General features: G+C 49.5%; 28 protein-coding genes (1 of these 28 cut by a window edge). 16 read left to right on the top strand and 12 right to left on the bottom strand.

From position 1 onward, the window contains the following. Nucleotides 1-2210 (top strand): beta strand repeat-containing protein (locus tag ACO0LL_RS06195; protein ID WP_422950009.1); only part of this gene is annotated, 2210 nt, incomplete at its 5' end. Nucleotides 2211-2358: 148 nt separating this feature from the next. Here ACO0LL_RS06195 and ACO0LL_RS06190 read toward each other — a convergent pair. Genes ACO0LL_RS06190 through ACO0LL_RS06180 form a run of 3 tightly spaced genes read right to left on the bottom strand, consistent with a single transcriptional unit; the run spans nucleotide 2359 to nucleotide 4484 of the window. Continuing rightward, the gene (locus tag ACO0LL_RS06190) at nucleotides 2359-3318 is read right to left on the bottom strand and encodes a GlxA family transcriptional regulator (RefSeq protein WP_422950008.1); all 960 of its coding nucleotides are present in this window, start codon (nucleotides 3316-3318) and stop codon (nucleotides 2359-2361) included. Between the two features lie 6 nt (nucleotides 3319-3324). Next, a complete protein-coding gene (locus ACO0LL_RS06185) occupies nucleotides 3325-4236 on the bottom strand; it encodes an EamA family transporter (protein ID WP_422950007.1) in 912 nt (303 codons plus the stop codon). A 14-nt stretch (nucleotides 4237-4250) separates the two neighbouring features. Next, complete coding sequence (locus ACO0LL_RS06180) at nucleotides 4251-4484, bottom strand: DUF1272 domain-containing protein (protein WP_422950006.1); 234 nt, start codon at nucleotides 4482-4484, stop codon at nucleotides 4251-4253. A gap of 127 nt (nucleotides 4485-4611) precedes the next feature. On the opposite strand from ACO0LL_RS06180, the gene ACO0LL_RS06175 reads away from it, so the two are divergent. Continuing rightward, nucleotides 4612-5277: a ribonuclease HI family protein gene (locus ACO0LL_RS06175; RefSeq protein ID WP_422950005.1), complete on the top strand. Its 666-nt coding sequence runs from the start codon at nucleotides 4612-4614 to the stop codon at nucleotides 5275-5277. Here the strand turns inward: ACO0LL_RS06175 and ACO0LL_RS06170 are convergent. Then, the gene (locus ACO0LL_RS06170; RefSeq protein WP_422950004.1) at nucleotides 5274-6137 is read right to left on the bottom strand and encodes a LysR family transcriptional regulator; all 864 of its coding nucleotides are present in this window, start codon (nucleotides 6135-6137) and stop codon (nucleotides 5274-5276) included. The two genes, ACO0LL_RS06175 and ACO0LL_RS06170, sit on opposite strands and share 4 nt — an antisense overlap. 119 nt (nucleotides 6138-6256) lie before the next feature. On the opposite strand from ACO0LL_RS06170, the gene ACO0LL_RS06165 reads away from it, so the two are divergent. Further along, nucleotides 6257-6670, top strand: coding sequence for a VOC family protein (locus ACO0LL_RS06165; protein ID WP_422950003.1), 414 nt, complete (start codon nucleotides 6257-6259; stop codon nucleotides 6668-6670). Then, complete coding sequence (locus ACO0LL_RS06160; protein WP_422950002.1) at nucleotides 6667-7614, top strand: 2-hydroxyacid dehydrogenase; 948 nt, start codon at nucleotides 6667-6669, stop codon at nucleotides 7612-7614. The genes ACO0LL_RS06165 and ACO0LL_RS06160 overlap by 4 nt, the downstream gene beginning before the upstream one ends. 149 nt (nucleotides 7615-7763) lie before the next feature. Here the strand turns inward: ACO0LL_RS06160 and ACO0LL_RS06155 are convergent, their stop codons facing one another. The 8 genes from ACO0LL_RS06155 to ACO0LL_RS06120 all read right to left on the bottom strand — a co-directional run bounded on the left by ACO0LL_RS06155 (nucleotide 7764) and on the right by ACO0LL_RS06120 (nucleotide 23860). Further along, nucleotides 7764-9152: a hypothetical protein gene (locus ACO0LL_RS06155; RefSeq protein ID WP_422950001.1), complete on the bottom strand. Its 1389-nt coding sequence runs from the start codon at nucleotides 9150-9152 to the stop codon at nucleotides 7764-7766. 287 nt (nucleotides 9153-9439) lie between these two features. Continuing rightward, nucleotides 9440-10144: a GDSL-type esterase/lipase family protein gene (locus ACO0LL_RS06150; protein ID WP_422950000.1), complete on the bottom strand. Its 705-nt coding sequence runs from the start codon at nucleotides 10142-10144 to the stop codon at nucleotides 9440-9442. Nucleotides 10145-10181: 37 nt separating this feature from the next. Next, complete coding sequence (locus ACO0LL_RS06145) at nucleotides 10182-11048, bottom strand: rhamnogalacturonan acetylesterase (RefSeq protein WP_422949999.1); 867 nt, start codon at nucleotides 11046-11048, stop codon at nucleotides 10182-10184. A 70-nt stretch (nucleotides 11049-11118) separates the two neighbouring features. Next, nucleotides 11119-12369, bottom strand: coding sequence for a rhamnogalacturonan acetylesterase (locus tag ACO0LL_RS06140; RefSeq protein ID WP_422949998.1), 1251 nt, complete (start codon nucleotides 12367-12369; stop codon nucleotides 11119-11121). Nucleotides 12370-12556: 187 nt separating this feature from the next. Beyond that, complete coding sequence (locus ACO0LL_RS06135; protein WP_422949997.1) at nucleotides 12557-14941, bottom strand: TonB-dependent receptor domain-containing protein; 2385 nt, start codon at nucleotides 14939-14941, stop codon at nucleotides 12557-12559. A gap of 120 nt (nucleotides 14942-15061) precedes the next feature. Beyond that, nucleotides 15062-17845, bottom strand: coding sequence for a Tat pathway signal sequence domain protein (locus ACO0LL_RS06130; RefSeq protein WP_422949996.1), 2784 nt, complete (start codon nucleotides 17843-17845; stop codon nucleotides 15062-15064). 73 nt (nucleotides 17846-17918) lie between these two features. After that, nucleotides 17919-19817, bottom strand: a complete 1899-nt coding sequence (locus ACO0LL_RS06125) for a rhamnogalacturonan lyase (protein WP_422949995.1) — start codon at nucleotides 19815-19817, stop codon at nucleotides 17919-17921. A 23-nt stretch (nucleotides 19818-19840) separates the two neighbouring features. Further along, a complete protein-coding gene (locus ACO0LL_RS06120; RefSeq protein WP_422949994.1) occupies nucleotides 19841-23860 on the bottom strand; it encodes a beta-galactosidase in 4020 nt (1339 codons plus the stop codon). Between the two features lie 539 nt (nucleotides 23861-24399). Between ACO0LL_RS06120 and ACO0LL_RS06115 the strand changes: the two genes are divergently transcribed. From ACO0LL_RS06115 to ACO0LL_RS06060, 12 genes are all read left to right on the top strand, one after another. Continuing rightward, the gene (locus tag ACO0LL_RS06115) at nucleotides 24400-26022 is read left to right on the top strand and encodes a rhamnogalacturonidase (protein WP_422949993.1); all 1623 of its coding nucleotides are present in this window, start codon (nucleotides 24400-24402) and stop codon (nucleotides 26020-26022) included. Nucleotides 26023-26172: 150 nt separating this feature from the next. Beyond that, nucleotides 26173-27321: a galactonate dehydratase gene (gene dgoD / locus ACO0LL_RS06110; RefSeq protein ID WP_422949992.1), complete on the top strand. Its 1149-nt coding sequence runs from the start codon at nucleotides 26173-26175 to the stop codon at nucleotides 27319-27321. A gap of 2 nt (nucleotides 27322-27323) precedes the next feature. Beyond that, complete coding sequence (locus ACO0LL_RS06105) at nucleotides 27324-28334, top strand: 2-dehydro-3-deoxygalactonokinase (RefSeq protein ID WP_422949991.1); 1011 nt, start codon at nucleotides 27324-27326, stop codon at nucleotides 28332-28334. Nucleotides 28335-28366: 32 nt separating this feature from the next. Beyond that, the gene (locus ACO0LL_RS06100; RefSeq protein ID WP_422949990.1) at nucleotides 28367-29032 is read left to right on the top strand and encodes a 2-dehydro-3-deoxy-6-phosphogalactonate aldolase; all 666 of its coding nucleotides are present in this window, start codon (nucleotides 28367-28369) and stop codon (nucleotides 29030-29032) included. Continuing rightward, complete coding sequence (locus ACO0LL_RS06095; RefSeq protein ID WP_422949989.1) at nucleotides 29029-30018, top strand: SMP-30/gluconolactonase/LRE family protein; 990 nt, start codon at nucleotides 29029-29031, stop codon at nucleotides 30016-30018. Before ACO0LL_RS06100 ends, ACO0LL_RS06095 begins: the two co-directional genes overlap by 4 nt. A 2-nt stretch (nucleotides 30019-30020) precedes the next feature. Continuing rightward, complete coding sequence (locus ACO0LL_RS06090; protein WP_422950017.1) at nucleotides 30021-31049, top strand: arabinose ABC transporter substrate-binding protein; 1029 nt, start codon at nucleotides 30021-30023, stop codon at nucleotides 31047-31049. A gap of 13 nt (nucleotides 31050-31062) precedes the next feature. Next, entirely contained in the window at nucleotides 31063-32580 is a 1518-nt protein-coding gene (gene araG / locus ACO0LL_RS06085) for an L-arabinose ABC transporter ATP-binding protein AraG (protein WP_422949988.1), read from the top strand. 18 nt (nucleotides 32581-32598) lie between these two features. Further along, the gene (araH, locus tag ACO0LL_RS06080; RefSeq protein WP_422949987.1) at nucleotides 32599-33636 is read left to right on the top strand and encodes an L-arabinose ABC transporter permease AraH; all 1038 of its coding nucleotides are present in this window, start codon (nucleotides 32599-32601) and stop codon (nucleotides 33634-33636) included. Further along, nucleotides 33633-34439: an SDR family oxidoreductase gene (locus tag ACO0LL_RS06075; protein WP_422949986.1), complete on the top strand. Its 807-nt coding sequence runs from the start codon at nucleotides 33633-33635 to the stop codon at nucleotides 34437-34439. The genes araH and ACO0LL_RS06075 overlap by 4 nt, the downstream gene beginning before the upstream one ends. 23 nt (nucleotides 34440-34462) lie before the next feature. Further along, a complete protein-coding gene (locus ACO0LL_RS06070) occupies nucleotides 34463-35410 on the top strand; it encodes a LysR substrate-binding domain-containing protein (RefSeq protein ID WP_422949985.1) in 948 nt (315 codons plus the stop codon). Nucleotides 35411-35813: 403 nt separating this feature from the next. Next, nucleotides 35814-38984 (top strand): TonB-dependent receptor, encoded by a 3171-nt coding sequence (locus tag ACO0LL_RS06065; protein WP_422949984.1) that lies wholly within the window; start codon nucleotides 35814-35816, stop codon nucleotides 38982-38984. A gap of 94 nt (nucleotides 38985-39078) precedes the next feature. Beyond that, nucleotides 39079-40451: the 5' portion of a family 43 glycosylhydrolase gene (locus tag ACO0LL_RS06060; protein ID WP_422949983.1), read on the top strand. The gene runs 610 nt beyond the window's last position; the window shows 1373 of its 1983 coding nt (coding positions 1-1373); the start codon lies at nucleotides 39079-39081; the stop codon falls past the right edge of the window.

The following is a 40451-nucleotide window of genomic DNA, read 5'->3' as shown; positions in this document are numbered from 1 at the left end:
TGACCAACGACACAGCAGTCACACAAGTGTCCCAAATCCAGTTGAACGATACGATCGTTGATGCATTGGTTGACAGCTACCAGGCTGCTAACACAACAACCCACGTAGAACGTCTGACGATCCGTGCGATCGACAACACCAACGTTGCTAACGCAACAGTCGGCGTTTCCATCGATGCAGGCGCATTGACAGCACAATCTGCACTGGACGTCACACTGGCCCGCGGCGCCAACTTCCTGAGCCTCGGCGCTGGTAATGACCGCGTAGTCTTGTTGGGTAACTATGTTGCCGGTACCTACAACACGACAGAAAACGGTGTGAACCTGAATGCACAGTCCACAGCGACTGCAGTTGCTCGCGTTGTAACAGACACGATCAACCTGGGTACAGGTAACGATACACTGGTTACTTACGGTGCGATCAACCTGGCTGGTGCGCAATTGTCTGGTATTGAAAACATCACAGCGAACTCCGCTGTTGTGATCACTGCTTCCCAATACGCTGCTCTGGTTGCTGCCCGTGCTGCTCTGTCCCTGAGCACACCAGTGATCACATTCACAGGCAATGTTCCACATCAACTGACTATCGTTGATGATATCGCTGGCGTGAACAACATCGATCTGTCTTTGATCTCTGTAACTAGCGGCACATTGGTTATCGACACAACGTCTTCTTCCAATGCAACTGGTGGTGGCGTGAACAACACTACAGTTAGCAATGCAGTGACAGTGTCTGGTGGCGCAACAGTAACAACAGGTGTTGTTGGTACTAATCCAGTTAATGGTGGCGGCTCTGCTTTGTCTCCTACAGCACTGACAGCTGGCGGTACATTTAACAGCGTTGCAGGCGTGAACGATAACTTCACAGGCTTGACAGCGACATTGAGCGGTACAACAGTCAACGGTAATCTGGGTGACACTGATGCGATCACTCTGGGTAGTGCAGCAGCTGTAAGTCTTGGTGATGGTGGTACAGGTGGTACTATCACCAACATCAAGACACTGAACCTGGCTAATGCTACTAATAGTATTGGTTTCTTCAATGCGACTACTGGTATCACTACAGTTAATGGTGGCACAGGTGATGACACTGTGAACTTCGCTAATACTGGTTCCACATTCCTGGCTGGTAACGTTAACTTGGGCGCTGGTAGCAACACCCTTACGCTGGAAGCCGGCAAATCTTATTCTGGCACCTACTCTGCTGGCGCTGGCACAACAGACACATTAGGCGTGTTCAACGGTGACAATATTTCTGCGGCGAACATCACAGGCTTTGAGACACTGTTTATCGCAAATAACGCATCTGTAACATTGACAGCAGCTCAATACGGCGCGTTCACTGGCGTTGCCGCTGGCGCAACAGAAACCATCACACTTACTACCGCTGGCACTGTTATTGGGAATGCATCAATAGAGAATTATGTACTGGCTAACGGCACAAACAGTTTCGTAGGTACAACTGGCCTGGTGTCTGTCATCGGTGGCACAGGTAATGATACGTTCAGTATTTCTGCAGCGAATGTTTTGCTTGCTGCAAATAATGGTATTGTTGGTGGCCTGGGTACTGATAATCTAAATTTGGGTCTTCTTTCTGCCGCTACTAATATCCAGCCTAAAGTAACAGGCATTGAATTTATTGGTGTAACAGGTGGTGCTGCTGCTGGGTATGCGTTCCAAAATGCAGATGGCGCTGTAACCTTGGGCTTTACGAAAGGTGCTTTCGGTGGTGACACTGTCCAATTAGGTGCTGGCGGTCAAATTGTTAATATCCTGGGTACAGCAACTGGCGCAATCACTATTACTGGTGGTTCCGGTGTGGATACAATCAATCTGTCAACAACTGCAACTGGTGCTGATACAATCGGTGTTGGTTCAGTCATCTCTGCAATCGATACAGTGGCAAACTTCAAAGTTGCTGGCGCTGACGTGTTCAAAACTGGCACAGCAGCAACAACGCTGAACCTGTTGTCCATCGCTACTGCTGACGTATCTACTCTGGCAGCAGCAATCGCTACAGCAGCAACTGCAGCTGGCGCGGCTCTGGCAGCGAATACTCAGGCTTACGTGATCACTGTAGCCGCAGGTACAGCAGCTGGTACTTATGCTTTCCAAAACATCGGTGGCACTGTAGGTACTGTTGATGCAACTGACTTTATCGTTAAAATCACTGGCGCAGGTTCCATCGTCGCTGGCGACTTCATCGCTTAATTCAGTAAGCTATGCAGGAAATTGGGTAGCTTGCTACCCATGCAGCAGGGAGAAAACATCCTCCCTGCTGTGTAAAAAAAACCCACCTCTGTAAAGCGGTGGGTTTTTTGTTTTATTAATTATCTTCCAGGTGATGTGTGGAAATTAATCATCTAAATTGCTCAGCCGAAGGAGGTGCGGAAAAATGACTATTCCAGATACGTCTGAATTGCCTTGCCGAGCCAAAACCAGACGCCTCTGCAATTCGCTCTATTGACCAATCGGTGTTGGCCAGAAATTTTGTCGCCAGCGATAAGCGCAATGATGTTAAATAGGCTTGTATCGAAACATCCGTGTGCAACTTGAACAGTCGGGTAATATGCCGCGTGCTGCTGCAGGCGATATTGGACAATTCAGTTAAATTCCACGGGTGAGCAGGGTCCTTGACCATAGCATCCTGTACTTTGTGAACAATGGGGTGCAGATGATTACGGTATTTCAGCCAGGGTGACAATTGTGGATCATTGCCAGAACGACGCATATATACCACCAGATTGCGGGCAACTGCACTCGCAGCGAAGGGGCTGGTAAGTTCGCTGACCAGATGCAGGGCGAGATCTATGCCCGCCGTAACGCCGGCACTGGTGCTGATGCGTCCATCTTCAACAAATATGCGGTTTTCTTCTATTTTGATTGAACTGTCTATTTCTGCCAACTCGTGGCAATGATTATGATGTGTCGTTGCCTTGTGCCCGCGAAGTAAACCAGCATGCGCTGCCATCAGTGCGCCAGAACAAATACACACCACTCTATGGCTTGCCTGTACTTTTTCTGACAACCAGCGGATGGCAATTTGTGCATCTGGCAAAGCATAGACTTCATTGCCACCGATCAGGCCAGGCAAAATCAGGATGGCATCTGGAGTCAGTTGTTCCGGCAAAGGCAGCAGCGGGCCTAGTTGCAGGCCGACAGAAGAATTCACGCTTTGCTGCGAGCTGATGAAGTGCATTTCAAACCGCACTTCATCCTGATAGCGATTGGCAAACAAGAGTGCATCTGCTGGCCCGGCAATATCCAGCAATAAGGTGTCTTGCAATAACAGAAAATAAACTGGTTGAACACGAGGCATGATTAGTCAGGCGAACATATTGCGCAAGTTATGAACCAGTTTTGCGCCGAATACATTAATGAGCAGGCCAGCCATTACGATAACTGCGCCCAGTAATTGGGTATGGCTTAATGCCTCATCAAGTATCAGCCATGCTGCAGTCAAGCCAACTACTGGTACCATCAGCGTCAGCGGCGCAACGAGATGGGTAGGCAAGCTGGCCAGTAGTTTACCCCACAAGGTGTAGCCTATCAGGGTAGCTGCGACGGCCAGGTAAACGATGGTCAGACCAGATGACAGGCTCATATTGCTTAAACTGTGCAAGATGACATCACCACCTTCAAACAAGTAAGAGAGCAAAATAAATGGCAGTATAGGCACCAGGGCACTCCATGACACCAGACTCAGTACATTAGTCACTCCTATTTTTTTATTGATGACATTACCGCTGGCCCATGAGAATGCGGCGCATAAAGTGAGTGCAAAGCCAGCTAGTGTCACCTGGCTGGCCGAACTGGCAATGCTTGCGCTGCCCAGCAGTATGAGACCTGCGCTGGCCACCAACATGCCTAGTAAATTGCTGGGCCTTAACTTGTCGCCAAAGACCATAGCAGATAAGCCCACAGTAAAGAAAGCCTGCGCTTGCAAAACCAGCGATGCCAAGCCCGCTGGCATACCGACCGCCATTGCTGAAAACAAAAAGGCAAATTGGCCAAGGCTAATGAACATGGCATACGCCAATAACAGTTTGAATGACACTTTTGGGCGTGGCAAAAACAGGATAGCGGGAAACGCCACCAGCATAAAGCGCAAAGCGCCCATCAAGAAGGGAGGGATGCCTTTCAATCCTATTTTGATCACCACAAAATTCATTCCCCACAACAGAATGACTATGGCAGCGATCAGGATGTGACGTGTGCTAAGGACAGATTTGGACATGGATTGACTAAGGTTTAATTTGTTTTTGCATGTACACGTTTGGTCGATGCAGGGTTGTTCAGCAGTTTATTTTGTGGCCTGATTGGCCTTGGGACGAAATTCCCACCACAATTCGGGCATGTACCTTGTAACGGCCCCTCTACGCAGTCAACACAAAAGGTGCATTCAAAAGTGCAAATGCGGGCTTTGTCAGAATCCGGTGGTAAATCACAGTCACAGCGCTCACAATTCGGTCTGAGTTCAAGCATGATACATTTCCTTTCTGTTGTGGGTGAATATTAAGCAGAATATCAGTTTGAATGGTATGTGCCAGCATAGATAGCGACCAGAGTCGGTCATATCAGGACATTTGCTAAATCTAAATCGCAAAGCTTTATGGATTCCAATTTTACATATCAACAACTAGTCAGTATTGCTACGCGCAAAGAGCACGCGCTTAGTCGTCAATTGGCAAAGCAGGAAAAACTGCATGCTGGGGAAGCTCTTTTTAAGCTGCTGCAAGCAGCGGCACAGAATTCAGGTTTGCAGAATATCTCAGAGCTGGCACAACAGCGGGAAGCCATAAAGGTGGCGGATGCTGCTCAAAGATTGGTCAAAAAAGCTGCACGGCAAAAGGGTAAAAAAGATCGCGATTTAACTTTGTTGCCTGCAAATACCTGGCTGGCCTGGTTCGATGGCTCGGCAGTGCCTAACCCAGGGAAATGTCGGATTGCCTGCATACTCAAAGCGCCCGACGGGCAAAATTTTGAGCACATAGCCCATATTGAGTACGGCGACAGCTGTGACGCAGAATACAGTGGTTTGATATTGCTATTACAGCAAGCGAGACGACACGGAATAGTGAACTTGCTTGTGCATGGCGATAGCCAGGTGGTCATTGATGACTTTAACCATACCAAGGTGAGTAGCTTGTTACGCATGCAGCAGTATCGTCAGCAAGCACAGGAACTGGCCTCTGCATTTGAGCAGTTGCGCGTGTCCTGGGTGCCCAGGCACAAAAATCAACTGGCTGATGCACTTACTCAGATGCGGTCAGATTAAGACTTGATTTTCAATGACCGCAGCAACAGGCCCAACATTGCAGGTCGCGGATGTTGCGTTTTGCTGAGTAAAACAAGGTTACGTGCATAGGCAGGGTTGGGGATGGGTGTTAATACGCAATGCCTCGCCAACTTTGCCAAGCCTGACCAGTGTGGTACCAAACTGACGCCTACATCGTCTGCGACCAGCATGGCGATGGTTTCCAGTGCATCGAGGTCGCACATGGCTTCCAGCGCCAGGCCCTGGTCTTTCAGAAATTTCTCAGCATAACGGCCACCCCATGCTGTCGGGTCATAGCGCAAATAGGGCTTTAATTGCAGCGTGGACAAGATATCGTTGTGCAGCGCTTGTCTGGAAAGTAAGACCAGGTGCTCTGTTTTTATGTGGTGCGCTATCAGGCTTGTAGGCAAATCAAATGGAGGTGCAACCAGTATTGCAGCATCTATCTCCTCATCCTGCACAGACTGATATAAGGAGCGGGACGTGCCAGGTACGATACCGGCCTTCAATTTTGGTGCATGTCTGGTCAAGTGCCGTAAGACAGTTGGCAGCATGCCTGTCATCGCGGTGGAAATAGCGCCTATCTTTATTGTACCTGTCAAGCCATCAAGGTCGGCATCACCAGCTAACAAACCAATCTCGCGCACGATATTTCGTGCCCGTGGCAGCAGATGCAGGCAAGCCTGGGTTGGCTTTGCCGCATGCGTCTGTCTCGACAATAGAGGAAAACCCAGCTCCCTCTCCAGAGCCTGAATTCTCTGGCTGATCGCCGCTGCGGTCAGGTTCTCAACTCTTGCGGCTTCTGCGATAGACCCATGTTCTATGGTGGCAATCAGGCTTTGTAGATAGCGACTATCCATAAAAAATTCTTTCGAATGGATTAAAAATAATATGCTATCTCTTACGAAGAAATGGCGCTAGCATTTCAATATTGCGAGTCACCATATGAACAACGATAATTCAATACGGAACCATATCCATGAAAGCTTTATTTCATCTTGCCTATCATGTGCATGATCTTGATCAGGCACGGCAATTTTATACAGGCATATTGGGCTGCAAAGAGGGGCGCAGTACGGCAACCTGGGTAGATTTTGATTTTTTTGGTCATCAAATTTCCTTGCATCTGGGCATGCCGTTCGCCACGACTAATACAGGCAGGGTAGGGGATCATCTGGTGCCCATGCCGCACCTGGGTGTAATACTCGCGATGAAGGACTGGATGGTACTGGCTGATCGCCTGCGGGGCCATGATCTCGACTTTGTGTTGGAACCCTCAATTCGTTTTGCTGGACAAGCAGGTGAGCAAGCAACCATGTTTTTTCTTGATCCCTCAGGCAATCCCATAGAAATCAAAGGTTTCAATAATCTGGAAAGTATTTACGACAAATGAATTCAACTAAAATTCCATTCCTGGCTGCGCCTGCTTACTCCCATACCCAGGCTTGGGTAGATGCGCTGCAAAAGAATCTGCCAGACGAACAGATTGTCGCCTTTGACAGTATGAGTGATGAGGACAAAGCTACCTGTAAAGTCGCCATCGTTGCCAATCCTGATCCTGCGCAGTTGAAGCAATTACCGCAATTGCAATGGATGCACAGTGTCTGGGCGGGAGTGGAAAGACTGATTTCAGATTTGGCCGACACTGAGCTGAAAATTGTCCGCTTGATAGACCCGCAACTGGCCAGCACCATGGCCGAAGCAGTGCTGGCCTGGACGCTCTACCTACACAGAGATATGCCAGCTTACGCGCGACAACAAAAGCAGCAGCTTTGGCAGCCACGTGAATATCTGCGGCCTCAGCAAAAAACTATAGGTCTGCTGGGCCTCGGTGCATTGGGTGAGGCGGCGGCGAACAGCCTGCTGCGTGCAGGCTTTAATGTCATTGGCTGGAGCCGCAATCGCAAAGAATTTGCAGGTGTCGAATGCTTTGCAGGTACAGATGGATTGCCAGTCATGCTGGCAAAAACCGATATCCTGGTTTGTCTGCTACCACTGACACCAGATACCAAAGGACTGGTCAATGCCCAAACCCTGCAAGCCTTGCCGCGAGGTGCATCGCTGATCAATTTCGCGCGGGGGGCCATCATTAATGATCATGATTTGCATATCGCCCTGGATAGCGGGCATATCGGTCATGCAGTTCTCGACGTATTTGAAACAGAACCTTTGCCCGCCATTGCATGGCACTGGCAGCATCCGTCTGTGACAGTATTGCCGCATTGTTCGGCACCCACAGACAGAGAAACGGCTTCTTTGATTGTGGCCAATAATATCCGGCGTTACAGATCGACGGGAGAGTTGCCTGTAACGGTAGATAGAGTCAAAGGCTATTGAAGGAAGAACTTTTAATGATATGAATGCTTGTCGTTTTCCATTCATATCATTGCAGGGCATCGATTGGTTCATCGGCCAAGGTGTTGATCAATGCATTCATCAACGCATTGATCAACATAGCTCAGTTGCCCCTAAGTTGTAGGCCTAAGTCAGAAACCCAGTAAACCTTTCAAGACATCTGTTGCCTTGACCTTGGGTTCTTCTTTCTGTTCAGGCCTTTGCTGTTGCTCTGCTTGCGATGCATTGTTGGACCTGCGTCCGCCCATGTCGCCCATACCACCTAGTATGGAGCTATAAGTCGATTTCATACGCAGCTTGGTTTGCCAATCTGGTTCCCAGGCAATTTTTGGATCGCTGGGACGAGGAGGGTAGGCAAAATAAGCATCTGAGCCGTAGGCAATCATGCGCAGCATGCCCGCTCCCTGCTCACCAAAAATACCTTTTGGAACATCGCATTTGGTCGTGCTGGCGGGCAGGATGACTTTTTCATTAAGCCACTTATCGACATCTGCATTGGCTTGATAATCGACCAGGCCAAAGCCAAAGTCTGGCAATTCACTGGATGTCCAGACTATAACTTCGGGGTTATCGCCGCCACCCGCCTGTCCACCCATAACACTGATGAAATAGCCACGCGTATTTGGCACCGATTTCCACTCCAGTCCAACCCCGCCAGCCTTCTTGGTTTGTACCAGTTCAATTGCTGACATCAAATCATTGTTTGACGCCAGATTGAGTTTGAAGCTCTCAGGTATGCCATTACCGACAAACTGATGCTGGCCAACCAGTGAAGCAGTATCCGGCACTTTTCTGTCATCGCTCTTGTTTGGCCATGCAGGATTGCCAGGTTGTGAACGCGCACCCTTGGTGACTTTGCCGCGCATGGTAAAGAATTTTGCATAATCTTCTGGCGACGCTTTGGCAGCATCGAGAGTACGCGGTTGCCCTGGTCTTATTGTTTCGCCGCAGCCCCAATAAATCGAAATTTTGCCTTTGGGTTTTTCATAGCTGGGCTCGGATGGTGTTTCTTCAGAAGGAGTGTATTGCACTGGTTTTTCTGGAACCGGCGCTAGCAGCTTCAGGCTGTCACCGAAGTTCATGCCTGCGGGTATCATCTGGTTGGCATCAGTCAGCGAAGTATTCTTGTTTGTGAAAACTGATACATCCATGAATCTGCCACTGGCAAAACCCATGGAATGCGTATTGCCGAAAACATTACCTCTGTCATTGTTGCCGGTGCCACCGCGAGCCATGCCACCCAAGGCACCGAAGAAGCCGCCAGACTGCGCGCCCTGCATAGCCCCGCCCATCATGCCACCCGGCATATCACTGGCATTAGTCGCCAGATCGATATACGCAAAAGCAATCGGCGGCTTGGTCACTTGTGTTCCAGCTTTTGTAGCAGCGACTTTGCCTTGCGCACCGGTGGCTGGTTTGGTTTGTGATGTCGCGATTAGTGGAGTAGCCAATAAACCGCAGGCAATGAGCGTTGTCTTCAGAAAAGGTGTGTTGTACTTCTTTGTCATCAAAGTCTTCATGGAATAACTCCTGTTATCTATCATTTACTGAAAGAGAAAGACCAGAAATTTTTTTGACGCTGAGGATGTTCTGGCTAAAATTCTTGAAAGGATTATGTTAGCGCAAAATAATTGCAATAATAGGGATTTACCCCAAACATTTGCTGCAAGAATTTATTTTCCTTGCAATTTGAGGATCAATATTTAATTTCCACGTAGATGTGAATGCGGAAAATTAAAACAAAGAAGAATATTTGTTTGCCAGTGCTGTGCCAGCAAAAAAAATGAATTTACCAAAAACGACAAATTTATTTTTGATTCATTATTGTAGAAAGCAGAGGCTCCAGGGCGCTTGTCCAAATTTCGTATCCTTCGACGGATAGGTGCAACTTGTCTTTACTCATGCCTTTCCAGTTGTCCCCGACAGGTGGGAGTTGCGCCGCGAGGTCGAGATAATAAATGTTTCTTTGGTCATCCAGTGGCGCCAGCAAGGTATTGGTTGCCGCCATTTTTTCTGTCGCACGTGCATTCGGTAAAATACTCAACAAAACAATCTTTATGCCATTGAATTTCTTTTGAGTTGCAGCGATGACGGCTTTCACACCGTTGGCAATTTCTTCCGGCGTATCCTGTACATTGTTTGTGCCAATCAGGATGATGGCGACCTGGGGTGTAAAAGCTGACAGGTCGATATTTTCCAAGCGCCAGATAGTATGTTGGGTCTTGTCCGATCCCAACCCAAAATCGATCGCGCGCTCTTCAAAATGTTTTTTCCAAACAGAAGAGCCCGCTCCCCATCGCCATTGTTCTGTAATCGAGTCACCAATGAAAATCAGATCAGCCGGGCGATTTTTCCTTAGTGTTATATAGTCATTAAAGTAGATTTGATAAGCCAATTTGGGACTGTAATTCTGATCACTTGCAATCGTAGTAGGCTGTTTGACAGGTAGCGAACTTACTTGTGCATGACAAATAGAAGTAAACAGAAGGGCAGATAAAATTAAGCGTTTCATGAGGTGAATATATAGGATTGTGAGTTGCCAGAAAATTTCACTCAGGCTGCGGTGATATAAGGCCAGCTTTAAGTGAAAGATAATTGTTCAAGCCATTGCCTGAGAGACCTTTGATGCCCGCAATGACGGATTCTGCATTAATCCTCGCGCCGGTGATGTTGGTATGGGTGCGCTGGTCGCTAAATAAGGTATCGACTTTTTCCTTGCCTAGGACGTCGTATGTTTTGCCAGTAATGGCTGTAACATCAATCAAGGCTACCTGGGTTTCATTGGCGACTATGCTCGCCAGCTTGCGGTGCTCGGCAAAATCATTGGCCCAGTCCTTGTGCGGCACTGGGGTTGCGATAATGATGGAAATACCCTTCGCCCTGGCATCTTGTATGTATTTTTTTAGATACCAGCCGTAGCTGTGCACGATTTCAATGCTGCCATCTGGTCTGTTGATGATTTCGGTATCTTCTCCGGTGCTACGCAATGTGCCTCTGAATTTGCCTCTGGCATCAACCGGGCCAACATCATTATGCCCAAACTGTACCAGCAAGAAATCACCAGCTTTCATTTCGCCTAATACCTTGTCCCAGCGACCCTCCTGTATATAGGTGCGACTGCTACGCCCGCCTATGGCACGATTGATGACATTAATTTTTTTTAAGTCGAAATAAGGTGCTATTTCATCTGCCCAGCCACGCATGGGTGCATCACTACGAGCTGTGGAGTCGCCAACGATAAAGAAGGACGGAAGTTTTGGATCGAGTGCCTGATTGACGACCTGTTTGCTTTCTTCCACAACTGGCCTGTCATCTTCTTTCACGTTCTGTGCTGAGGCCACACTAACCACCGCCAGAAGGAATAAAGCCTGCAAGGCCTTATTCAACGAAATAGGGATTGCGCTATGTATAATCATGAAAAGTCCTGTAAACGGTGTCATGGTAGTCATTAAATCAACTGATTATAAGGCGCGCATCAACGACAACTCAACTACCATCTGGCTTTTTAATACTGACGATAGCCGGGCTGACCGATATGAAAAATGACTCTGGCGCGTCCGGCTTTGCCGGATCAAAATTTTCCGACTGAGCCAGGATGAATTTTTTCAGAGGTAATTTGCTTTGCCGCACACCTTCCACGATGCACCTGGCCAGTTGATAAGCGCCGTAGGCATTATGATGGGTACCGTCCCCCGGTTTAAATGCCAGCAAAGACTTTTCTGGCCCTAGTGCTTCATAAAAGACCTTGCTCATGGCATGCAGATCAATCAGAGGCAGGTTCTCTTCTTTGGCGACTTCACGTACCGCATTCGGATAGCCCTTGTGAGAATTGGTGATAGTCGTACCTTCAAATGTACGGCGTTGTACCTGGGTAACCAATATCAACTGTGCATGTTTTTTAGCCAGTGCTGCGGTGTAGATCTTCAGGTTATTTTTGTAAGTGGCGACATCTACCGCCTTCATGTCATTGTGCCCAAATTGGATCAACACATAGTCGTCAGGTTTGACCAGACTGAGTACTTTGTCCAGCCTGCGTGCCGTTTTAGAAGATGCCAGGGATTCGCCTGACTGTGCATAATTCGCGACACTGACATCCGCTGAGAAAAAGCGTGGCAGCATTTGCCCCCAACTGGCGTAAGGCTCGCCTGGTTGATCGGTGACAGTAGAGTCACCCAGTAAATAAAGCGTGGGCACATTTTCTACGCGTTCGATGCTGATGGAATCTACACTGGGGCGTGGGCCATTGAATTCCAGCGTCAGTTTGTCGTCCCAGGTAAATTGTTCTTCTCCTGTTTCACGGGGCTTCAATTTGACTTCGCCACCGCCAGCAATACCCGGGCGACGTACGTTGACGATGAAGCTTTTTTCTATGCGCTCATCTTTCCTGGTTTTGATTTTTTCTAGCATCAAACGGCGGGTTTCTGCCTTGACGGTTGTCTCAGATTCGCCGTCATCATCACCCAGCATGAGTTTGACACGATAGTTTCCCTCGGCTACAGCAACGGAGAACAAGAAGGGTTTGGCACTGCTGATGCCATTGCTGGTGGCAATGATTTGAGCGCCATTCTCAAAACCGTATCCAGTCTCTGTTGAATAGATAGCATCTGCTTTCACCGCTTTGGACTGCGCTGCGGGTTGTGTGCTGAAATCAAATGAATATGTTTGGGCGTAGAGCGTATTACTAAAGGCGATGCTGCCAATAAAAATCAATAGCTTGAAAGTCGGTATTTTTTTCATCGAAATCAACTCAGGAAATGCTTGCAGTAATAAAAAGCTCGAGAAATTATTAATGCATTTTAGGGTAGCTATGGGGCAAAGGCTGTTTTTCAGAAAAACAATCAGAGTGGTGATTGGCATTCGATGAAAAACGGCCTGTCGATAGTAATCGACAGGCCGTTGATTGCCGGATGGCGGTATGGTCGCATCAAGATTGGCCAGGTGGGGGAGGGCGACGTATTTCCTGGCGATTATTGCCCGGGCCGCCGGATGTATTGCCGCCAAAGCGATAAGACAGCCCGATATATATCAGGCGACCGTCATAGCGTCGAATATTGTGCTCTTTGAGAGTATCTGTATCGACGATGGTATCAATTTTGTTTGAGTTAAACACATCTGTGACGTTCAAAACCAGATTCAGGCTAGGTGTAATGGTGTGGCGCAGGCTGAAATTGGCAGTGGAATTGGGTTGACGATAACCTTCGCCCGATAGCGTTTTTCCCTGGGAATTCAGGCTGATTTGCAACTGATCCTGTTCGCTCAGTTGATAATTAAAGCGCCCGCGCAAACTTAATGATGATGCTGAACGCTGAATTTCCTGACCGGTGGCAGTCAGGATTTTTTGTTCGATGAATAAGAGGTTACCGCTGGTGTTGATGGAAAGCTTGGGTGTTAGTTTGCCGCTGAGCGTGAATTCAACACCGCTGGAATGATTGCCGCCACCGTTTTCCAGTGTGGTCAGCACTACAGTGTCGCTGATCGGGATTTTTCGAGACAAAATACTGTCGCTTTCTGTGCGATAGTAGCCACGGATATTCATATCCAGCCCGATGACTCTGGTTTCATACGCCAATTCAAAAGAGTCTGTTTGCGCTGGCTTCAATTTTGGGTTGCCGCTGGAGTAATTCAGCTCGTCACGATAGACAACAAAAGGATTAAGCTCATTGGCATTGGCGCGACGTATGCGGTGTGCATAACTGAAACGCAGGGTGGTATCGTCACTGGCCTTGTAACTGGCGAAAAAGCTTGGGATATAGTTAATATAGTGATTGGTCGCCTCTGTGTGCGCAGTCAATTGTTGAATATCGATATGCGTATACTCCGTCCTCAGGCCTGCCAGTACACCCCATTTTTCATTCAGGCGTAATTGATATGAGCCGTACAGGGCAATATTGGCTTCATCCAGATTATAGCTATTGGTTCGTGATGGATTCAGGATGGCAGTGTTGCTGATGGGATCAATATTAAAATAGCTGGTATCAAATTCACTTTTGTTATTGGCTATTTTATAGCCCATTTTTAAAAGTCCCTTTTCATCGGGGCGTTCATAGTCACCGGTAAAATCGACGATCTTGATATTGTTGGCATTATTTTGCTTGCTGTGCACATCGGTAAAAATAATCGGACTGCTCGCATCCACGTTGGAGTAGACGTTGGAATACGCGTTGGAACTGGCATTGTCCGAACCTGATACACGCAAGTCCAGCCGCATTATTTCACCATTAATATCGCCTTTGTGGTCATAGCGTCCACCCCAACTGTAGTTGGTGCTTTCGCCACCGCGCTGGGTGGAACGCACATAGTCATTATTGATTTGGCCGGTGTTCAGGTAATGGTCTGTCGATTTTTGGTCATTGTTGCGTCTGGCATAGGAGAAATTGGCACCGAGTGTGTCCTTCGTGTCGATGTTGTACGTAATCGCAGCATTGACACCGGAAGAATTATTCAAGCCAGCAGAAGCAGATTCCTGTGTACTGTGCTGACTGAGATCAAGCCGGTCGCGGACAGCATCGCCCACTGAATTTCTGCCATCATGGCGAAAATTCATTCCACCCTGTATGCCAAACAGGCCCTCATGATAGCTGCCAGATACAGCGCTGTTATAGCGACCCGCGGATCCGGCATTGGCATTGACGACACCGAAACCACCGGGTTGGCGATTGCGTCGCATGACCAGATTGAGAATGGGCCCACCACCGCCTTCGTTGCCAAACTGCGCGCCAGGATTATTGATCACTTCTATAGATTCTATGTCGTGTGAGGGCATGGCATTCAGCGATGCGCCACGGTTGTCGCCCTGCATCATGGCGGATGGTTTTCCATCGATCAGAATTTGAACTTTAGTGCTGCCGCGCAGACTGACTGTGCCATCTGGATCTACGGATACAGAAGGAATATTGTTGAGCGCATCGGTGGCCGTGCCATTGGTACTGGCGACATCTGATTTGACATCATATACCTGACGATCAATGCGATTGCTGGGGCGTTCTGCTTGCACGGTCACCGATTGTGGCTCGCCACTGCTGCTGACTGGCGCATCAGATGTCACAGGCTTGTTATCTGTTTTGCTTACCGGCCCAGTCTTACTATTTGTTTCTTCTGGTTTGGTTTCTGCAGGCTTGACTGGTGTTGCGGCTTTGGCCGGTGTGGCAGGTACAGCTGGCTTATCCGGGGTTTGAGCATAAGCAATTGGACTCATGCAAAAAGTTTCTGTGATCAGCACACTCACTACCAGGTTACGCGTTGTCTTGCGACCATGACGGACAAATTGCGTTACTGTCGCTGGGCATATTTTTTTACGGCGTGTAGTCATGATTTGGGTCTAGTTGAATGCCATTAGATGAAATTGCCAACACTATGACGTAAAAATGTCTGCCTTGTTCAACTTGCTTTGTATCAGTTTGTTGTCAGTAGATGCGGGTGCTTCATTTGTTCAATCCGGGTCTGCAACAGTCATCTTTTTCAGATCTGTCACTGAGGGAATATACTCACCGATCAGTGCCAGATTTTGTATCGCAGCCAAGCCCCATTGGGCAGTGTCATTGGTGCTGATCCATGGCACTTCATCGACGGGATTGAGGCTATTTACACCCTGAACGCGTGTGGTTTTCAGCAATGGGCCGGGCACGCCACGATTACCAAAAAACTCGCGCCAGGCGCGCTGTGCCAATGCGGGATTTTTGTTTTTCCAGGCGACGTAGGCCGTGAGCCGGGAGTGGCCGTTACGCAAGGCATTGCCCGCACCGTGTGGCATGCCCAGTGCATTGATCTGCTCCTGTTTGCCAGCATTGAAAAGTTCGCAATACTGTAGCCATGCCTGTACAAACCTGGGTTCGTCAGTCAGGGTCACCAGTTCTGCAAAAATCTCTACTGCACCAAAGACCGCATTCAAATGGCTGGCCGATGCCCGGTTGCCAAAGACATTGATCAGATGGCTGGTATCTGCATCATAAGCAAAACTGTTGCCATTGAAAAAGCCGTGGGGCATGCCGGCGATATCTCGCATGCCAGTCAATATCTTGTCACGGTACCTGATGTCACCGCTGCGTTCCCATTCGGTCAGCCAGTTACCGGCGAGTGAACCCCAGTCTGTGCCAAAACCGGCATGTGCCTTGATCTTGCTGATATCTTCTTTGGGTTTGAGCTTGCGCGCAGGATCCGTGCTTTCCAGTTTTTTGTCGGCATCTATCAGTGAATGCATGATGTCGCCTATGCGTTCATCTGCTGTCAGGTAATAATAAAAGCGGCGATAGATGGCAGCGCTGATGCGCAGCTGTTTTGCGCTACAGCCCCAGTGCTGTACATTATGGCGCGAACCCAGACCAGCAAACTGACCCAGGTGATGGGTATCGACTTCGCTGGTATGCCTGACCATAGCTTCCGCAAAACGGAAGATGTCAGCCCGTCCGGTGCGCAGGAAAGAGTACCAAAGCCATAGATCAGGCGAGAGTTCGGAATTATCCCAGGCAAAACCGCCGACGTCATAACGCCATTCATGCCGGTCCAGATCATAAGTATGGCGGATGTCGCCATAATCCCAGAATCCATACCAGTGGCGCTGTTCAACCTGTTCCTTGTAAAAATTGAAGCGAAAATCGAGCTGATCTTCAAGCGCCGCTTTTACCGGATGCGAGCGATCTGGCAAGCTCCACAGTCCGCCGAACACGCCAGTCGCCAGGAAATGACTGGGCTTCGCTACCAGTTGAGGAGGTGTCTGTATGGCATCAGCAAACTGCACCAGCTTTTCCCTCGAAGGGGTGGCGCCACATACCCATAAGGTGATTTCGCTGCTGCGGGCCACACCCATGGGGCTGCCAAATCCTTTTTCATAATCTTCGTAGGTGATCTCCAGGCCTTCGCGTTCCTGATCATGGGTTTCCATACCCATGCCATCATGATAAAAGCGCAGGTCCATGGCCGGGGCATCCGGGGACCACATCCAGACGGTGACCTGGGCGGTGTCGGTATGCGCCTGCCGGATATCCAGTTGGGTAGGATGGCGCTGCCAGAAATCGCGCAAGCCAAAAGCAACGCCGCCACTGACGCCGCCTATATAACCTGTGCCGGGGGATCTGTGTCCCCAGGCTGCTTCCACCCAGCCATAACCGGACTTGGTACGTTTGCGTATCTTGAAACCATCTGCCGATTGTTGTGACAGGGTGTAATCACCCCATGCCGGTACCAGATGGATCAGGCGCTGTATCACTTCAGGAAACTGTGCCAGCGGCGGGCAGGCGAGCCCAGCCAGTTGGGCATTGCGTACTGCGGGGCCAGGGTCACGGCGCAGGCCGGTCATATTGCGCACACCTTCAGCCCACAAGCCGGCATTTTCACCGGCAAAGCGCACATGCCTGTCATGTAGCGCGTCACGCATGGCGACATCGAAACGCAAACCTATGCCACGCAAGAAATCGCGCTGCTCATCGCCGTCATAAACAAAGCTGTGCATGACGCGTATGGTATCTGCACCTACGTAGAAATACAGTCTGAGCACGAAAGGCAGCCAGGCTCGTTTGGCATCCTTGTGCATGCCTTCCACCTTCAGTACAGCACGTACAGGGCCATTTTGTTCAAGGCTGACCTGGCTGATATTGCTGATGTAATTGTACTGACGGGTGGTGCCGCTTTCGCCGTCCGGTTGGTCATCGGTGATGACTACAAGGTGGCCATTGCGCATGATGTCTTTGCCATCACGCTGTACGCTGCGGATAAACTGTGCTCCATGAGTGGCAACATCACATACCATCACGCCTGTATCTATCAGATACCCGTTCTTGCTTTGCCTGACGCTGACTATCTTTTCAGATGGCAGGGCGGTTTTTGCTACGGGCCTGACCTGCAATTCGGAACCCAGGCTTACGCCAGCGGCTACTGCATGTGCGGTCCACTTCAACGTACCATCGGGCCAGTATGCCAAAGGCCAGCTTTGGGTAGGCAGGTCTTTGCCATCCTGATTAATCAATTGAAACTGCTGGCTTTTGGCGATCTTGCCGCGTGGCCAGGGTACGCCTACTGTCGTCCCCGTCAGTACTTGCGGAGTTTTGCCTTCCAGCCAGTTCAGGCGTATGAACTCGTCTGCTTTTACTATGGCACCTGCGGTACCTGCATTCCTCACATCAACCGCAGACAGATTTTGCGCTTGCAGAGATGGTATTTGACTGGCAAGTGCGCTAGCTGCCGTTGTTTTGATGAAGCTGCGACGCGTTAATTTAAACATTATTCATTACTTTGCATATCTGAAAATAGCTGTACTTGCTCTTGATTAATGACGATCAAAGAGACAGGGTGTATCAAGGTGTGTAAATGGCCTCTGGCTTGGTTACCGTCATGCCATCGCCCAGGTAAAAGCTAGGGTGAGGGGGCTGGTTGTAACCGGCATTTTGTCCTGCCACCTGCATCCTGTATTGCGGATTGTGCATCAGGCTGGTGATGCGATGTGGTGTTGGTATGGTGGTGCTGAATACCAGCAGGGCGGTGTCGTCACTATTGCGCCAGACGACTTCCTCGCGCCAGTCACCAAACAAGTCAGCCGATAGTACAGGCGTGGATTTAGTGCCATTGTTGGATGCAGCATTATAAATTGCACCATTGAGCAAACGTTCGAAGGCGAAGGCTTTTGGATTCCATTTCTCTATCAGGGTGCCATCCAGCGATTCACGCAACAGATCACCATCCCACCAGACAGCGAAGTTGACGCGTCTTGGATGCTGGGGTGAAATTTCCACACCACCAGCACTCATCAAACCACCGACTGATCCCCAGCATTCTTCGCCGGGATAAGCCGGGTCTATGTCCATGCAGACGCCACGACCGACATCGGCACCTTTGCCATCTACACTCCAGAGTATCTTTCCGGTAGCGGCATCATGCATTTCCAGTCCATGTGCGCCATAGCAGCTTGGCGTTTCATGTACCATGTAAATTTGCTGTCCCGGGCGATTGGGATCAAGTTTGCCTACATGCAAGGCATCACCATGGCACAGACCCGTGCTGTACAGCATTTTGCCGTTACTGCCTACAGTGGCAGCACCATAGATGAGGTCGTCCTTGCCATCGCCGTCTACATCGGCCACTGACATCCAGTGTGCACCCTGGTGATTGACCGGGCCGCCTTCTATATCGCTGTCAAATGTCCAGCGGCTAGTGAGTTTGCCGTCGCGCCAGTCCCAGGCCGCAATCACTGCACGGGTGTAGTAGCCACGCGAAAAGACAGCGCTTGGACGTTCTCCATCCAGAAACGCTACCGTTCCGAGAAAACGGTCTACCCGGTTGCCATAAGCATCGCCCCAGGCTGCGACATCACCACGTGCCGGGATATAGTTGGTGCTGGCCATGGCGGCACCGGTCATGCCGTTGAAGACAGTCAGGTATTCAGGGCCGGATAAAATGTATCCTTTGCTATTGCGATAGTCAGCAGTGGCATTGCCGATGACTTTGCCTTTGCCATCTATGGTGCCATCCGCAGTTTTCATCATGACCTCTGCCTTGCCATCACCATCGAAGTCGTACGCGAGGAAGGTGGTGTAATGCGCACCGGCACGGATGTTCTTGCCCAGATCGATGCGCCACAACAATTTGCCATCGAGCTTGTAGGCATCCACATAGGTATTGCCAGTGTAGCCAGCCTGGGAATTATCCTTGGCATTAGTAGGCTGCCATTTGATGATGAGTTCATATTCGCCATCACCGTCAAGATCGGCGGCGGAACCATCATTCAGTACATAGCTGTAACTTGATCCATCAGGAGTGATGCCATCGGCCGGTTTTTGTACGGGTATGGTTTTATACAAATTGCCCCATGTGCTTTTGGGCGCATCTGCCAGCAATTCAGCACCGTCAATGACCGGACGTATGGTGTAGCTGCTGGCAGGTGTACCTGCGTCATCGGTGTAATTGGTTACTTGCTGGGGTACTCGGTTTAATTTCTCCTGTCCGCGATAAATATTGAAACTGATATTTTCTGGATCGGTTCCCAACAAGCGCCAACTGATGAAATTGGCTTTGCCGGTATTGATGGCGACGACCCCGCGATCGAGTTTTTCCATCTGCTTGCCGCTCAGCGATGTATGACCCAGGCTTACAGTTTTGGCTTTGACAGTGGTATGGCCGGCTGCCTGCACCTGGCTGTTGTAAACACCAGCCAGGCTGGCGATTAACAGGGCGCTGGTCAATACATGATTGATTTTCATATTTGCAGATTTCTCGTTTGTCATCAACGTTGTAGATTGGAAGGGCTTGGGACCAGTTCCAGCGGTACACCACCACGGGCTGCGCGTATCTTGACCAATTCCAGCGACTCCAGCGCATTCACAGCTTTGCCATCGGTACTGACTGCCAATGTAAGCGTATTTTCACCATTCGGATTCAATATGCCTGGTGGCAGGATGAATAGACGTTGCGGGCCTATATGCGAAATGAAATTTCCCATATTCCAGCCATTGATGAAAATCAGGACGCGATTTCTGCGATCAGAACGTGGCTGAGTGGTATCACCTATGGCCAGACCCAGTTGCACATCATGACCTGCCGGCATATCCAGGGTGAAATTGGTACGCAACCAATATGTACCAGCCGCTGGTGGCGCCGCATCTGGACTCGCTTTTTCCCAGCCACCGTTGTCTGGTTTTGCACCGACTGGCAAATACCAGCCTGCACGTTCGCCATACAGACCACCGTTATTCAAAGACCCCCGCACCAGATCGGCGATTTCTTCACCACCTTTATTGCCCTGGATCTTCCAGCTGATTGGTGTGGCAAATTTTTTTTTGATGTCATGCGTCAGTGACACGCTGATCAAGCCACGCGCGACTTTATGTTCATCATCGGCTGCCAGATCCCAGTTGTGGGAATTATTTCTGACCATGACCGACAGTACATGTTCGCCTGCATGCAATGCTTCGGCAGGCAGCTTGAAGCTGGCTGTGCCCCAGTTATCTGGCTTGGGTTTCCCGGTTGGCATTTCATTTTCACCGATATAGACACCGTCCAGCCACAGTTGCATGAAACCTGCACCACCACCGCCATAACTGATTTCCAATTGTTCAGGCAGTGGTTTACCAGCCTGCACCTTGAAATTGCCACGGTACCAGACATCACCGTGGTGAAAGCCATAATCACTCATACTGAGTATGGGTTGGCCAGCAGGAGGTGTGGTCTTTACGGTGGCAGCCGTGGTGGTCAGGTCAGTCTTGCGCCATTTGCTGTCGTCAAAGACTTTGGCTGCCTCTGGCGAATCCATGCGACGCATCCATGTCTGTTGCATCAGTTTTGGTAAAAGGATGTCAGCAGGGCCAGCCAGAGGTTCGGTCGACAAACTGCCATCGGCATTCCTGTTGCTGGTGATGGCGGCAGTATTCCAGGTGATTTGCTTGACAGCTTTCGGGGCCCATATCTCCAGCTTACTGCTTTCATGGGTATCTCCACTCAGGTGCAAGGTGCTGTCTTGCACGCTGGCCTGACGCACCAGTGCTGGCGAACGCTCAAGGACAGGGCCGTGCGCGGTTTCCTGACGCCAGAAGTTGCGGCCAGTTTCGTCATCCGCCAGCAAGAGCAGTAAATCTGCTTTGCCACCACCACTGATGCGTACACGTATCAAATCCTTGTGTACATAGTTCAATCGCAGATCGCCCGTTTGCTGATCAAATACTGCATTGGCTGCACCTTCCAGCACTTCGACCTTTGGTGCTGATTGATAACGCAATACGGTTTCGCCATCTTCGCCCTTGCGGCCATACAGCAAGGCGATATCGCGCTCATCCTGCTGCAGGTGGGTCTGGGTGTCGGATGTGGTGTAGACCAGATGCTGGCGCTCCATTGCATAATCTGACAACAGCAGTTTGACGTTCTGGTCTTTGATGCGCAAGGTGCCTGCCTGCGGGATCTTGTAGCTGCCATCGCGTGTAGTGAGCTTGAAGCTGAACAGTTCTTCTGTGGTTGAATCGGTCTTGGTATGAATGGCGAAAATCAGGTGTGCCTTATTGACGGGACTGATATTGTGATACAGTCTGACAGCAGGATTGGAGGCGGTGATTGCTTCACCTTTATCCATGGCGCTCAGCACAGATTTGGCGGCATCCACAAAGTGTCCCATCTGCTTCAGTGTCAGGGCTTTTTCGCGCAAGCCACGGCCTTCGTCGATTGCTGCGCCATAATCGTAGGACGTATACACCACCTGCGCTGGCAACCAGCCCCAGGATGTGCCGCCATACATCATGTAAATGGAATGGATGGAAATACCATTGATCAGATTAGCCCCGTAGAAGGTGCGTACATAATTCGATCCTGTGCGTTGCGCGGTGCAGTCATAAGTGCCGACGCTGCCCCAGAAATCAAACCAGCCGCCGCCCATTTCTGCCGCAAAGCCTGGCGTATTGGGAGAGGCGAGGGCACCAATCTTGACTGGCCCGGTTCCGGTATTGGCCGGGATTTCACCATACATGCCCCAGTTGGGCACGACATTTGGTTTGCCAATTTCCTTGGTATTGGTACAGCCACCACCGGGGTAACCGTCAAAGCTGTACAAGTCGGTGGGGCCTGGCACCGCATAGGGCGCGCTGGAATTGGGTGGCGTCCAGTTAGGCAGGCGACCTGCAGAATTGTGGAACAGCGGCACGCTGATGCCATCTGCCCTGGCTTTGTCTGCCAGGTGTTGCATGTAGCGCTTATGCGTATCCGAGGTATTTGATAACTCGTTTTCCAGCTGATAGGCAATGACAGTGCCGCCACCAGTGGTGATTTGATGGCGCGCGATAATCGCGTCAATCTGGGTCAGCCATTCATCTGCAGACTGTATATATTCGGCAGCATCAGTACGGGCAATCGCTTTTTGTCTGGCCAGATAACCAGGAAAACCGCCCAGTGTCAGCTCTGCATTCACATACGGGCCAGGGCGGGCAATGACATACATGCCTTCCTGTTCTGCCATTTCTATCGCCAGTTCTACATTACGTATGCTGGAAAAATCATATTGATTCGGGCGTGACGAGTGATAACCCCAGTCAAAGTAAATCGCCACAGTGTTGAGCCCGGTGGCTTTCATTTTCTGTATGACATCACGCCACAGTGAAGGATTGGGTAACCTGAAAGGGTGAAATTCACCTGCCCAGATCATTTCCCTTTTGCCATCTATCATCAGCGAGTGTTTATCCCAGGTGATCTTTTTCGCTGGCGATTTTGCGGCAGTGGCCTGTTCCAGGACTTTGGTCGGTTCGCTGATGACAGTGAAGTGGCGTACCGCTCCCGACACACCACCCAGTTCCTGCTTGGCAGTCCATGTTTTGAAATTGTCCTTGCTGTCGGAATACCAGTAATGCTTGGTCGTATAGTCGTCAAAGTAAATGCGCCAGCCGCCATTTTTCAGCTTGACCAGGGCCTGACCTTCCAAAGGGTTGCCCCAGCCTGCCCAGTCGCCCGTTTTTTCCACTTTCCATGGACCAGCAAGAGCAGGGGCTGTCGCCATTTCTATGTATTTGCTGGTTTCATTTTTAGTGAAAACCACATAGCGTGACCCGTCCTTGATGGGGAAGGTATCAATGTAATTATTTTGCAGGCCTGCCATGGCCTGGACTGGCGAGAAATTGGCATACGTCTTGTCCAGCGCATGCAGCACATAGGCACCAAAGGGCCCCTTGGTCCCCTGAGTTGATACTGAAACGACGATGTGGACCGAGCCATCACTGTCTGTAAACCATTCCGGTGCCCAGACATTGCTGACTTTTGCATTCGCATCAGGCAATTGCAGACGCACGTCACGTATATGCTGCCAATGGCGCAGGTCGCGGCTTTTGGCGACACCAAAGGTATCGCCAGCCCAGCCAGTAGTGTAAATCACATAATAATAACCATCATCTGCATGCAAAATGGAGGGGTCACGCAGCAAGCCCTGTGGCGGCGTATACGCTTCAGAAGCCAGCGGTGCAAAGCTGGTGCCGTCGTAAGATGTAAACAGGCTGAGCTTGTTTTGTGATGTAGAAGGAAAGGCAGACATCAGGAAGCTGGTGTCACCCTTGAGCGGAATCACTTTGGGGTTGGCGTTCGGTGGCGCAACCGTACTATTGGTCTGTACCTTGTTGGTGCTGGTCAGCCCGAAACTGTCCATCAGGGCATCACCAGTGACTGGTGGATTTTGAGGAGAATTTTGTGGCGGTGCAGTATTCTGCATTTGCGCATGTGCCAGACATACGCTGCACGTCAATACCAAGATCGTCAATCCTGACCGTACTACTGAGTTCATCATTTTCCTTCTGACCATGGCCAAACAAAGAATTGGAAATGAGTAGATGTATGCCACACCGGGCGATGCGCTATGTCTTTCTGGCTCAGGTACTTGATTGGCCTGGGCTTGGTGTGAGATGTCTCTGTTTTTATCGCCACATTAATAAATAAAAATGCAGCTTATTGTTTCGAGTATCAATTTCGCGTTAAAACCTGTCAACTGCAGCGAGTGATGTAATCACGCTCATGAGCAATAGCAGATCATTTCGGCTTTTTTCAGGCGATTTACGGCGTGTTATATGTTATTCACCAAATCAACTCACGGTAATTGATGTTTTTTGGGAATACTCAGAGATCTGCTCATTATTAATCATCAAGTTGAACATTTTGACTGGACGTTCCCTGGTTTTTTAATGGTAATCTCAATCGATACTGCCATGGATAAAAAGAAAACATATCCAAAAAAATAAGTAGGGGACAAGAAAATTGAGTGAACAGACATCATCGCCATTGCGACGGAATTTTTTGCGTATATTTGGTACTGGAGCTGTAGCTAGCATGTTGCCTTTGCATGCTTTACCGGTAATGGCGCAAGGAAAAATTGTTGGAAAAGTCAATCCGGCAGGCAATTTTAATGTCCGCGGTTTTGGTGCCAGTGGCAATGGTAAGAGGCTTGACACTGATGCGATCAATCGCGCCATCAAAGCTGCTGCTGCGGCAGGTGGTGGAACAGTGTATTTCCCTGCTGGCAAATACCTGAGTTTCTCGATTCGCCTGCAAAGCCATGTTACGCTGTATCTGGATGCTGGTGCCACCCTGATTGCTGCAGACCCGGCAAAGCATGGCGGCAGCTACGACGAGGCAGAGCCTAACGAATGGGATGCTTATCAGGATTTTGGGCACAGCCACTGGCACAATAGCCTGATCTGGGGCGAAGATCTTGAACATATCGCTATTCTGGGTAGCGGACTCATCTATGGCCAGGGTCTGACACATGCTGGCCCTGGGCCGCGTCGCGTGGCCAAGCCTGGTGATATGCCACTCAGCCTTGGCAATAGCGATCCGCACGGTGAGCGCAGTGGCAACAAGGCTTACGGCGCTGATATGGTGGGCAAGGGCAATAAGGCGATTGCCCTTAAAAACTGTAAAAACATTATCTTGCGTGATATCAGTATTTTCAACGGTGGGCACTTTGCCTTGCTGGCAACAGCAGCTGACAATATGACGATAGATAATTTGAAAGTGGATACCGACAGGGATGGCTTTGATATAGATTGCTGCCGTAATGTTCACATCTCCAATTGCAGTATCAATTCTCCCAATGACGATGCCATCTGCCTGAAAAGTTCATTTGCACTGGGTTATAAGCGTTTTACTGAAAACGTCAGCATCACTAATTGTCAGGTGTCAGGCTTTGATCTTGGTACTTTTCTGGATGGTAGTTTTCAGCGCAAGCAAGAGTTTGCCCCGGACAAGGAGGGAGTGACTGGGCGCATCAAGCTGGGTACTGAATCTAACGGTGGTTTTCGTAATATTGCCATTTCAAATTGTATTTTTGAGCGTTGCCGCGGGCTGGCCATAGAAAGCGTCGATGGTGCCATTATTGAAGATATCAGTGTTAGCAATCTGACCATGCGCGATTTGACCAATCCCCCTATCTTCATCCGCCTTGGCAGCCGTTTGCGCGCACCGGAAGGTGCGGTGACCGGGGCTATCAGGCGTATAAATATCAGTAATGTCACGGTGTCAGGTGCTGATTCACGTTATGCATCCATCATTAGTGGAGTGCCTGGCTATCCTGTAGAAGATGTGCGTATCAGTAATATGCACGTGTTGCATCAGGGAGGTGGTGAACTTGGCAAAGTAGCTGTCAATCCACCAGAAAATGCTGGTAGTTATCCCGAACCCAGCATGTTTGGCCTCAGCCCCGCACATGCGGTGTTCGCACGTCATGTCAATAATCTCGAGTTGCATCATGTTGATATCAAATATGTGCGGACAGACAACAGGCCAGCCTTTGCTTTGCATGATGTGAGCCGTGCTTATTTTGACCACGTGAATTTTCCTCTTCAACCTGGCACGCCGGGTTTTAGTTTGCAGGACGTAAAAGATTTCTCTGTTAAAGATTGCAGTGGTCTGGCAGATATTCAGCGCAAACAGGCGGAGCGCGAAAACCTGTAGCTGTGTGCTGTGGCATTTCTATTGATGGGTCTATTGAATTATGCATGTCAACAGCTATGCCAAATTCATATACTTTCGGTCAGTTAATTCATATTTCTTATCACGTTTGCCCATCTACACTCATGACTTCATTTGCTTAGCCATTGCGTCATGAAAATAACAAAACTGATTACTTATCGTGTTCCTCCAAGGTGGATGTTGCTGAAAATAGAAACTGATGAGGGTATCGTCGGTTGGGGTGAGCCTGTCATAGAAGGGCGGGCGCGAACTGTAGAAACCGCGGTGCAGGAATTTGCGTCTTATCTGATAGGGCAAGACCCGGCCCGCATCAACGATCTCTGGCAAGTCATGTATCGCGGTAGTTTTTATCGCGGTGGAGCTATCCTCATGAGCGCCATGGCAGGCATTGATCAGGCACTGTGGGATATCAAGGGAAAAGCCCTGGGCGTGCCGGTGTATCAATTGTTGGGTGGCCTGGTGCGTGACCGCATGAAAACCTATAGCTGGGTCGGCGGTGACAGGCCTGCTGACGTGATTGCTGATATTCGTCGTCTGCGCGAAGCGGGCTTTGATACCTTCAAGATGAATGGTACCGAAGAATTTGGCATCATTGACAGTGCGGCGGCGGTTGATGCTGCGGTAGGGCGTATTGCCGAGATTCGTGAAGCGTTTGGCAGCCAGATTGAATTTGGTATTGATTTTCATGGCCGCGTTGCCGCGCCTATGGCCAAGGTTTTGTTGCGTGCTCTGGAGCCATATCGTCCCTTGTTTGTAGAAGAACCTGTATTGGCAGAGCAGGCTGAATATTATCCACGCCTGGCAGAAAGTACGGCTATACCGTTGGCCGCAGGCGAACGCATGTATTCGCGCTTTGAATTCAAACGGGTGTTTCAGGAAGGAGGCATTGCCATCGTCCAGCCTGACCTGTCCCATGCTGGTGGTATTTCTGAATGCCATAAAATTGCCGCAATGGCAGAAGCCTATGACATTGCCCTGGCACCGCATTGTCCTTTGGGGCCGGTTGCGCTTGCAGCATGTCTGCAACTCGACTTTGTCGCCCATAACGCAGTCTTGCAAGAGCAAAGCATGGGCATCCATTATAACAAGGATGCAGAGCTGCTTGACTACGTCATCAATCGCGAAGATTTGCGCATTACCGATGGCTATATTGCCGCCTTGCCTAAGCCTGGTCTGGGCGTGGAAATTAATGAAGAGCGCGTGAAAGAAGCCAGCCTGCGGGCACCTGACTGGCGTAATCCGTTATGGCGTCACCCTGACGGCAGCGTTGCGGAATGGTAAGAATGGTACAAACGAATACCGCGCAAGGCAAGGCAGTTCTGCCTTTGGACGCGAAAGAAAATGTGAGCCTGATCGGTATTGACTGGGGTAGTACAGGCTTGCGGATTTTCTTGATCGGACAGAATGGTCAACTTATCGATAGCCGGGAAGCTGCTTCCGGTATTTCTGTCATGCAGGGTGGGCAAGCCGCTTATGTGCGGGTGTTGCAGGAGCTGGCCGGTGACTGGTTGACAAACTGGCCTGATGTTCCTTTGCTGGCTTGCGGCATGGTTGGCAGCAAACATGGCTGGCAAGAGGTGCCATATGTACAAAGTCCGGCAGACGCCCATGATATCGCCATCAATATTCTATCTATAGATGCCGGAGATTTACGCCCAGTGTCTTCACGCCTGGGTATTGTGCCGGGCTTGTTATATCGCGGCGATGCGCCTGACGTCATGCGTGGCGAAGAAACCCAGATCGTAGGTGCACTGCAAGGTCAGCCAGACTGGGCCAGCCGGTCATGCATAGTCATGCCCGGTACACATTCGAAATGGGCCAGTATTGTAGATGGAAAAGTACAGGCTTTTGCCACACACATGACGGGGGAATTGTTCGCCGTGCTCAGGCAGCATTCGGTTCTTGGCCGTTTGATGCCTGCCGTGCAGGGGGAGAGCAGTGATGTCAGTTTTATTGCCGGCCTGGATGTTGCCCGCAAGATGATGGCGCAAGGCTTGAGTCATCAATTGTTTAGTGTGCGCACCCTGGGCTTGATGGGTGATATGCCACCTGATGGACTGGCGGATTACTTATCTGGTTTATTGATCGCCAATGAGTTACTGGCTGGTTTGCATTGGCGCTCTGAGCACGGTCTGGCACATGCGCCATTGATATTGATAGGGGAGGCTTCTCTTTGTGGGCGTTATTCCCTGGCGCTTTCACGTTTTGGCGTCAAGCCAGACGCCGTATTGATGAATAGCGCACCGGCGGGTTTATGGCATCTGGCGTTCACCGCAGGCATGCTGAGATTCTGAGTATGGACATCAACACCACCCGAAGGAATTTCATGAAAACCATTCCCGCCACATTTGATCAGGCATTTGCTGATTTACCCTTGATTGCCATCTTGCGCGGCATACGTCCTAAAGAAGTGGAATCCATCGCTGCAGATTTATATGAAGCCGGTTTTCGCATTATTGAAGTCCCGCTGAATTCACCATCTGCGCTCGAATCGATAGACATACTAAGTCGCTGTCTGCCACCTGATGCGCTGACAGGTGCAGGTACTGTGTTGACTCTGGATGCCGTGCGTCAGGTACGTGATGCGGGTGGACGTCTGATCGTCATGCCACACGCTGATGTAATGGTCATCAGGGAAGCAAAAAAACAGGGCCTGTATTGCGTACCAGGGGCAAGCTCACTGACAGAGGCATTTGCGGCGATGTATGCAGGTGCAGATGCAGTCAAGCTCTTTCCTGCGGAATTGGTCACGCCGCCTATAGTACGGGCGATGCGGGCCGTTTTGCCAGCCAGCCTGCGTCTCTTGCCAGTGGGAGGGATTACTCCTGACAACATGGATGACTACCTGCGGGCAGGTGTCAATGGATTTGGCCTTGGCTCAGCTTTGTATAAACCAGGAATAGATGCTGTAAAAATAAGAGTCAAGGCACTTGATTTTATAAAAGCCCTCAGAGCAGGCATGGCGAAAAAATCAAATGAGGCTTTGCAATGAATCATCTGCAACAGGCTTTGGCACATACAGCGACCTTGGGCGAGGGTTTGAGCTGGCAAGATAATACAGAAAGCTGGTGGTGGACTGATATTGAGGCAGCGAGTTTGCAAAACTGGAAACCTGGTCAAGCTGTAGTCACTTACAGATTGCCAGATAGATTGGGTTCTTTTGTTCATTGTCGTTCAGGCCGTATTTTGCTTGGATTGGCAAAGCGCCTGTGTTTTGCCAGCTTGCCAAAAAATGGAGCAGTGCCTGCGTCATTGAGGCAGTTGACGACGAATTCGGCTACGACAGTCCAGTTGCCAGTGCAGACGCTGGTTGCTGTTGATCCGGCAGAGCCGCGCACACGTGTGAATGATGGGCGTACCGACAGGCGCGGTTACTTCGTATTTGGCACAATGAATGAAGCGCCGGAAAAACGTCCTATTGCCAGTTTTTACCAGTTTTCCATACCTTACGGCTTACGGAGGCTGGCTTTGCCTGCTGTAGCGATTGCCAACAGCATTTGCTTCAGCCTGGACGGCAAGACCATGTACTTTACCGACACATTAAGCCGTCGCATACAGCAGTGTGATTATGACGCTGAAACTGCCAGTGTCAGTAATATCCGTTTGTTCGCCATACTCGAAGGTGATAAAGCCTATCCAGATGGCTCTGTCATTGACAGAAATGGATGCTTATGGAACGCAGAGTGGGGCGCTGGCAGCGTGGCACAGTACGCGCCTGACGGGCGTTGCCTGCAGCGATTATCGGTACCAACAAAAAATCCTACCTGTCCTGCATTTGGCGGTGTTAATGGCGACTATCTCATGGTCAGCAGCGCACGCCAGGAAATGAGTGCCGAAGAATTATCCCGCATGCCAGCTGCTGGCAGTTTGTTTGCGATGCAAATGGATGCGCCGCTGGCAGTTGCCGATACCTTGTTTGACGACAGTGATGCGGGCTCAGTATTGCCCTTGGCTCCTAAAACAATAAAGAGACAATGATGATGAAAAACGCAATAAGAAATGTATGTGCGCAGATATTGAGTGCCACTGGTTTCACCTTATTTACCTTAGCTGCTGGCTGTTTCAGTCTTGCAGTCGTACCTGCAGCGCAGGCGGCTGACCTGGTGAAAATAGGTTTTCTGGTGAAGCAGGCTGAAGAACCCTGGTTCCAGGATGAATGGCGTTATGCAGAACAGGCAGCTAAGGAAAAAGGATTTTCCCTGGTGAAAATAGGTGTGGCTAATGGTGAAAAGATGATGGCTGCCATAGACAACCTGGCCGCACAGAAAGCCCAGGGCTTTGTGATTTGCGCACCAGATGTCAAACTGGGTATGGCAGTTGAACGTGCCGCCAAAAGAAATAATCTGAAAGTGATGTCGGTCGATGATCAGCTTGTCGATGGCAGTGGCAAACCGATAGCATCTATCCCGCACATGGGGATCTCGGCCTATGAAATTGGCAAGCAGGTTGGACAGGGCCTGGTAGAAGAAATGAAATCACGTGGTTGGAACATGGCTGAAGTCGGTGCCATGCGCATGGCATTTGATCAGTTACCTACGGCTCGAGAACGTACTCAGGGTGCACTGGATGTTCTGAAGGCTGCGGGTTTTCCGGCTGCCAATATTGTTGACGCAGCACAGGCAAAAACGGATACGGAAAGTGCCTTCAATGCCGCCAATATTGCTTTGACCAAACAAACAAAATTCAAACGATGGTTGGTATTTGGCATGAACGATGAAGCTGTTCTTGGTACAGTGCGTGCAGCCGAGGGCAGGGGCTTGCGTAGTGATGCCGTGATAGGCATAGGCATAGGTGGCAGTAAAACTGCATTGAATGAATTTGCAAAACCTAACCCAACCGGATTTTATGGCACAGTATTGATCAGTCCCAAGCGTCATGGCTATGAAACTTCAGTGAACATGTACAAATGGATAGCAGAAAACAAGAATCCTGCACCAATGATACTGACTACTGGGGTCTTGATGACACGCCGGAATCAGAGTGATGTACGTGCAGAATTCGGACTTTAGGACATAGCCGATCATGTCATCATCTCAGCCCCCATCTCTTCAGATTGAAGATGTGTGTAAATATTTTCCTGGTGTGAAAGCACTCAATGGCGTCAGTTTTGATGCCCATGCAGGTACGGTGCATGGCTTGCTTGGTGAAAATGGCGCAGGCAAATCAACGCTATTGAAAATACTGGGCGGTCAGTACAAACCGGATGGCGGGCGCTTGTTGTTGAATGGACGCCCTTGTCATTTCTCGTCTGCTGGTGATGCCATCGCAGCGGGCATAGCCGTTATTCATCAGGAATTGCAATATGTCCCTGAACTGACGGTGTCAGAAAATCTGTTGTTGGGGCGCTTGCCGCAAAAACTGGGTTTTGTGAACCGGGTTGAAGCACGGCGCCAGGTAAGCCAGCGCCTGCAACAAATGGGTGTGGATCTTGATCCAGATGCCCGGCTCTGCGATTTGTCGATAGCGCAAAGGCAAATGGCAGAAATATGCAAGGCCCTGCTGCAAGATGCACAGGTCATTGCTTTCGACGAACCGACCAGTAGTTTATCTTATCGCGAAAGCGAAATTCTGTTTCGTCTGATACGTGATTTGCGTACAGCAGGTCGCACCATCATCTATATTTCTCACAGACTCGAAGAGTTATACGCCCTATGCGATACCTGCACGATTTTTCGTGATGCCCAAAAAATTGTCACCCATCCTGTGATGGCCGATGTGCCACGCGATGTGCTCATCAACGATATGGTGGGACGTGAGCTCAGCGATATTTACGATTACCGGCCACGCCAACTACAGTCTGAAAGGCTGGTGGTAAAGCAACTGAAAGGCGAGACGCTTAAAGTGGCTCAGAATTTCAGTGTGCGCGGCGGCGAAGTGCTTGGTTTCTTTGGCCTGGTTGGCGCTGGCCGTACTGAGTTGATGAGGCTGTTATATGGCGCAGATAAGAAAGACGCTGGTTGCAGTGTGGTGCTGGATGGTGTCAATGTGCCTGATCGTGGGCCGGCTGCCGCGATCGAGGCAGGCATAGTCTTGTGCCCTGAAGACCGCAAAGAACAAGGCATTCTGGCAGAGGCATCTGTCGCAGAAAACATCAATATCAGTTGTCGCCGCCATGGTCTGCTGGCAGGTCTTTTTTTAAGACATAAGCATGAAGCAGAATTGGCTGATCGCTTTATACAGAGATTAAAAATCAAGACGCCGAATCGCGAACAGGAAATTCGTTTGCTGTCCGGTGGCAATCAGCAAAAAGTCATTCTGGCACGCTGGCTGGCAGAACCGGGTATGAAAGTACTTATCCTGGATGAGCCGACGCGTGGCATAGATGTGGGCGCAAAAAATGAAATCTATCGCATCATTCATGAAGTTGCTGAGCGCGGTTGCTGTGTGATTGTCGTGTCCAGCGAATTACCTGAAATATTGGGCATTTGTGATCGCGTCATCGTCATGCGTGAAGGTCAGATCAGTGGTGAACTTGAGCGCAGTCAGGCGAACGAAGCAGCAGTTTTGCAATTGGCACTGCCGGATTTGCACGCAGCATAATTATTACAGGAATCTTTCATGTCTTCCCTTACTCCTGCACAGACAGATAATGTATCAACAGTTCAGCAAATAAAACCGGGACAAAACAATAGTATGAACAGTAAGAATATTAGGAAGACGACCCGGCACTGGTTGCATGAGCAGAGTATGCCATTGGCATACGCCTTACTTTTTATTGTACTGTCCTTTTCAGTAGAAAATTTTTTCTCAGGTACCAATATTGTCGGATTGATGCTCTCTGTGGCACAGATAGGCATGGTCGCCTGCACCATGATGATGTGTCTTGCTTCACGTGATTTTGATTTATCCATAGGATCGACTATTGCCTTCACTGGCGTGCTGGGCGCGATCATCCTTGAACGTAGCGGCAGTATCACGCTCGCAGTTGGCGGTGGTTTACTGGCGGGCGCACTGATAGGCGCAGGTAATGGAGTATTGATTGCCTATTTGCGGGTGAATGCCCTGATTGCGACACTGGCGACCATGTTGATGGTTCGTGGCCTGGCATTCATTGTTTCAAAAGGCCAGGCGGTGGGGATTTCCAATGAGACTTTCATCAGCTTTGGTGATGGCCGTATTTTTGGTTTACCGTTTCCGGTGCTGGTTGTTGCAGCCTGTTTTTTGATATTTGGTATCCTGCTCAATCACACGGTGTTTGGTAGAAATACCTTGGCTATTGGTGGGAACCCAGATGCCGCACGTCTTGCGGGCATCCGCGTCGAACGCCTGCGTATCTGGATATTTTTGTTGCAAGGACTGGTGACAGCACTGGCAGGACTGATACTCGCATCCCGCATCACCAGCGGGCAACCAAATTCGGCGCAAGGTTTTGAACTGGATGTCATCTCTGCCTGCGTACTGGGTGGTGTGTCCCTGCAAGGTGGAAAAGCCAGAATCACCGGAGTACTGGTCGGTGTTCTGATCATGGGGACGGTAGAGAATGTCATGAACTTGCTGGATGTCGATGCTTTCTATCAGTATCTGATGCGTGGTTTCATTTTGCTGGCAGCGGTATTGCTGGATCAATTAAAAAACCGGTCTGCGAGGAAATCATGAACGAATCATATTTAGTCAATAATAATCAGAAGTGCGAAAGATTGCGTGGCAAGGTCGCCATCATCACTGGTTCCACCTTGGGCATAGGCGCTGCTACAGCACGTCTTTTTGTACAGCAAGGCGCACGTGTCGTACTGAATAGTCACATTCATGATGCCGCTGCTGAGCGTATCTCATCTGAATTGGGCTCCGGGCACAGTCTTTTTGTCCAGGCAGATGTTGCCGATGCTGGTGCCATGCGGGACATGGTCGACAAGACGATTGCAAAATTTGGCAAAGTGGATGTGCTGGTCAACAATGCGGGCATGAACGTATTTGCAGATCCCTTGCAGATGACAGATGAAGAGTGGCAACGTTGTTTTTCTGTCGATCTCGAAGGTGCCTGGAATACTACCCGTGCAGTGCTGCCGTTCATGCTTGAACAGGCTGCTGGCAGCATCATCAATATCGCTTCTGTACATGGACATAAAATTATACCGGGATGTTTCCCATATCCGGTTGCCAAGCATGCCTTGATAGGTCTGACTAAATCACTGGGGATAGAATATGCAGCACGAGGGATACGGGTTAATTCCATATCACCCGGCCTGATAATGACCGAAGCCATACAATCCTGGTTTGCCAGTTGCCCTGACCCGGTGGCCGAGCAACAACGGCAGGCCGCGCTGTTGCCTTGCCGTCGCATAGGAATGCCAGAAGAAGTCGCTTACACGGCAGTTTTTCTGGCCAGCGACGAAGCACGTTTCATCAATGCTACGGATATCCTGATTGATGGAGGGCGCTCGCAGTTGTATCATGATTGATCTTCGTCTTTACTACTGACAGCATGAGCAATAGCAAGCCCGATCGCTTTGTACGCACACACCTGAAAACACGCCATCTGGTGTTATTGGTTGAGTTGGGACGCCATGGTTCAATTTTTCATGCGGCTGAGGCTGCGCATCTGACTCAGCCAGCAGCCTCCAAATTGCTGACAGAACTTGAGTATGCCCTCGGTGTGCAGTTGTTTGAACGCCTGCCACGCGGCATATCACCGACATGGTATGGCGAGATCATGATACGCAGAGCAGGTGCAGCGCTGGCTGAAATGAATGCAGCCCATCAGGAAGTCATGGAGTTGTTGTCAGGTTTAAGCGGTTTTGTCTCGATAGGTTCAGTCATGACACCATCGATGAATCTCATCCCGCGAGCAGTAAGTCTGCTTAAATCCCGCCATAAGCGCTTGCATGTTGCCATACAGGTTGATACCAGCAAAATACTGATACAGCGTTTGCGTGCCGGAGAACTGGACATGGTCATAGGCCGCATTCTCGATTCTGAATCTGCCGCAGAATTGAATTTTGAGCCCTTGACCGACGAGCCTCACAGCCTGATTGCACGCGGCAAGCATGCCCTTGCACAGCGAAAAAAACTGACTCTGAATGATCTTGCGAAAGAGGCCTGGATACTGCCACCAAATGGTAGTATTTTGCGTGATCGCATCACCTCTCTTTTCTTGTCACATGGCCTTGATCAGCCGGCGGAAACGGTAGAAACCTTGTCGTTACCTGTGATCACCAGTTTATTGATGGCCACTGATATGGTGGTTGCTTTGCCGGAAGACCTGATTCGTACCTATCTCGATGCCGAGCTGCTATCCGTGCTGCCATTTGATCTTGGATTGCGTATGGATGCCTATGGTATTGTCACCAGAAAGCAACATCGTTTGTCGCCTGGAGCACAAGCCATGCTTGATATTTTGCGAGAGTTGGCAGTGCAAGATACGGACAAGTAAAGAGCAAGACATTTCAATTATACATTTCCCGCATTTCTTAATGAGGAATTTCGAATGCCTTGTCTGGCCTTACTCTTCAGGCGATGACAAACTCCCATCCAAATTTTTTTAGTGTCTTTTTGATGTATTTTTATCTCTGATATCGCATGTTGCATCGCATGAAATGCCGTGAAAATCTATAATCAGTTTCAATCATTTTTTCATTTTCTCGTCTGAAATGATCAAATTTCTGCTTAAAAACCAATCACTTTCTTGATTCTTTTTTTTATGTGCGTAATTGGATTTCATCATCACTTAAAATCTTTTTCATTGAATCAGCTGGATTGAATGACAGGCCAAAAAAAATGGTCGGATGCAGCTAATAACACAGGCTATACATGGCCGACAAATGGAGGAGACAATTGTGTTGAACAATCGCGGTAAAAAAGAATTTTTTAACCCCAAACTCAAAGGTACTGCCCTGGCTGTACTTTCCGTTATGGCTGCCAATTCAGTCATGGCTCAGGAAGCAAAGAAACCAACGGACACCAAAGAGCAGGCTGATCACGTTGTCGTTGTGTCTGGCACCCGCAAATCAGTAGCCTCCGCAATTGACAGGAAACTGCGTGCGGATACGGTAGCTGATTCCATCGTTGCTGAAGATATTGGGCAGTTCCCGGACAAGAACGTTGGTGAGGCACTGTCGCGTGTGACAGGGGTACAACTGGAACGCTCATTCGGTGAAGGTACCAGTGTTTCCATTCGTGGCGTAGAACCAGATTTGAACCGTATTGAAATCAATGGTGTATCGATACTGAGTACGACTGGTACCGCTGGTCGTGGCGCTGATTTGCGTGAATTGCCCGCAGAATTGATTTCTTCGATAGATGTTATCAAAGGAGTGACAGCCAATATGACTGAGGGCGGTATTGGCGGCTCAGTACAAATTACGACACGCAAGCCACTCGATTTCAAAAAAATGACTGTTGTTGGCAGTGTTGCCGGTGAGCAGGCTCCACAGCGTGGTGGCGTGCAGCCACGTGTCAATCTCTTTATCACCGACAAATTTTTTGATGACCGTCTTGGGTTGATGGCGAATGTTATCTACGACAAGGTCTTGACGCGTGGTGACTTTTCCCGAAATACTTCATGGCGTTACTTCCGTGACTGGGACTTTTCTGCACAAAAAACGGTTCCCAGTATTGATCCGGTATTGGCAGGTGTAGGCTCCAAAGCTGATTGTTCCAACCTGAGCAGCCCTGCCAATGCAACGCAGACGGCAGCTGCTGCTACCGCCGCATTGCAGGCCAGCTGTGTCTCACAATGGAATGACTATTCACCACAGATTGCCCGTTATGGTATCTGGGAACGTGATCATGAAAGAACTTCTGCTGAACTGACGGCGCAATACAAATTCACTGATCGTTTGAACGCCTGGGTAAGCTACCAGACCAATATCCAGAATCAAAAACTCCGGGATTACAACTACGGTACAGACTTCAGTGCGGTTACCCGCTTGTCCAGTACAGGTACTTTGCCCACCTATGCTGCGACCACTGCCGTGCCAACCGGCGGCTCATGCACACCGGTTTCAACAACCACGACACCGTCTGGCATGATCGTGGAAAATCATATCGTTACCCAGTATGTATTGGGTAACTGCCTGGTACCGGGCAGTGCGGCTTCGCCAAACGGTGGGCAGGCAGGCTTTAGCACATCCTTGCGCGATTTTGGTTTGAAAATTGATTCCAAATATACGACAGCTGGCTTTACCTATAAAGGTGAACGTCTGGATGTAGAAGGCCTGGTGTCGTCAGCTAAATCCACGTACAGCAGTGATTCGAATAACCTGATATTGACGCAGAATGCTCCTGGTTTGCAGGTCAATCTTGATTCCTCAGGGTTGCCACGATTTACTTTTCCAACAGGCTATAGTCCTTCGAATCCTAATTCCTATATTTCTGCTCAATTGCAGTACCGCCCTTCAGAAACGATCAACAAAGAAGACCAGCTCAAACTTGATTTTAAATATAAGCTGAAGACTGATTTCTTGTCACGCATCTGGTTTGGTGTACAGTCGCAGCAGGCAAAATCCAGTCAATACAATGGTGGCGGTTACGCTGCAAGTGCAGGCAATGACTTGAACAGCACTGCAGATGACGTGTATGTACAGACAGCAAACATCAATCAGACTTATAGCTACGACCCATTGAATACCACCAATACGGTGCGTGCAACAGTGGGCCCGATAAATCTTACAGATGCGAATGCCTGGACCAAGTCACTCAACGGCTCTGCCATGGCTGCGCTGGCGCAATCTGTATTTTCGACTTCACCTGGTACTTTCTTCAAGGGCTATAGTGGCATCAGCAATGTACCTGCTAACTGGGTTGCTCCATCATTTGCAAATGTTGGTTCAAATTTCGATCTGACGCACTTTAATCATGATTACCTGTATAACGCACCTGGTACCGACGGTAAAATGTATGCACAGATTCCTGCTTATGTTGTCGATGAAAAAGTCAAATCAGTTTATTTACGTGCAGATTTTGATACTGAATTGTTTGGCAAAGATATCTTCGGTAACATCGGTGTCAGATATACACAAACGCGCGATGTCTCTCAGGGCCTGTTCAAACAACAGATCAATGTTGAAAAAACGCCTGGTTCAACTACTTTCAACACGTTTGTTCTGTCGAATTCCATTGTCAGCATAGACAATACTTATTCGAATGTATTGCCTAGCTTTAACGCCGGTGCATGGTTGATACCAAATCAATTCCTGGTACGTGTAGGCTGGGGTAAGGTCATGGCCAGGCCAAGGATACTGGATATCGTTCCGAACGCTACATGTACCAAAAATAGCGGCGCAGCACAGTTTGGTGGCGATGGCACGGATGATTGCACGGCTGGTAATCCTGCCTTGAAGCCATTCCAGGCAAGCAATACAGACCTGAGCCTGGAATATTATCCAAATGCTGATAGTCAGCTCAGCCTGGCAGTGTTCCGCAAGAACATCACTGTCGGTAATAGTGTATCGACTAACGTGAAGAATGTGGATCTGTTCAAAGATGGCACTTTGTGGGACGTCAAGATGCCTATCAATTACCCAGGTGCTGTGACACGCGGTATAGAGCTTGCTGGCAGAACAGCGCTGACTTTCTTGCCCGGCTTCTTCAGCGGTTTTGGTATTGATGCCAATTACACCCGCATGAATTTTACCTATGCACCAGGAACAGAGCGTTTGAATCCCCTGGATAACTCGATCTTGCCTTACGCCGGCTTGTCCAAGAATGCCTATAACCTGGGCTTGTGGTACGACAAGGATAAGTTCAATGCGCGCCTTGCCTATCATTATCGTGACCGTTACTACACAGGTACCAATGATGTATCTGGTAATCCTAACTTTATTGAAAAAACCGGTTACCTGGATGCGAAATTCCAGTATCGATATAGCCCAAATATTACTATTTCATTCGAAGGCAAGAATTTGACTGATCAGGCAAATATTACGGATGCCGGTGATTTGTCGCGCCCGAATGAGCTGGCATGGTCTGGCCGTCGCTACTTCATCGGTGTATCAATCAAGAATTAATCAGTAAGACTTTTGTTAATCGCAGTATTTGATCCAGCCATGCTAGTGCAGATGGCTGTTTTTTTTCGCACGTCATATTTTCATACTATTTCTCATGACTTCACATGCAAAGTGCGGGATTGTTTTCCTTAGCCTGATATGGACAGTATTAATATCTGTGCCTGGTTTGTCGTTTGCCCAACCTGTTTTTAATAATCCATTAGTCAAAAATCGGGCAGATCCGCAAATATTTTTGCATACAGATGGCTATTATTACTTTACCGCCACAGCGCCAGAATATGATCGTATCGAATTGAGACGCGCACGCAGCATTAATGAACTTGCCACGGCAGATGCCAAAGTCATCTGGCGCAAACACTCTAGCGGCCCCATGAGTCATCACATCTGGGCCCCGGAATTACATTTCATTGATGGGAAGTGGTATGTGTATTTCACTGCTGGCAGGGCTGACGCGATCTGGGATATACGTCTGTATGTACTGGAAAGCAGTGCGGCAAATCCTGTTGACGGCGAGTGGCTGGAGCGGGGACAGCTCAAGACGGGCTGGGAATCATTTTCATTGGACGCAACCACGTTCTCTCATGCTGGCCAACGTTACCTGGTGTGGACGCAGCGTGATCCTGCGCCGGATAAAAAGAATACCAATATCTATCTGGCGAAGATGGAGACACCTTTGTCTATTGCACGGCCAGCGACTTTATTGTCGCGCCCCGATTATGATTGGGAGAAACGTAAATATGAAGTCAATGAAGCACCGGCAGTATTGATCAGAAATGGGCGTATATTCATCACCTATTCAGCCAGCGCCACCGATGAAAACTATTGTATGGGCTTATTGACGGCACCGGCAAACGCAAATTTGCTTGACGCAAAGGTATGGAGCAAATCTTCTCAGCCGGTATTCAAGAGCAATGCTGCAAGTAATCAGTATGGTCCCGGACACAATTCCTTCACGACCACGGCAGATGGTAAAACAGATGTACTGGTTTATCACGCCCGTGATTACCGGGACATCAAGGGTAATGCACTGAATGACCCGAACCGGCATACCCGTGCTCAGACATTCAGCTGGAACGCTGACGGTACGCCAGATTTTGGACAACCTGGTGCACCCATGATTAATCAGGGCAAACTGGCTGCCAAGCCCTTGTTCAGAGATCCCATTATGGATGGAGCTGCAGATCCAGTGTTGGTGCGCAATACCACATTAGGGAAATGGTGGATGTTTTACACCAACCGACGGGCGAATGCTAATGATGTCCCTGGTGTCGCCTGGGTACACGGGACACGTATAGGCATAGCTGAATCAGATGACGAGGGTGCCAACTGGCATTACATAGGTGAGGCAGACATAGCGTTGCCGCCATCCATGGGCGGAATTGAGTCTACTCATTGGGCACCGGATATCATCCGGGCTGATGACGGCACCTACCACATGTTCCTGACTGTGGTATCCGGTATCTTTAA

The sequence above is a fragment of the Undibacterium sp. TC4M20W genome, from assembly GCF_049340245.1.
GTDB lineage: Bacteria > Pseudomonadota > Gammaproteobacteria > Burkholderiales > Burkholderiaceae_D > Undibacterium.
The sequence above is the reverse complement of the archived record's forward strand: the minus strand, read 5'-3'. Positions and strand labels throughout refer to the sequence as shown.

Excerpts from the sequence above, each read along its gene's own strand:
- ACO0LL_RS06160 (WP_422950002.1), top strand. The coding sequence starts at position 6,667 with ATGAATTCAACTAAAATTCCATTCCTGGCTGCGCCTGCTTACTCCCAT.
- ACO0LL_RS06135 (WP_422949997.1), bottom strand. The coding sequence starts at position 14,941 with ATGACTACACGCCGTAAAAAAATATGCCCAGCGACAGTAACGCAATTT.
- ACO0LL_RS06170 (WP_422950004.1), bottom strand. The coding sequence starts at position 6,137 with ATGGATAGTCGCTATCTACAAAGCCTGATTGCCACCATAGAACATGGG.
- ACO0LL_RS06145 (WP_422949999.1), bottom strand. The coding sequence starts at position 11,048 with ATGATTATACATAGCGCAATCCCTATTTCGTTGAATAAGGCCTTGCAG.
- ACO0LL_RS06175 (WP_422950005.1), top strand. The coding sequence starts at position 4,612 with ATGGATTCCAATTTTACATATCAACAACTAGTCAGTATTGCTACGCGC.
- ACO0LL_RS06075 (WP_422949986.1), top strand. The coding sequence starts at position 33,633 with ATGAACGAATCATATTTAGTCAATAATAATCAGAAGTGCGAAAGATTG.
- ACO0LL_RS06100 (WP_422949990.1), top strand. The coding sequence starts at position 28,367 with ATGAAAACCATTCCCGCCACATTTGATCAGGCATTTGCTGATTTACCC.
- ACO0LL_RS06155 (WP_422950001.1), bottom strand. The coding sequence starts at position 9,152 with ATGAAGACTTTGATGACAAAGAAGTACAACACACCTTTTCTGAAGACA.
- ACO0LL_RS06190 (WP_422950008.1), bottom strand. The coding sequence starts at position 3,318 with ATGCCTCGTGTTCAACCAGTTTATTTTCTGTTATTGCAAGACACCTTA.
- ACO0LL_RS06140 (WP_422949998.1), bottom strand. The coding sequence starts at position 12,369 with ATGAAAAAAATACCGACTTTCAAGCTATTGATTTTTATTGGCAGCATC.
- ACO0LL_RS06105 (WP_422949991.1), top strand. The coding sequence starts at position 27,324 with ATGGTACAAACGAATACCGCGCAAGGCAAGGCAGTTCTGCCTTTGGAC.
- ACO0LL_RS06095 (WP_422949989.1), top strand. The coding sequence starts at position 29,029 with ATGAATCATCTGCAACAGGCTTTGGCACATACAGCGACCTTGGGCGAG.
- ACO0LL_RS06150 (WP_422950000.1), bottom strand. The coding sequence starts at position 10,144 with ATGAAACGCTTAATTTTATCTGCCCTTCTGTTTACTTCTATTTGTCAT.
- ACO0LL_RS06115 (WP_422949993.1), top strand. The coding sequence starts at position 24,400 with ATGTTGCCTTTGCATGCTTTACCGGTAATGGCGCAAGGAAAAATTGTT.
- dgoD (WP_422949992.1), top strand. The coding sequence starts at position 26,173 with ATGAAAATAACAAAACTGATTACTTATCGTGTTCCTCCAAGGTGGATG.
- ACO0LL_RS06130 (WP_422949996.1), bottom strand. The coding sequence starts at position 17,845 with ATGTTTAAATTAACGCGTCGCAGCTTCATCAAAACAACGGCAGCTAGC.
- ACO0LL_RS06090 (WP_422950017.1), top strand. The coding sequence starts at position 30,021 with ATGAAAAACGCAATAAGAAATGTATGTGCGCAGATATTGAGTGCCACT.
- ACO0LL_RS06185 (WP_422950007.1), bottom strand. The coding sequence starts at position 4,236 with ATGTCCAAATCTGTCCTTAGCACACGTCACATCCTGATCGCTGCCATA.
- ACO0LL_RS06165 (WP_422950003.1), top strand. The coding sequence starts at position 6,257 with ATGAAAGCTTTATTTCATCTTGCCTATCATGTGCATGATCTTGATCAG.
- ACO0LL_RS06120 (WP_422949994.1), bottom strand. The coding sequence starts at position 23,860 with ATGAACTCAGTAGTACGGTCAGGATTGACGATCTTGGTATTGACGTGC.
- ACO0LL_RS06070 (WP_422949985.1), top strand. The coding sequence starts at position 34,463 with ATGAGCAATAGCAAGCCCGATCGCTTTGTACGCACACACCTGAAAACA.
- araG (WP_422949988.1), top strand. The coding sequence starts at position 31,063 with ATGTCATCATCTCAGCCCCCATCTCTTCAGATTGAAGATGTGTGTAAA.
- ACO0LL_RS06180 (WP_422950006.1), bottom strand. The coding sequence starts at position 4,484 with ATGCTTGAACTCAGACCGAATTGTGAGCGCTGTGACTGTGATTTACCA.
- araH (WP_422949987.1), top strand. The coding sequence starts at position 32,599 with ATGTCTTCCCTTACTCCTGCACAGACAGATAATGTATCAACAGTTCAG.
- ACO0LL_RS06125 (WP_422949995.1), bottom strand. The coding sequence starts at position 19,817 with ATGAAAATCAATCATGTATTGACCAGCGCCCTGTTAATCGCCAGCCTG.